The organism is Methylobacterium currus, assembly GCF_003058325.1.
Taxonomy (GTDB): Bacteria; Pseudomonadota; Alphaproteobacteria; order Rhizobiales; family Beijerinckiaceae; genus Methylobacterium; species Methylobacterium currus.
In genome coordinates this window covers 2,885,241-2,941,511 of sequence record NZ_CP028843.1, presented here as the reverse complement: position 1 = coordinate 2,941,511, position 56,271 = coordinate 2,885,241, and the positions used below count along the sequence as shown (strand labels likewise).

Below are 56,271 nucleotides of genomic sequence, written 5' to 3'. Positions count from 1 at the left end.
TCGTATCTGCGGGAAACGTGACCTTTACCGTAGCGGCGGCAATGTCTGGTGGTCAGTCGCGTAACCGGTGTTTGCCATGGCTTCCCCGCGTACCGCGGTCGCCGGCACCGCCGCCCGGAATCAGGTCTCGCGTACCGGGCGAGTGGTGTCGGCGCCGCGGATGGGTCTCGTTACCCCCGCACAGCGTCTTCCCCTGGACGAGGTCATCCTCGGGGATTGCCTCTCTGCCCTCGAGCGGCTCCCGCCGGCCAGTGTTGACCTGGTCTTCGCGGATCCGCCCTACAACCTCCAGCTCGGTGCCGGTGCCCTGCTGCGCCCGGACCAGAGCACCGTCGACGCCGTCGACGACGACTGGGACCAGTTCGCCAGCTTCGAGGCCTACGACACCTTCACCCGCGCCTGGCTCTCGGCCTGCCGCCGGGTGATGAAGCCGACCGCGACCCTCTGGGTGATCGGCTCATACCACAACATCTTCCGCGTCGGCAGCGCGTTGCAGGATCTTGGTTTCTGGATCCTGAACGACATCGTGTGGCGCAAGGCCAACCCGATGCCGAACTTCCGCGGCAAGCGCTTCACCAACGCCCACGAGACCCTGATCTGGGCCTCGCGCAGCGAGCAGAAGGGCTACACCTTCCATTACGAGGCGCTGAAGGGCGGCAACGACGACCTTCAGATGCGCTCGGACTGGTTCATCCCGCTCTGCACCGGCGACGAGCGCCTGAAGGGCGATGACGGGCGGAAACTGCACCCGACCCAGAAGCCCGAGGCCTTGCTCGCCCGCACCATCCTGTCGTCGTCGAATCCCGGCGACGTGGTGCTCGACCCGTTCTTCGGAACCGGCACCACCGGCGCCGTGGCCAAGCGCCTCGGGCGGCACTTCATCGGCATCGAGCAGGAGCCGGCCTATGCGGCGGCCGCGCGCGAGCGCATCGCCGGCATCGAGCCCCTGTCGCGCGCCGCCCTCCTCACCGCGCCGACGAAGCGCGCCGAGCCACGGGTGCCTTTCTTGAGCCTGCTGGAGGCCGGCCATGTCCGGGCCGGCGAGACGCTCACCGACGAGCGCCGCCGCCACAAGGCCCTGGTGCGGCCCGACGGCACCCTCGGGGTCGGCCCGGCCTCCGGTTCGATCCACAAGATCGGCGCCCTGGTCCAGGGCCTGCCGGCCTGCAACGGCTGGACCTTCTGGCACGCCGAGCGCGGCGGGCGCCTCGTCTGCATCGACGACTTCCGCGGCACGATGCGGGCCGGGATGGGCTCGGCCGCGTGAGCGGCAGGATCTGACCGGTAGAGCCTCGCGAAACGCCCGCGGCCTGACGGCCGCGGGCGTTTTGTTCGTCCCCGACGCCCCGTTCCGTCCGGCGATCGGGAAAGCCTCCTACCGCGTCCGGGGCCGGCCCCGCCCGGGGCTCTTGACCACCGAGGCCGCCGAGGCGGGCCGTCGCGACAGCACCTTCGGCAGCGGCGCCCGGCGCGGCGGCGGCTCCGGCTCGGGAAGCGTCGCGAGGTCGGGCGCCGGCGGGGGCGCCGCAGCGGCAGGGGGGGCGGCCAGCTTCTGCTCCAGGACGTGGGCCAGCACCTTCTTCATCGCGCCGGGCAGCGGCTCGGCCTCGAGGCCGACCCGGGGCGTGAAGCGCATGCCTTCGGGAGCCGGGGTCCCGGCGGCGACCCGGGCGAGGAAGACCGTCAGCTCGAGCGGGAAATGCGTGAAGACATGGCGCACGAGGCCGGGCAGCCGCTTCCAGCGCGCGTCGAGGGGGGCGTCGAGGAGCGCCTGGGCCGGGTCGTAATCGGCCCGCCACTCGCTCGTCGGCGGCTCGGCCATGGAGCCGAGCAGGCCTTCCGGCGGCCGAGTGCGCAGCAGCACCGCATCGTCGCCGGCCCGCAGCACCACGAAGGCGGCGCCGCGGCGCAACGCGCCCGCCACCTTCTTCACCTTGCGCGGAAAGGTCTCCTGCAGCCCCTCGGCCCGGGCGCGGCAAGGCTGCATCCAGGGGCAGAGGGCGCAGGCCGGCCGCTTCGGGGTGCAGAGCGTGGCGCCGAGATCCATCACCGCTTGCGCGAAGTCGCCCGGGCGCTCCTGCGGCACCATCTCTTCCGCGAGGCGGCGGATCTCGGGCCGGGCAGCCGGAATCGGGGTCTCGATCGCGTAGAGCCGCGACACCACCCGCTCGACATTGCCGTCCACCGCCGCCGCCGGCCGGTCGAAGGCGATCGCCGCGATGGCGCCGGCCGTGTAGGCGCCGATGCCTGGCAGCTTCCTCAGTCCCTCCACCGTGTCGGGAAAGCCGCCGGCCTCCGCCACCGCCTTCGCGCAGGCATGCAGGTTGCGGGCCCGGGAATAGTAGCCGAGGCCGGCCCAGGCGCCCATCACCGCGTCTTCCGGCGCCGCCGCCAGGACCTCGACGGTGGGGAAGCGCTCCAGGAAGCGGGCAAAGTAGGGCTTCACCGCAGCGACGGTGGTCTGCTGCAGCATGATCTCGGAGAGCCAGACCCGGTACGGATCGGGCGCGACGCCGGGCAACGCGCGCCAGGGCAGCGCGCGACGATGGCGGTCGTACCAGACCAGGAGGTCGGCGGCTTCCGGCCTTGAGTGCGACGCGGCGGGCGCTACCATGCGGCCCGCCTTAGCGGGTTTTCCGCGGTTGCGGGAGCGGGATTTCGACGGCTGTCGTCGAGAGCCTCCCTGGCCGCAGCGGGGCCGAGGGTTAAGTGTTCCCTTACACGAAGGCTCTACCTGTCGGGGCGTCACGCCGGACGCGGCGGTTTTTCAGGACGGACGGGCGATGGCACGGCCCAAACCCTTGAGCGAGCTGATCGAGCGGTCCCTCGGCCCCGTCTTCGCGGCGCAGGGCTTCGCCTCCACCGACATCCTGGCCTCCTGGTCGGAGATCGTCGGCGAGCGGCTGGCCCGGGCCTGCCAGCCGGAGAAGCTCGAATGGCCGCGCCGGCGCGGCTCGTCGCGCGAGCGGCCGGAGCCCGGCACCCTGACGGTGCGGGTCGAGGGCGCCTTCGCCCTCGAATTGCAGCACCTCGGGCCCCTGGTGATCGAGCGGATCAACCGCCATTACGGCTGGGCCTGCGTCGGCAAGATCCGCCTGCGCCAGGACCGAGTCGCCCAGGCGCGCCAGCGGAAGGCCACTCCGCCGCCCCTCGACCCGGTGCGCCGCGGCGAGGTGGCGCTCGCCGTCTCCACCGTGAGCGAGGCGGCGCTCCGCGACGCCCTCGACCGTCTCGGCCTCGCGGTGCTCGGGGCGCAGCGGCGCTAGCCGCGACACCCGTTCCGCGCTCCGTGGGCGAAGCCCGCGGCAAGCCCGACCGGGCGCCGATGCGCCGGACGCCGTCGCGCAGGCGGCGGCACCAAGGATGAAGCGTCGCGGGCTGTTGATGCGCCGGCTGCTTGCCACGAGGCGGCCGGGATTCTACCGCACTCACCACCGCGGACCCTCCCGCACCCTCCACGAGGACGCCTGCCATGCTCACCCGTCGCGAGGCCCTGACACTCACCGGCTCGGCCCTCGGCGCGGCGCTGCTCGCGCCGGTCCTGCCGTTCTCCGCCCTGACTCGGGCCGCCCTGGCGCAAGGGCCGGTGGTCGACGGCCTGATGCAGCCCGGCCCCCTCGGCGATGTCTGGCTCGGGCCGGACAATGCCCGCTGCACCATCATCGAGTACGCCTCGATGACCTGCTCGCACTGCGCCGCCTTCCACAAGACGACCTGGCCGGCGCTCAAGGAGCGCTGGATCGACACCGGCAAGGTCCGCTTCACCTTACGCGAGTTCCCCCTCGACCCGCTCGCCACCGCGGCCTTCATGCTGGCGCGGTCCGACGACGCGGCGCGCTACTACCCGATCACCGACATGCTGTTCGACCAGCAGCCGAACTGGGCCTTCGTGCCGAAGCCCCTCGACGCCCTCGAGCAGATGATGCGCCAAGCCGGCTTCTCGAAGGAGAAGTTCGAGGCGACCCTGAAGGACCAGAAGCTCTACGACGCGGTCAACGCCGTGAAGGAGAAGGCGATGACGACCTTCAAGGTCAACGCCACGCCGACCTTCTTCATCAACGGCCAGAAGTACCAGGGCGAGATGACGATCGACGGCATGGACAAGGTGATCAAGCCGATCGTCGGGGCGTAACCGGCTCTCGCTGGACGAACGCGGCAGGATCGAGCCCGGGATCCGCTCTTCAGGCGATCCCGGGCAGCGCCCCTCATGAAATTCACGCGCCTGCGCATCGTCGGCTTCAAGACCTTCGTCGAGCCGAGCGAGTTCCTGATCGAGCCCGGGCTGACCGGGGTGATCGGGCCGAACGGCTGCGGCAAGTCGAACCTCGTCGAGGCCCTGCGATGGGTGATGGGGGAGAGCTCGCACAAGAGCATGCGGGCGTCGGGCATGGACGACGTGATCTTCTCCGGCTCCGGCGGGCGGTCCGGCCGCAGCCACGCCGAGGTCACGCTCACCCTCGACAACGGCGCCCGCACCGCGCCCGCCGCCTTCAACGCCGCCGACCTGCTGGAGGTCTCGCGCCGCATCGACCGGGGTGCCGGCTCGACCTACCGGGTCAATGGCCGCGAGGTCCGGGCGCGCGACGTGCAGCTGATGTTCGCCGATGCGGCGACCGGGGCGCGGTCCCCCGCCATGGTGCGCCAGGGCCAGGTGGCGGAGCTGATCGCGGCCAAGCCTCAGGCGCGGCGGCGCATCCTGGAGGACGCCGCCGGCATCGGCGGCCTGCATGCCCGCCGCCACGAGGCGGAGCTGCGCCTGCGGGCGGCGGAGGAGAATCTATCGCGCGTCGAGGACGTGCTGACGGCGATCACCGCCGGCGTCGAATCCCTGCGCCGCCAGGCCCGCTCGGCCCAGCGTTACCGGGCGATCGCCGCCGAGATCCGCCGGCACGAGGCGCTGCTGCTCCTGATCGCCCACACGCATGCCCGCCGCGAGGCCCAGGCGGCGGACGCGGCGCTGGCCCTGGCCCTCGACCGGCTGGCACGCGCGCAAGCCGACCAGGTGGACTCGGCCACCGCGCAAGGGATCGCCGCCGCCGCCCTGCCCCGCCTGCGCGAGGCGGAGGGCGCCGCGTCGGCCGAGCTGCAGCGCCTGATGCTGGCGGCGGCGCAGCTCGAGGCGCAGGAGCGCCGCAGCGCCGAGCGCCTGCGCGACCTCGGCCGGCGCATCGTCGACCTGCGCCGCGACCTCGCCCGCGAGGCCGCCTCCCGGGACGATGCCCGCACGACCCTGGAGCGCCTGGACGGCGAGGCGGCGGCCCTGGACGAGGCCGACGACGGCGAGGCCGCGCGGGAGGAGGCCGCGGCGCGGGAGGCGGCGGCGGAGACGAGACTCGCCCGCGCCGAGGCGGCGCTCGCCGCGGCGCAGGGCGCCCAGGCCGAGCACGCGGCGAGGCGCGGCGCCCTGATCCGCGCGGCATCCGACGAGCGCGCCCGGGCGACGCGGCTCGCGGGGGAGCAGGCCCGCCTCGCCCGCGAGGCCGCCGCGGCCGGCGATGCCGGAGGCGAGCGGCTCGCCGCCCTGCGCGAGGCCTACGACGAGGCGAAGGAGACCGTCGAGGAGGCCGAGGAAGCGGCGGCCGCCGCCCGCGACGCCGTGGCGGAGGCGCGGGAGGCCGAAGCGCGGGGCCGGCCGGTCCTGGCGGCAGTGGAACGCGAGGCGGCGCGGCTCGACACCGAGGCCCGCACCCTCGCCCGCCTGGTGGCGCCGGCAGCCGAATCGCGCTTTCCGCCGGTCCTCGACGCGCTCACCGTGGAGCCGGGCTACGAGGCGGCCCTGGCGGCGGCCCTCGGCGACGACCTGGAGGCCGGCCTCGACCCGCAGGCCCCGACCCACTGGACGCTCCTTCCCGATCCCGGCACCGATCCGGCCCTGCCGGCCGGCGCCCGCCCGCTCGCCGAGCGGGTCGCCGGCCCGCCGGCCCTCGCCCGCCGCCTGCGCCAGGTCGGATTGGTGGAACCGGCGGATGCCGCCCGCCTGCGCGAGCGCCTCCACCCGGGCCAGCGCCTCGTCACGATGCGCGGCGACCTCCATCGCTGGGACGGTCTCACCGCCGCCGCGGAGGCGCCGCGCCCGGCGGCGCGGCGCCTTTCCGAGCGCAACCGGCTCGAGGCGCTGGTCGAGGCCGCGGCCGAGGCCCGGGAGCAGGCGGAGGCCGCGCGGGAGACCCACGACGCCCTCCAGGCCCAGGCGGAAAGCGCGGCGGCCGCGGAGATCCGCGCCCTCGAGGGCGCCCGCCTCGCCCGCCGCAACCTCGACGGCGCCCGGGAGATCCTGAGCCACGCCGAGCGCCGGGAGGCCGAGGCCGCCGCCCGCCGGGTCGCGCTGTCCGAGGCCGAGGCGCGCCTCGCAACCGAGGCCGAGGAGGCGGCCGCACGGGTCGAGGCGGCCGAGGAGGCGCTGGCCGCCCTCGACGAGCCCGAAGACCTCGCCGCCCGCCTCGACGGGGCCCGCCGGGAGGCCGAGGCGCGCCGGCTCGCCGCCGCCGAGGCCCGGGCGGCCCGCCTGTCGCTGGCCCGGGCCGCCGAGGAGGCCGCCGCGCGCCGCGCGGCCCTCGCCGCCGATCGGGCACGCTGGCAGGAGCGGGCCGAGCGGGCGGACAGCGTGCTGGCCGAGCTCGAGGACCGCCTCGCTGCCGCCGAGGAGGAGCAGGCGGACCTCGCCGAGGCGCCCGAAACCTTCGCCGAGGACAACCGCCGCCTCGCTGCCGCGACGGAGGCCGCGCGTGCTGCCCGCGCGCAGGCCGGCGAGCGCCTGGCTGCCGGAGAGGCGGCCCTGGCCGAGGCCGAGGCGCGGGCGCGGAAGGCCCTCGACGCCTTCGCGACCGCCCGCGAGACCCGGGCGGCGGCGGCGGCCGCGCACGAGGCCCTGACGAGGCGCCTCGCCGAGGTGGTCCGCACCATCGCCGACAGCCTGGAGACCACGCCCGAAGGGCTCTACGGCCTTGCCGGGGCGGAGCCCGGCGATCCCCTGCCGGAGATGAGCGCCGTCGAGGCGAAGGCGGCCAGCTTGAGGGCCGACCGGGACCGGCTCGGCGCCGTGAACCTGCGGGCCGAGGAGGAGCTGCGCGACACGGAAGGGCGGCGCGACGAGCTGGGGCGCGAGCGCGACGAGCTGATCGAGGCGATCCGGCGCCTGCGCGGCGCGATCCAGAGCCTCAACCGAGAGGGGCGCGAGCGCCTGCTCGCCGCCTTCACGGCGGTGAACGGGCATTTCGAGCGGCTGTTCACGACCCTGTTCGGCGGCGGCACCGCCGAGCTGACCCTCGTCGATTCCGACGACCCGCTCGAGGCCGGCCTCGACATCCTGGCCCGGCCGCCGGGCAAGAAGCCCCAGACCATGACGCTGCTCTCAGGCGGCGAGCAGGCCCTGACGGCGACCGCCCTGATCTTCGCGGTGTTCCTGACGAACCCGTCGCCGGTCTGCGTCCTCGACGAGGTCGATGCGCCCCTCGACGACGCCAATGTCGAGCGCTACTGCGACCTTCTCGCCGCCATGGCGCGCGACACCGACACCCGCTTCCTCGTCATCACCCACAATCCGATCACCATGGCGCGGATGGACCGGCTGTTCGGCGTGACCATGGCCGAGCGGGGCGTGTCGCAGCTGGTCTCGGTCGACCTCGCGACCGCGGAACGGCTGGTCGAGACGGTTTGACGGCGGCCCCGCGTGCGGTGCGGAATCGGTCGAAAGTCCAATGACTTAACGCCTGTTCACGGCGCCTTGACACCCAAGGTGGGCGAAACTATGGTGCGCCCGCTCGACGGGGGTAGCCGGACCGGATCTCCTCATCCTTCACGCGCGAGGTTTTCGCCATGAACGGCAACGACCCGCGGGGGAAGGACGGCACCGGTGAGGGCTCCTCACCCGACGACGACCTCTCCGCGAGGCTCAAGCGTCTCGAGATGCAGATCGACCGGAAGCGCCCCGCGGCAGCTCCCGATCCTTCTGCGCGTCAAGACAGCGGCCAGCCTTCGTCCCTCGGCATCGCCATGCGGCTGTCCACGGAGTTCGTGGCCGGCGTCCTGGCGGGCGGCCTACTCGGCTGGGGCTGCGATCATCTCCTGGGCACCAAGCCTTGGGGTCTGATCGTCCTGCTCGTCCTGGGCTTCGCGGCCGGAATCTACAACGTGATGCGCGTTTCCGGATTTTTTCCGGCCGCGGACACGAAGAAAGGCCCGCCAGGGTCTTGATCATCCGGTGGATGCCGTGCATCCGCCTGCACGGATTGGCAGCGCGGCGGGAGAAACCCGCGGCAGCGATACACGAGGGGGCGGGACCGGCATGGCCGTCAAGATGGATCCGATCCACCAGTTCGAGCTGAAGCCGCTGGTTTCGTTCGGGCATATCGGCCACCAGAACATCGCCTTCACCCAGTCGGCGCTGTACATGTTCCTGGCCGTGGGGCTCATCGCGCTCCTGACGATCTGGGCCACGAAGAGCCGCGCGGTGGTGCCGGGCCGGGCGCAGTCCCTGGCCGAGGTGTTCTACGAGTTCATCGGCCAGACGGTGCACCAGTCGGCCGGCCACGGCAGCGAGCGCTTCGTGCCGCTGGTCTTCTCCCTGTTCATGTTCGTGCTGATGCTGAACCTGTTCGGGATGATCCCCTACGCCTTCGCGGTGACCAGCCACATCATCGTCACCTTCATGCTGGCGCTGATCGTGATCCTCACCGTGGTGATCTACGGCTTCATGGCCCACGGCACCCACTTCCTCGGCCTGTTCGTGCCCCCCGGGGTGCCCGGCTGGCTCAAGCCGCTGATCGTGGTGATCGAGGTCGTGTCGTTCATCTCCCGGCCGATCAGCCTCTCGGTCCGTCTCTTCGCCAACATGCTGGCGGGCCACATCGCGCTGAAGATCTTCGCGGGCTTCGTCCCGGCCCTCCTCGCCGCCGGCGTCTGGGGCATCCTCTCTCCCCTGCCCCTCGCCCTCTCGGTCGCCGTCACGGCCCTCGAGGTGCTGGTCGCGGTGCTGCAGGCCTACGTCTTCGCGACGCTGACCTCGATCTACCTCAGCGACGCCCTGCATCCGGGCCACTGAGGGCCGGGGCCTCACCCGAGGCTCCGCCCCCGCCTGCGATCAGCAAAACAGAGCTTCCCACCCCGGTTCGCCGTGTCGCGGCCGGATACCACCCGCCAGACGACTAGACGACCTTAGGAGCATCACGATGGATCCCGTTGCTGCGAAGTACATCGGCGCCGGCCTCGCCTGCCTCGGCATGGCGGGCGCCGCCGTGGGCCTCGGCAACCTGTTCGGCCAGTTCTTCGCCGGCGCCCTGCGCAACCCCTCCGCGGCCGACAGCCAGCGCCCCAACCTGCTCCTCGGCTTCGCGCTGACCGAGGCGCTGGGCATCTTCTCGCTGCTCGTCGCGCTGCTGCTGCTGTTCGCCGTCTGATTTCGGCGAGGATTACCGAGAGAGGTGGTCCACCCGCGCACCGGGCCTTCACACGAGGCTCCGGTGCGCGTGCGTTAAGTGCACTCGCACAACTCCCGCTGCACCGACGCCGTCGCACCGAGCGATGGTCGTGACCGGGAGTTGTGTGAGAGACACGGGGGCACCCGACACCACTTCGTGCAGCCGCCGCCCCTGCTGAGGCGTGGCGGCGCGACGGCCGGCCCGGCCGAGCGCTCGGCGGGAGCGCTTCGTCTCCCCCACACCCGGACGATACCATGGCGCAGCCACATGCACCCGCCCCCACCCAGGAGGGGCTGATTCACGAGCCGGCCTCCGAGCATGGCGGCGGCTTTCCGCCGTTCGAGAGCAGCACCTTCATGGCGCAGATCCTCTGGCTCGCGCTCGCCTTCGGCCTGCTCTACTACCTGATGTCGAAAGTCGCCCTGCCGCAGATCGCCGGCATCCTGCATGACCGGCAGGCCCGGCTCGCCGGCGACCTCGACCAGGCCGCCCGCGCCAAGGCCGAGGCCGACAGCGCCCGCGACACCTACGAGCGCGCGCTCAAGGACGCCCAGGGCAAGGCCAAGGGCATCGCCCAGACCACCCGCGAGCAGCTCGCCGCCGAGGCCGAGACGCGCCGCAAGTCCCTCGAGGCCGACCTGGCGACCAAGCTCGCCGAGGCCGAGACCCAGATCCGCACCCGCACCGCGACCGCGATGAGCAGCGTGCGCGAGGTGGCCGCCGATGCCGCGACCGCCATCGTCGAGCGCCTGACCGGCCACGCGCCGGACCGCGCCGCCGTCGAGGCGGCCTACGACCGCACCGCCGCCCAGACCGTGCACTGAGCCGCAGGAGATCACGACATGCTGTTCGATGCGGAATTCTGGGTCGCGGTCGCCTTCGTGGTGTTCTGCGGCATCGCCTGGAAGATGGGCCTGTTCGACCAGATCATCGGCGGGCTCGACAAGCGCGGCGCCCGTGTGCGCAAGGAACTCGAGGAGGCACGGCGCCTGCGCGAGGAGGCCGAGGCCGTCCTGGCGGATTACAAGCGCCGCCGCGCGGAGGCCGAGCGCGAGGCCGCCGAGATCGTCGCCAATGCCCGTGCGGAGGCCGAGGCCGCCGCCGCCGAGGGCCATGCCCGCCTGAACGAGTTCGTCGCCCGCCGTACCAAGGCGGCGGAGACCAAGATCGCCCAGGCCGAGGCCCAGGCCGCCGCCGAGGTGCGGGCCGCCGCGGCGGAAGCCGCGGTGCGGGTCTCCGAGACCATCCTGCGGGAGAAGGTGAGCGGCGACGCCGCCCAGGACCTGGTCCGCCGCAGCCTCGGCGAGGTGCGGACCCGCCTGCGGGCCTGACCTCTAGCAACACTTCGGCGACATTTTAGAGAGCCGCCTTCGGGCGGCTTTCTTATTGGGCGAAAGCGAAAGCCCATTCGGTCATGCCGCAAAGTCTTCGCTTGCGGTTAAAGGAATTATTTCAAGGTATAACGTCACTGAGACGGCCCCGCGCTGCCCAAGAGGCGCAGTTTTCACGGGCTTACCGTCAAGAGGATCGCCGGGCGACGTTTTCTGTGGCATAGATTCCGTCGAATCGCCGCCGAGCCCGTGATGACCGTCTACTACTTCCATTTCCAATCGGGTGGCCGCCTGATCATGGACCCCGAGGGGGTCGAGCTGCGGAGCGCGGCCGATGCCCTGGAAGTGGCGGCGAAGCTCGCGGCCGCCCTGCTCGACGATGGCGAGGTCGCCTGCGACTGGAGGCGCAGCGCCTTCCGGGTCGAGGACCAGCACCAGCGCCGCGTCTTCCGCCTGCCGATGACGACCGTGCGGGCCCGGGAGAACCGCAGCCGGGCGCTCCTGAATTGACGCCGCTCACGATCCGCCCGCGCGTGCGGCGATGGTGATCGGGAGCGTCGCGAGCGACATCCCGGATCGGCTCGCGGTCGGCTCGCCCGTATGAAGCGGGCCGTCCGGAGATCGCTGCCGGGTCTGACGAGTCATCGATGCTGACGAGGGCCAGCGATGCCCGATCTCGACACGCTCCCGACCTACACCGCCGTGGTGATCGGCCTCTTCCTCATTCCCGGTCCGGCCGTGCTGCTCGTGCTGGCCCGCGCCTCCGTCGGCGGCCGGCGCGTCGGCATCGCGACCGGCCTTGGGATCGCGGCGGGCGACCTCCTGCACACCGCGACGGCGACGATCAGCCTGTCCGCCGTGCTGATGACCTCGGCCCTGGCCTTCAGCCTCGTGAAATATGCCGGCGCCGCCTACCTGATCTACCTCGGCCTCCGCGCGCTGGCGGAGCGCGGCGGAGACCTGCGTCTCGGCTCCGCGCAGCTGGTCGATGCCCGCCTCGCCTTCCGGCAGGCGGTGCTGGCCGAGGTGCTGAACCCCAAGACGGCGCTCTTCTTCCTCGCCTTCCTGCCGCAATTCGTCCGTCCCGAGCAGAGTTCCGTGGCGGCTCAGCTCTTGGTGCTCGGGCTCGTCTTCGTGGCCATGAGTGCCGTCTACACGGTCATGATCGCGCTCGCCGCCGCACGCGTCGCCGATTGGCTCGTACGTCACCGCCGCATCGGCCGCTGGCAGGGCCGGGTGATCGGTGCGATCTATCTGGGGCTCGGCATCCGGCTGGCCCTGCAGGAACGGTAATTCCGGCCTTCCTGACCGGAGCGCCGGACTGCCCGGCCCGATGCGATCGGGCCGGGCACCGCGGGAGGGCGGCTACGCGTGCGCGTCCGTCCAGTTCGCCAGGAACCAGTCGTAGACCGCGCGGATCCCGTCATCGAGCGGGATGCGCGGCTCCCATCCCATCGCCCGGAGCCGCTCGGCGCTCATCAGCTTGCGGGGCGTCCCGTCCGGCTTGCTCGGATCGGTCGCGATCCGTCCGCGGAAGCCGACGACCTCGGCGACGATCTGCGCCAAATCGTAGATCGGGATGTCGGTGCCCGACCCGACATTGACATGGGTGTCGCCGGAATAGGTCTTGAGCAGGAACACCAGCGCGTCGGCGCAATCGTCGACGTGCAGGAACTCGCGCCGCGGCGAGCCGGTCCCCCAGATCACCAGCTCGTCGTCGCCCCGCAGCTTGGCCTCGTGCGCCTTGCGCATCAGGGCGGGCAGGACGTGGCTGCTCGCCAGGTCGAAATTGTCCTCCGGCCCGTAGAGGTTGGTCGGCATCGCCGAGATGAAGTCGCAGCCGTGCTGGCGGCGATAGGCCTGCGTGAGCTTGACCCCGGCGATCTTGGCGACCGCGTACCACTCGTTCGTCGGTTCGAGCGTGCCGGTCAGCAGCGCGTCCTCGGTGATCGGCTGGGGGGCGAATTTCGGGTAGATGCAGCTCGATCCGAGGTGGAGCAGCTTCTCGACCCCGTTGCGGCGGGCGGCCTCGATCACGTTCGAGGCGATCATCAGGTTGTTGTACAGGAAGTCGACCGGATAGCTGTTGTTGGCGAGGATCCCGCCGACCTTCGCGGCCGCGAGCACGATCGCGTCGGGGCGCGCCCGCGCCATCCAGGCCTCGGTGTCGGCCTGGCGCGTCAGGTCGACGGCATTGCGGTCGACGGTGAGGATCTCGCAGCCCTCCCCGGCGAGGCGGCGCACCACCGCGCTGCCGACCATGCCGCGGTGGCCCGCGACCCAGACGCGCTTGCCGGCGAGGGGATAGACGATCTCACTTCGCATGGCGGCCTCTCTCGGCATGACAGTGTGATTGGGCGTGGCTGCGTCGCTTGGCCTGGCGTCGCTTGGCCCGGCGTCGCTTGGCCTGGTGTCGCTCGGCTTGGGGTCACTTGCCATGGCGGCGCTGCTCCAGGGCGACGGTCTCCAGGTCGTGGCGCACCATCTCGGCGCACAGCTCCTGCCACTGGGTCTCGTGGACCCAGCCGAGCTTCTCGCGGGCCTTGGTCGGATCGCCGATCAGCAGGTCGACCTCGGTCGGCCGGAAGTAGCGCGGGTCCATCTCGACGAGGACGCGCCCGGTCCGGGCGCAGCGCCCCTGCTCCTCCACGCCCTGGTACAGGTGCTCGATCCGCCCGGTATTGAACGAGGACGAACGGCGCTTGATCCCGTGCACCACGTAGCCCTTCTGCAGCAGGATCTCCGACAGATAGGCACCGTCCTTCCCCTTCACCCCCGTGATCAAGGCCACTTTCTTCGATCGATCGACTGCCATGGGCCGCCCATTGGATTACCTACGTATTTCCAAAATTATATTGGAGATACGACTTCAATGGCAACCCGATGCGCCGCATTTGGATACGCATGACATCTTGACGCATCGATGTTCGTCTACGTACGAAGAAGTCGATCCTTGAGTTTCGCTGTCTCAGTACTTTGCGTGAGTGCGGCACGACGCCGCCCCGCGCGGCTGGGGTGCGGAGACCGAGCTGGCAGCGTGGCTCGGAGGCGATCCGATGTGGCGGATCGGCTGAAAATCCCCCACGTCATCCCGGGCTCTCGCCCTTCGGCGAGCCTCGGGATGACGTGGAGGGACGTGACCCTGTGCACGAGAACGACCAGACCGATCGATCGCCCAACCTCTCAAAGGCGGTAGCGGATCTGGTCGGTCCAGAAGCGCTCGAGCCGGGCGAGCGCCTGGTTGAGGCGGCCGAAATCGTCCTCGGAGATGCCGCCGATCGGCTGGATGGTCTTGGCGTGCTTGTCGTAGAGCCCGCGGACGATCTCGTGCACCTCGCGGCCCTTCTCGGTGAGGCTGATGCGGACCGAGCGGCGGTCGGTCTTCGAGCGGGCGTGATGCAGGTAGCCGGTCTCGACCAGCTTCTTGACGTTGTACGAGACGTTCGAGCCGAGATAGTAGCCGCGGGTGCGCAGCTCGCTCGCGGTCAGCTCCTTGTCGCCGATATTGTAGAGGAGCAGAGCCTGGACGCTGTTGACGTCCTCGCGGCCGCGGCGCTCGAACTCGTCCTTGATCACGTCGAGGAGCCGGCGGTGCAGCCGCTCGACCAGGTGGAGCGCCTCGAGGTAGTGGGGGCGCACGGCGGTCTCGGTCTCGGGAGCGGAGATCGTCTGCGCCACCTTCGTCGCCTGGGTCTTCATCGGAACGCCTCACTCTGTACGGGGATGCTCGGCGGTGTCTCCCGCTCCGCTTATGGGTTCAAATTAGGCGGACCCCGTGAATGTGAGTTTAAACGACAGGATAAATTCTCGATTTACCTCTGTCGGTAAACCGAAGATGAACCCAATCATTCACTTTCGAGAAAGGTTGAGAATCAGCGTAGTTCGCGCGAGGCCAGCCAAGAGACCGTGAAGTAGACCAGGATGATCATGCCGTCGAAGGCGAGGCTCGGGAGCGACATCGGCAGGAGCTGCGGGGTGAGCAGGGCGAGCACGATCGCCGAGGTGGCGGCGAGAAGCCAGACCACCCCGCCCCAGGCGGTGGCGAGCCACAGGCCCACCGCCGCCAGCAGGTTGATGACGCCGAAATAGACGATCACCGCCTGCCGGCCGATCGGCGCGGTCTCGAACGGCGCGGCGTTGGGGCGGGCGCCCAGGATCTCGGCCCAGGCGCTAAGGCCCTTGACCATCCAGACCACCGCCACGACCCGCATCAGCCAGACCAGCACCACGTCCCAGCGCGTCTCGGGCCGCGGGGCCCGGCGCTCGATGCGGTCGGACGCCTCCTCGGGGCCGGCGCGCCGGGGGCCGCCCCGGACCTTGCTGAGCGAGCGCATGGTCAGGTGAAGCTCGGCTCGCCGGGCATCGGCTCGAAGTGGGCCTCGATGTCGCCGGGCCTCACGGCCTCCAGGGTGGCGGGCTGCCAGTCCGGCTTTCCGTCCCGGTCGATCAGCACGGAGCGCACGCCCTCGTAGAAGTCGTGCCCGCGCAGGATCCGGCACAGGATGCGGTATTCGAGCCGCATCGCCTCCGGGAAGGACAGGGAGGCGCCGCGGCGCATCTGCGCCAGCGCCAGGGTGAGGCTCGTGGGCGAGCGGGTGCGGATCGTCGCGGCGGTTTTCTGCGCGAACGCCGACCCGGCGCCGTCGAGGCGCGCCAGCACCTCCGCGACGCTGTCGGCCGAGAAGCAGGATTCGATCAGCGCCCGCTCGGCGTGGAGCGGGCCGGGGGCCGGGATCTCATGCGCGCCGATCGCCTGATCGATCGGCTGCCCCTCGCTGAGCGCGTCGCGGATCGCCTCGAATTGCGCGGCGGGGGCAGCATGGGTGGCGAGGCCGAAGGCGAGGACGTCGCCCTGGCCGATCCGCTCGCCGGTGAGCGCCAGATAGGTGCCGACGAAGCCCGGCAGCCGCGGCAGGGCATAGGTGGCGCCGACATCCGGGAAGAAACCGATGCCGGTCTCGGGCATCGCGAAAGCCGTGCGCTCCGCCGCGACCCGGTGCGAGCCGTGCAGCGACACGCCGACGCCGCCGCCCATGACGATGCCGTCGATCAGCGCGATGTAGGGCTTCGGGTAGCGCTGGATCAGCGCGTCGAGCTCGTATTCCTCGCGGAAGAAGCTCTGGGCCTCGGCATACTTCCCGGCGCTCCCCTCCTCGTGGATGCGGCGGATGTCGCCGCCGGCGCAGAAGGCGCGCTCGCCGGCGCCCTGCACCACCACCCGGGTCACCGCGGGGTCCGCCGCCCAGGCATCGAGGGCGCGGCGCATGGCGCGCACCATCTCGAGGGTGAGGGCGTTGAGGGCCTTGGGCCGGTTCAGGGTGATGAGCCCGGCCGCGCCCCGCCGCTCGCACAGAACCGCGCTCTCCGCCGTCACGCCCGCGTCGCTCATGATGCACCCTCCCGGTTAAGGGCGGTTAACCGGGCGCAACCCGCCGCGTCAACGGCACGGGGCGTCTCGGTCGCGCGGCACTGCCGCCAGCGACCCTGCCATGCGTCCGATTTCGTTCTCCGCCCCTCCGCCCGGGTTCTGGCGCCGCCCGGACTGTGCTACCTCCGGATTGGACGAATTCGACGCTGAATAGGCCCGCGCGGAGCGGGCCGCGAGGAGGCCCGACCCCGGATGTCGCAGATCCAGCCGATGCCCCGGCCGCTCGCCAGGGAAGCCGCCCGGACCGAACCGGCCTCCCTCGGGCTCACCCAGCGCCCGCGGCGCAACCGCAAGGCCGAATGGTCGCGCCGCCTGGTGCGCGAGACCACGCTGACCGTCGACGATCTGATCTGGCCGGTCTTCCTGATCGAGGGCGAGAGCCGGCGCGAGCCGGTCGCCTCGATGCCGGGCGTCGAGCGCCTCTCGGTCGACGAGGCGGTGCGGGCGGCGGAGCGCGCTGCCACGTTGCGCATCCCGGCGATCTCGTTCTTCCCCTTTGTCGAGCCGTCCCTGCGCGACGCGACCGGCTCCGAGGCGCTCAACCGCAACAACCTGGTCTGCCGCGCCGTGCGGGCGGTGAAGAAGGCGGTGCCGGAGATCGGCATCATCACCGACGTCGCCCTCGACCCCTATACCAGCCACGGCCATGACGGCCTCCTGGAGGATGGGGTCATCGTCAACGACGAGACGGTGGCGCTCCTCGTCGAGCAGAGCCTGATCCAGGCCGAGGCCGGCACCGACGTCATCGCCCCCTCCGACATGATGGACGGGCGGGTCGGGGCGATCCGGGCCGGGCTCGACCGGGCCGGGCACCGCGACGTGCAGATCATGACCTATGCGGCGAAGTATGCGAGCGCCTTCTACGGCCCGTTCCGCGACGCGATCGGCACCAACGCCACGCTGGTGGGCGACAAGCGCACCTACCAGATGGATGCCGGCAACACCGACGAGGCCCTGCGCGAGGTCGCCCTCGACCTCGACGAGGGCGCCGATTCGGTGATGGTCAAGCCGGGGATGCCGTATCTCGACGTGATCCGCCGGGTGAAGGAGTCCTTCTCGGTCCCGACCTTCGCCTACCAGGTCTCGGGCGAGTACGCGATGATCGCGGCCGCCGCCCAGAACGGCTGGCTCGACGGCGAGCGCGCCATGATGGAGAGCCTGGCCGCGTTCAAGCGGGCCGGCGCCGACGGCGTCTTCACCTACTTCGCTCCCCGGGTCGCCGAGCGGCTGCGCCAAGGGTGAGTCTGGGAAGAGTGAGTCTGGGAAGGGTGTGTCTGGGACGGCGGGCGAGGCTCGTGAGTCTCGCCGCCCTCCTCGGCCTCGGCGCCTGCGCCAGTACGCCCGATGCCGAGCAGGCCCGGATCTGCCGGCGGGCCCTGCCGACCCTGGTACCGGCGGGATCCCGCGTCGCGGTCCTGCGCGAGGCCGCCGGGCCGCAGGAGCGCAGCATCCGCATCGACTTCTCGCAGGAGCGCGACGGCCGCAGCCCGCTGCCGCGCTACGCGATCTGCCAGTTCTCCGGGATGAGCCGCACCGACCTCTCGGGGCTGACGAGCGACCGCGGCCCGCTCGGCGGCGCGGCGCTCTACCTGCTCAAGCACTACTACCTCGATACGCCGGATGCGGCGCTCGCCGAGCCGGGGGCGGGCTGATCCCATCGGGATCGCATCCCGGCGTCCCCGACAGCACGATCCTTGACCTTACGGCACCGAATCGGGACTTCTCTGCCGACTCGGACGGAGATCGTCTTACCGTGCGCTACGCCTGGCTGCTGCTGTTCACGCTCGTTGCGGTCCGGGTGCAGGCGGCGCCCGCCGCCGAATGGACCCGCGCGCCGGCCGCCGCCTCGGAATGGTCGTCGGCGAAGCTCGCCGAAGCGACCGATTACGCCAAGGCCCATAACGTCACGGCGCTGATGGTCGTCCGGCACGGCGAGGTCGTCGTCGAATGGGGGGACACGACGAAACCTACCGAGCTCGCCTCGGTCCGCAAGAGCCTGCTCAGCGCGCTCGTCGGACTCGCCGTGCACCGGCATCAGATCGACCTCGACGCGACCCTCGACCGGCTCGGCATCGACGACACCGTCCCCGCCCTCTCGGCCGAGGAGAAACGGGCGACGGTGCGGATGCTGCTGGAGGCCCGCTCGGGCATCTACCACCCGGCCCTGTCCGAGACGGCGGGCATGGCGGCCCGGCGCCCGCCCCGGTTCAGCCACGCGCCGGGAACGTTCTGGTACTACAACAACTGGGATTTCAACGCCCTCGGCACGATCTACGAGCGCGCCGCCGGCACCTCGATCCACCAGGCCTTCGCGCGGGAGATCGCCCGCAAGATCGGCATGCAGGATTACGATCCGGCCGCGCAGCGTTACGTCCGGGGCGCCGCGTCCCTCCACCCCACCTACCCGTTCCGGATGAGCGCACGGGACCTCGCCCGCTTCGCCCTGCTGTTCCTCGACGGCGGGCGCTGGAACGGCACGCCGGTAATTCCGGCCGAGTGGGTGCGGGAAAGCACCCGTCCCCATTCCGACGCCGACTGGGATTTCGGCTACGGTTACCTCTGGTGGACGGCCGACGCGCCGACGCCAAGGGAGAACCTGCTGCGCCTGCCCGCCGGATCGTACTTCGCCTGGGGCGCGGGCGGACAATACGCCATCGTGATCCCGGCGGAGGACCTCGTCATTGTCGAGCGGACCGACCGGGACCGCCACCTCGCGCATCCGAAGCCGCCGGAGGTCGCCCATCTCGTGGAGCTGATCCGGGCCGCATGCCGGCCGTGAGCCGAGTTTCCCCAGCCGAGTCTCGCCCGCCGAGTCTCGACTGCCAAGTCTCGACCGCCAAGTCTCGACCGTGGCGGGCGGCCGCCCGTCGTGTCCCGCTTCGCGTCGCCCTCGTCGCCCGCTTTTTTCGCACCGGCCCGGCCCAGGTGATGCTGCGGCCGTTCTCGGCCGGCGGAAGGGCGGATAGACTGGCGGCCTGCCGGAGGCCCCTTCTTGAGCCAGCCCTACGCCATCACCCCGGACGACGTCGTCCGAGCCGCCCACACCATCCGCGGCCACGTGCTGCGCACGCCGCTGGTGCCGGCGCCGCGCCTGTCGGAGCTGACCGGGGCGCGGGTCCTCGTCAAGCACGAGAACATGCAGGCGACCGGCGCCTTCAAGGAGCGCGGCGCGGTCAACCGCCTGAGCGCCCTGACCGAGGCCGAGCGCCGCCGCGGCGTGGTGGCGATGTCGGCCGGCAACCATGCCCAGGCCGTGGCCTACCACGCGCGGCGCCTCGGCATCCCGGCCACCATCGTGATGCCGGCCACGACCCCGCTGGTGAAGGTCGAGAACACCCGCGCCCACGGCGCCACCGTCGTGCTGGAGGGCGAGACGCTGGTGGAATCGGCAGCCGCCGTGGACCGCCTGGTCGAGACGCACGGCTTCGTGCTGGTCCATCCTTACGACGATCCCCTGGTGATGGCCGGCCAGGGCACGATCGCCCTCGAGATGCTGGAGGATGCCCCCGACCTCGACGGCCTGGTGGTGCCGATCGGCGGCGGCGGGCTGATGAGCGGCATCGCGATCGGTGCGAGCCTGCGGCCGCGGGTGGCTCTCTACGGGGTCGAGGCCGCGCTCTACCCGTCCTTCCTCAACGCCATCGACGGGCAGGAGCGACCGATCGGCGGGCCGACCCTGGCCGAGGGCATCGCCGTCAAGACCGTCGGCCATCTCACCCTGCCGATCATCCGCGACCTCGTGCGCGAGATCGTCCTCGTCGACGAGCCGCAGATCGAGCGGGCGGTGCACGACTACGCCACGCTCCAGCGCAGCCTCGCCGAGGGCGCGGGCGCGGCGGGCCTCGCGGCCCTGCTGGCCCGGCCCGACCTGTTCGCCGGCCGCACCGTGGGTCTCGTTCTGTGCGGCGGCAACATCGACGCGCGGCTCCTCGCCTCCGTGATGGTGCGCGAGCTGGAGCGTGAGGACCGCATCATCTCGTTCCGGATGACCGCGAGCGACCGGCCCGGCGTGCTCGGCCGGGTGGCCGGGCGCCTCGGCGAGCTCGGCGCCAACATCCTGGAGGTCTCGCATGGCCGCCTCCACCTCGACGTGCCGGCAAAAAGCGTCTCGATCGACGTGACGATCGAGACGCGCGGGCCGGGCCACACCGCCGAGATCCTCGAGACGCTCAGCCGCGAGGGGCTGGAGCCGCGGCGGATCGGGCCGCACGGGAATGCGGCGTCGGGGGGCTGACCCCGGCGCACATCGCTGCCCGCCGCTCGCGGATCAGCGCGTCTGCTCCCGCGTCAGCAGCGTGCGGTCGGGCGCGGCCTCCTGCTTGTCCTGGTACAGGGGCACGATCGCGCGCAGCCATGCCCGCGTGTCGCGGCCGCCGTAATTGCGCGCGATCACGTCGCGGGTGACGAAAGCCTGGAGGTTCACCGGACCGAAATTGTACCCGACCAGCCCGCCGACCGCGACCTGTCCCTGCGAGCGATACCCCGCGACACCCGTCGGCAGGTCGGTGGAGCCGAAGGCGACCGCGCCGAGCTGCCACTTGCCAAAGTTGCGGGTCGCGGTCAGGTCGAGGTTCATGTAGTCCGGATAGGCCGCCACGCCCGGAGGTGGCTTGTCGCCGAGGAAATGGCCGTAGAACAGGTGCGCGGTCACGTTCCAGTCGTTGCCGACATAGCTGAGCGCGAAGCGGTGCGTCAGCGACGAGGCCTGGGTCGTGAAGCCGGTCCGGCTGGGCAGGTAGCCGCCGAGCAGGTAGCTGAAGCCGACATCGCCGCCGAGATCCCAGGCGAGCTGGCCGGCGATCAGCGGCTGGCCGAAGCCGCTCTGCCAGTCGCTGTCCTGGGGGCCGACCGCCGAGTAGGGCACGCCGGCGAAGAGCTGCAGCCGGCCGCCGGCGATATCCCAGGGCGTCGCCCAGGCCAGGGTCGTCGTGTTGACGTTCAGCGGCGTCACCCCCGGGCTCGTCTGGCGGACGCCGAAATTCGTCGCGGTGATCCAGTAGAGGCCGTGCGGGATCTGTGCGCCGACCGGCAGCCCCGATGACTGCCCGGGCTGCGCGGCGGAGCCGGCCGCGGCCGGGCCGGATACCCCCAGGGCGAGGCCGGCGGCGGCGAGCACCCGCCGGAGCGGAGGCCGCGACCTCGCGCCGGCCGTCTCCCCCCGGCGGGACGCCCCGCGGGAGTCCTTGCCGCCATCCCTCCGCAGCACGCCCGCGGGCGCGCCGCTCCGGCCCCCGCCACGGCCCGACTGCCGGAACCTTGAACGTGATCCCGAATACGGCTTCCCCACGCGCGTCTCCCCCTATCGTGCCATTGCGAACTCGCGACCCGTGTCGTCCGCCGGCCCCGATCGGGGGCCGGAGGGACGTGGCAGCTCAGCGCCGCCCAGGCTGCGCCGCCCAGGCCGGCACGCCGGTGCCGCGAGGGAGGAGCCGGGTGGCCGGATCAGCCGTCATCGGCGCGCCGAGCAGCTGCCCGGTGCCGCGTGCCTGCGAATGCGCGGAGCGCGGGTCGTGGTAGGGGTGGTGGACGTAGCTGCTCATATGCGCGCCGCCCGCCGGCATGCGTCCATCCCCGCCGCCATCGGCCCGGACCGCGCCCGCGAGAAGGGGCAGGGCCAGAGTGGCGGCAACCAGTGTGGTGAGTATGCGTGTCCTCATCGATTCATCCTCGATCCGGGGCACAATTCCCGTGAGCAGGAACCTGCCTGTTCCATATCGAGAACCTGAAATACAACGTCATTGATTGATGTGCGCACACGCACATCAATTATATCCAAATTTAATCCCGGCAACTCTACCGGGCGGTGCGTAGCGGCACATGCCGGTCCGGGACTTGATCCGGTCCGGGATGACGCAGATGCGAGATCCGCCGATGCCCGCGACCGCACCCTTGAGCCGGAGCACGCCTGCGCCCACCTTATCGAAGCGGGCGAACAGGCGGAGGCGGATGCGATGGCGAATTCCTGGCAAGGCGGGCCCTCTGGCGGCCCCTATCAGGGCAGCCCCTACCAGCAGGGCACGATCCCCCCGTCCGGCTCCGGCTGGGCCGGGCCGCCGGTGCTGGTGGCGCATGGCTCGCTGTCGCGGCGCTTCATCGCCTACCTGCTCGACATCGTGTTCATCTTCGGCTTCAGCTGCCTCTTGTGGCTGGCGATCTCGTTCCTCGGAGTCATCACCTTCGGGGTCGCCTGGGCGCTCTACGCGATCCTGCCGGCGAGCGGCGTCCTCTACAGCGCAATCACGGTCGGCGGGTCGCGCCAGAGCACCCTCGGCATGCGGATGATGGGCCTGCGGGCGGTGCGGGCGACGACCGGCGGGCCGGTCGACTGGATCACGGCGGCTGTGCACGCGCTCCTGTTCTACGTCGCGCTGTCGACCTTCCTGCTCTGGCTCCTCGATATCGGCATCGGCGTGCTGCGGGCCGACCGGCGCATGGGCCACGACCTCATCCTCGATCTCGCGATCGTCCGCGAGGCATGAACGCATCTCGGGCACACGCCCAAGGCAGCACAGTCTGAGGCTGCAACCTTCGGCCTCGGTCGCGCTTAAATCTCAGGATTTCGCACCGGGGCGGTCCGTGCCTGTTGAGGCGGGCCGCGCCGGTGCTATCCTGGCCTTCCCGGCACACGCGCCGGCCCCCTGCCTGCGAGACCAACGAAGCGTGACCAGCCATCCGCGGGACGCACCGCAGTTCTACCTCACGGCGCCCTCGCCGTGCCCCTACCTGCCCGGGCAGCAGGAGCGGAAGGTGTTCACGCATCTCGTCGGCCGGCGCGCCCGCGACCTCAACGAGATCCTGACCCAGGGGGGCTTCCGCCGCTCGCAGACCATCGCCTACCGGCCGGCCTGCGAGACCTGCCGCGCCTGCATCTCGGTGCGGGTGGTGGTGGACGACTTCTCGCCCAGCGACAGCCAGCGCCGGGTGCTGAAGCGCAACCGCGACCTCGTCGGCCAGGCCCAGGCCAACCGCCCGGCCTCGGAGCAATACGCGCTCTTTCGCCGCTACCTCGACGCGCGCCACGGCGACGGCGGCATGGTCGACATGACGGTGCTCGACTACGCCATGATGGTCGAGGACAGCCACGTCGAGACCCATCTGGTGGTCTACCGCAAGCGCGGCCCGGACACGGCGATCAACGGCCGGGGCACCGGTGCGCCGATCGCCGTCTGCCTCACCGACGTGCTCTCCGACGGGCTGTCGATGGTGTACTCGTTCTACGATCCGGCGGAGGCCGAGCGCTCGCTCGGGACCTTCATGATCCTCGACCATATCGAGCGCGCCCGCAGCCTCGGCCTGCCCTACCTCTACCTGGGCTACTGGGTCGAGGGCTCGCGCAAGATGCAGTACAAGGCGAAGTTCACCCCCCAGGAACGGCTGATGCCCAACGGCTGGGCCCGGGTGGAGGAGTCCTGACGGCGGGGACGTCCCGGCCCCGGGGAGACTGTCGCGGCCGGGCAACAGGCCGGCTGCCTCATCTTCTCCCCATCGTAACCCGACCGCCGGAAGCTTGACCGGACCGGCCCCGGCCTGCCCCATGATGACCCAAAAGCGGCGCGGCGACGCTGCGGGGCCTCGGGGGACACACCATGGACACGGGTTTCGGACGCCTGCGGCGGGCGGGCATGGCCACGGCGCTCCTCGCCGGCACGGCGCTGGCGGGCGCGCAGGGCGCCGCCGCGCAGGGCGCCGCCGCGCAGGGGGTGAGCGGGCTCACGGTCTTCGGCGACAGCTACGCCGATACCGGCAATGTCGTGCGCCTCACCGGCCGTCCCCTCCCCGCCCCTTACGTGAACGGCCGCTACTCCAACGGCGCCAACTTCGTCGATGGGCTGCAGGCGATCTACGGCCTGCCCGATTCCGCCGTGACCAACTACGCCGTCGGCGGCGCCCAGACCGGCACCGGCAATGTCGGCTCGGCCCTGCTGCCGGGCCTGACCCAGGAGGTGGCGACCTTCCTGGCGAGCGGGCAGCGCCTCGGCCCCGGCAACCTCGTCGCCATCAACATCGGCGGCAATGACGGCATTGCGGCGACGCTCGCCGGGCTGACCCCGGCCCAGGCGCCCCTCCTCGGCCGGGTCTCGGCGGCGAATGCCGTCGGCAGCGTCGGCCAGCTCGTCGGTGCCGGCGCCGGCACGATCGTGTTCAACGGCTTCACCACCCTGAACGGCCTGCCGCGGGTGGCGGCCTCCGGCAACGCCGCCTCGGGCGACCTCTTCGCGCGCTCCTATTTCGACGGGTTGCAGGCCGGCCTCGCGCCCTATTCGGCCGCCGGCACCCGGATCTTCCTCCTCGACAACGGCCAGATCTTCCAGCGCATCATCGCCGATCCGGGCCGCTACGGCTTCACGAACGCCACGGCTCCTTGCGCCCTCGTCGCCGCCTGCCTCACGGCACCGAAGGCGGTGCAGAACACCTTCCTGTCCCTCGACGGCGTGCACCTGACCGAGGGCGGCTACCTCGTCCTGTCGCGCTACATGGCGAATGCCGTGGCGGCGCCAAACGGCATCGCCGCCCAGGCCGAGCTCGGCCAGATCGGCACGACGAGCTTCGCCGCGAGCCTCCTGCAGCGCCTCGACGCCTACCGGCTCTTCGCCCCCGGCCCCGGCGAGGCGACGGGGGCTCTCGGCACCACCGGCGTCGCGCCGCTGGGCGCAGCCCCGAGCCCGCTGATCGTGTGGGGCCAGGGCGGTTACGCCGGCGGCAGCCGGGCGACGCGGGGCTTCGCCACCGGCTACGATTACGACAGCCCGAGCGGCACGATCGGGCTCGAGGCCACGCCGGCCCCGGGCGTGCGCTTCGGCTTCGCCTTCAACTACGCCAACCCGCACGCCAACCTCCGGGGCGGCGCCGGCTCGATCGACATCGACAGCTACGGCTTTGCCGCCTACGGGTCGTTCACGGCGACCCACCTCTTCGCCGACGCGGTCCTGGCCTATGGCCGGCACGATTATGCCGTGACCCGTCCGGGCGTGATCGACCCGCTGAATGGCGCCACCGGCGGCGACAGCGTCGCGGTGGCGGCCAAGGCCGGCTACCTGTTCGACACCTTCGGGCCGGTCCGCCTCGGGCCGATCGTCGGCCTCACCTACGCCACCACCCGGGTCGGCGCCTATACCGAGCGGGGCGACCCGGTGCTCACGCAAGTCGTCGGCGCCACCGGCCTCGACTCGCTGGTCGGCCGCGCCGGAATCCAGCTGCGCGCCGCACCCGTCAGCCTCGTCGGCCTGCCGGTCAGGACCTTCGTCAACGTCACCGCCGAGCACGAATTCCTGGACGGCGGCCGCACGCTGGTGACCTCCCTCACCTCGACCCCGCTCCTGCCGATCCTGACCCCGCTCGGCCGCGGGGCGCGGGGCACCTACGGCCTCGTCGAGGCGGGGCTTGCCGCCGACGTGACCCCGGGCGTGAGCCTGACGCTCACCGGCGGCACCACCTTCGCCCGGACGGGCGGGGACGGCTACGCGGTGAATGGCGGGCTGACGATGCGGTTCTAGACCCTCGCCTCCCTGCCGCCTGCTCGGGGCTGCCGTGGCGGACGGCGCCCCGCCACGCCTGGGACGAGGGCGGCGGGGACGCCCCAGCAACGCGCCGGACGGTCCGAGGGACGGCCTGCGCACGATGCCGGCCGGCAAGGCCCCTTCCGCTTCCTTGCCTTCTCGCCCCGCATCCCATAGCCGTCGCGGCATCCCACCCCGCTCGTGAGCAGGAGCCCCGACGATGATCCCCCGCTACAGCCGGCCCGAGATGACGGCGATCTGGTCGCCGGAGACGCGTTTCCGGATCTGGTTCGAGATCGAGGCCCATGCCACCACGGCGCTGGCCGAGATCGGCGTCGTGCCGAAGGAAGCCGCCGAGACGGTGTGGGAGAAGGGCCGCGACGCGGTGTTCGACGTCGCGCGCATCGACGAGATCGAGCGCGTCACCAAGCACGACGTGATCGCGTTCCTGACCCATCTCGCCGAGATCGTCGGGCCCGAGGCGCGCTTCGTCCACCAGGGCATGACCTCGTCGGACGTGCTCGACACCTGCCTCAACGTGCAGCTCGTCCGCGCCGCCGACCTGCTCATCGCCGATATCGACGGGCTGCTCGGCGCGCTGAAGCGCCGGGCCTTCGAGCACAAGCTCACCCCGACCATCGGCCGCTCGCACGGCATCCATGCCGAGCCGGTCACCTTCGGGCTCAAGCTCGCCCAGGCCTTCGCCGAGTTTACCCGTGCCCGGGCCCGCCTGGTGGCGGCACGGGAAGAGGTCGCGACCTGCGCCATCTCGGGCGCCGTCGGCACCTTCGCCAATATCGACCCGCGGGTCGAGGAGTACGTCGCCGAGAAGATGGGGCTGACGCCGGAGCCGGTCTCGACCCAGGTCATCCCGCGCGACCGCCACGCGATGTTCTTCGCGGTGCTCGGCGTCGTCGCCTCGTCGATCGAGCGGCTGGCGATCGAGGTGCGCCACCTGCAGCGCACCGAGGTGCTGGAAGCGGAAGAGTACTTCTCCGAGGGCCAGAAGGGCTCCTCGGCGATGCCGCACAAGCGCAACCCGGTGCTGACCGAGAACCTGACCGGGCTCGCCCGCATGGTCCGCTCCTATGCGCTCCCGGCGATGGAGAACGTGGCGCTCTGGCACGAGCGCGACATCTCGCATTCCTCGGTCGAGCGGATGATCGGCCCGGACGCCACGATCACCCTCGATTTCGCGCTGGCCCGCCTCACCGGCGTGATCGACAAGCTGCTGGTCTACCCTGAGCAGATGCAGCGCAACCTCGACCGGCTCGGCGGCCTCGTCCACTCGCAAAGGGTGCTGCTGGCGCTGACGCAGGCCGGCGTGTCGCGCGAGGACGCCTACCGGCTGGTGCAGCGCAACGCGATGCCGGTCTGGCGCGGCGAGGGCGACTTCCTCACCCTGTTGCAGGCCGATCGTGAGGTCACTGCGGCGCTCAAGCCCGAGGCGATCGCCGAGTGCTTCGACCTCGGCTACCACCTCAAGCATGTCGACACGATCTTCCGGCGCGTCTTCGGCGCGTCCGAGTAAGGAGACGGGTCGGGCGCGGCATTGCGCCCGACCACAGGGCTGGCCCGCGAAAGATGCAGGGCCCACAGTGACTTGCGCCGAGCCGGCGACCTTGACGCCATGATGCTGCAGCGCGACTTCTCACAGCGGGGGAGCATCTTCGTGTCTCACGAGGTGGCGGCGTGGTCCTCGATCATCTGCTGGAGACGGCGTTCCGCGTCAGCGGCCTGAGCGGCACCCTGACGGTGACGATGGCGGGCGGCCGCCGCTTCCGCGCCGGCGACGGCGACGGCCCCGAAGCGGCGATCCGTTTCGCCGACGCGGCGGCCGAGCGCGAGCTGCTCCTCGATCCGGAGCTGAAATTCGGCGAGCTCTTCACCGACGGCCGCCTGATTCTCGAAGTCGGCAGCCTGCCGGAGCTGCTGGCGGTGCTGCTCGGACGCAATCACGGCGAGCCGTCCTTGCGGCAGGTGCGGGCGCTCGCTACCCTGCGCCGCCTCGGCCGCCGGATCGCCGGCCGCAACACGCTGCTGCGCGCGCGCCGCAACGTCGAGCGCCACTACGACCTCGACGACCGGCTCTACGCCCTCTTCCTCGACGCCGACCGGCTCTATTCCTGCGCCTATTACGCGACGCCCGGGATGAGCCTCGAAGAGGCGCAAACGGCCAAGATGCGCCACATCGCGGCCAAGCTCCTCGCCGGTCCGGGCCAGCGGGTGCTCGATATTGGCTGCGGCTGGGGGGCGCTCGGCCTCTACCTCGCGGAGGTGGCGGGGTGCGCGTCGGTCCGCGGCATCACGCTGTCGGCCGAGCAGCACCGGGTGGCGCAGGCGCGGGCGGCGGAGCGCGACCTGTCGGGCCGCGTGCGTTTCGCGCTCGAGGATTACCGCACCCTCCAGGGCAGCTTCGACCGCATCGTCTCGGTCGGCATGTTCGAGCATGTCGGCCCGGCCCACTACGATGCCTTCTTCCGCACCGCCCGCGACCGCCTCGCCGAGGACGGGGTGATGCTCCTGCACACGATCGGCCGCACCGGCGTGCCCTGGCCGACCAATCCGTGGATCACCCGCTACATCTTCCCCGGCGGCCACCTGCCGACCCTGTCCGAGATGATGCCGGCGATCGAGCGCGCCGGGCTGATGCTCGCCGATGTCGAGGTGCTGCGGCTGCACTACGCCGAGACCTTGAGCGCCTGGCGCGCCCGCTTCCTCGCCCACCGCGAGAAGGCCGCCGCCCTCTACGACGAGCGCTTCTGCCGGATGTGGGAGTGGTATTTGGCGAGTGCCGAGGCCGCCTTCCGGTACGAGGACGCGGTGGTGTTCCAGCTCCAGCTCACCCGCCGCAACGACGTGGTGCCGCTGACGCGGGACTACGTCGCGGAGGCCGAGGTGCGGTTGCGGCGGGCCGAGGAGGAGGTGGCGCGGGGGGAAGTCGAGCCCGTGCGGGTGGCGGGGTGAGACGACGCCTGACCTTCGGGATCGAATGCCTTCGCAAGTCGACTCACCGTCCTCGGCGTCATCCCGGGTTCTCGGCTGAGCCGAGCCCCGCGATGACGGAGCGACACGCCAAGGGGTAGCCCGTCCGATCGACGAAACCGAGCGGGCAACGTCTCATACCATCGCGCTTTCGCATCGACACGTCGATGCGAAAGCGTCCGGCGCATCAGCGCCGGCGCCCATTCGGGCTTAGCCAGCGCCTTCGAACGAGTCCGTTCGAAGGCGCGGCGGTATCACATCCGCGCCCGCGGGTCGTGCCTCCCCAACCGCTCCAGCAGGAAGTCCACCTCCGCCTTCGCCGTCGCCGACAATCCGGCCCCCGGCTTGCGCTGGGCGTCCGACGCCAGGATGCCGCGGCGCATCAGCACGTATTTGCGCACCGCGAGACCTAAGCCCGGCTGCTGCTCGTAGCGCAGGAGCGGCAGGTGGGCGTCGAAGATGTCGTGGGCGCGCTCGCGCTCGCCGGCCGCGGAGAGCCGCACCACGTCGACCAGCATCTCCGGGAAGGCGTAGCCGGTATTGGCGCCGTCCGCTCCGCGCTCGCACTCGAAGTCGAGGAACAGGCCGCCATTGCCGCACAGGATCGAGATCGGGCGCAGCGAGCCGTCGCGCTGGAAGGCGCGCAGAGCGGAGATTTTCTCCAGCCCCGGCCAGTCCTCGTGCTTGAGCATGACGCAGTTCGGGTTGTCGGCGACGATGCGGCGGATCACGCCGGGCGTCATCACCACGCTCAAGGTCAGCGGGTAGTCTTGGATCACGAACGGCACGTCGGGCCCGATCACCTCGGCGGCCTGGGCGTAGTAGCCGACGATCTGGTCGTCGGTGCGCAGGGAGGGCGGTGGGGCGATCATCACGGCGGCCGCACCCGCATCCATCACGGCGCGGGTGAGCGAGCCCATCGCGGCGAAGCCCGGAGCCGAGACGCCGATGACCACGGGCAGCTTGGTGCGCCGGATCACCCGCGAGGCCAAGGCCACCGCCTCGGCGCCGTCGAGCTTGGGCGCCTCGCCCATGATGCCGAGGACGGTGAGTCCGGTCGCGCCGATCTCGCCGTAGAAATCGGTCATCCGGTCGACCGAGGCCTCGTCGATGCGGCCGTCCGGATGGAACGGGGTCGGGGCGATGGGGAAGACGCCCTTCGCGTCGGGGGTGAGCCGCATGTCGTTTCCTCTCGTGTTCGCCGGACGATAGGTCGTGGGTGGCGTCCCGCGCAACCGCCGCGGGCCCCGGCCGCCTGCCTGTGTCACGCAAGGCGGGGCGGCCGGAATCCCGCTTGCGGCCGGGCTCCGGCTGGTGCTTCAAGGGCCTCTTGTTCGAGCACGGCCGCGTCGGCGGCGCCGCGAGAGGAAGACCCGCATGTCCCGCATCGTCTATGTCAACGGCCGCTTCGTGCCCTTCGAAGAGGCGACGATCCCGATCATGGACCGCGGGTTCTTGTTCGCCGACGGCATCTACGAGGTGAGCGCGGTGCTGAACGGCCGCCTCGTCGACAACGAGGCCCACCTCGCCCGCCTCGACCGCTCGCTGGGCGAGATCGGCATCCGCAATCCCCACTCGATCGCCGAGTGGACGCGGCTCGAGGAGGAGCTGGTCACCCGCAACGACCTCAAGGAAGGCCTCGTCTACATGGAGGTGACCCGTGGGGTGGCCGAGCGCGACTTCGCCTTCCCGCCCGAGGGCACGCCGCCGACCGTGGTGATGTTCACGCAAGCCAAGAACGTCTCGGCGAATCCCCTGGCCGAGCGCGGCGCCAAGGTCATCACCGTCGAGGACCTGCGCTGGAAGCGCCGGGACATCAAGTCGGTCGCCCTGCTCGCCCAGGTCCTGGCCAAGCAGCAGGCCGCCGCCGCCGGCGTCGCCGAGGCCTGGATGCACGAGGACGGGTTCGTCACCGAGGGCGGATCCTCGACCGCCTTCATCATCACCGAGGACGGCCGCATCGTCACCCGCCCGCTCTCGACAGCTCTGCTTCCCGGCATCACCCGCCGGGCAGTGATGCGGCTCGCCGAGGAGAACGGCCTGACGGTGGAGGAGCGCGCCTTCACGGTCGAGGAGGCGAAGCAGGCCGCCGAGGCGTTCTTCACCTCGGCCTCCGCCTTCGTGATGCCGGTGACCGAAATCGACGGGACCCGCGTCGGCGGCGGCCAGCCCGGCCCGATGACCCGGCGCCTGCGCGGCCTCTACCTCGAGATGGCGGTCGCCGGCTAAAGCCAAGCGGGGCCGGAACTGACCGGTGTCGGCCCTGTTTCCCTCGGGAGACCCCTGATGGGAGAAGCCGAATGTCCAAGCTGATGCGCGGCGGGCTCGCCGTGCTGGCGATCGTCGCCGGTGCCACCGCCGCCCTCGCCCAGTCGCCCGAGGTGCCCCTGAAGGCGCGCGACCGCGACCCGAACCTGCCGCCCCTGAACCAGACCATCCCCGAGAAGGTCCGGCCGGGCGACGCGACCTCGAACGCCGACAAGACCGACACCACCGGCTCGACCCTGAGCGACAAGCTCCAGCAATCGGACGGGGTGATCAAGCCGCCGGCCACCGGCGCCCCCGACATGGCGGTGAAGCCCCCGGAGCCGACCCCGAACTCGACCCCGGTGATCAAGCCGGGCGAGCTGCCGGGCCAGGGCCCGAACACCCAGGCCAAGTAGAGCCGAAAACCTCCGCGCATGGCACATCTCCCGGGCGCAGCTTGATTTCCCGGCCGGGATCGCCGAAGAGCGCACACGCGTGACACCATTCGCAGCCGATCAGCCCCGCGCCTTTCCGTGCGCCGGGGCTTTTCGCGCGGCGGGCAGGGACGGGTATTTGTGATATGGCGAACGTCGTCGTCGTGGGCGCCCAGTGGGGCGACGAGGGCAAGGGCAAGATCGTCGACTGGCTCTCCGAGCAGGCCGACGTCGTGGTCCGCTTCCAAGGCGGGCACAATGCCGGCCACACCCTCGTGATCGACGGCGTGACCTACAAGCTGTCGCTCTTGCCGTCGGGCGTGGTGCGCGGCGGCACGCTCTCGGTCATCGGCAACGGCGTCGTGGTCGATCCCTGGCACCTCGTCGAGGAGATCGCCCGGATCGGCCAGCAGGGCGTGACGATCACGCCGGAGAACCTGCGCATCGCCGACAACGCGACGCTGATCCTGCCGCTGCACCGCGAACTCGACCACTTTCGCGAGACCTCGAACGCGGTGCTCAAGATCGGCACCACCAAGCGCGGCATCGGCCCGGCCTACGAGGACAAGGTCGGCCGCCGGGCGATCCGCGTCGTCGACCTCGCCGACGCCGAGATGCTCGACGCCAAGATCTCGCGGCTGCTCGCCCACCACAACGCCCTGCGCCGGGGCCTCGGCATCGAGGAGATCGACGGCGCGGCCTTGAAGGCCGAGCTTCTGGCCATCGCGCCGAAGATCCTGCCCTTCGCCGACACGGTGTGGTCGCTCCTCGACGATGCGCGGCGCTCGGGCAAGCGCATCCTGTTCGAGGGCGCGCAAGGCGCGCTCCTCGACGTCGACCACGGCACCTATCCGTACGTGACCTCCTCGAACATCGTGGCGGCGCAGGCGGCCACGGGGTCGGGCCTCGGCCCGGGGGCGATCGGCTATGTGCTCGGCATCGTCAAGGCCTACACCACCCGGGTCGGCGAGGGGCCGTTCCCGACCGAGCTCACCGACGCGATCGGCGAGCGGATCGGCGAGCGCGGCCGCGAGTTCGGCGTCGTCACCGGGCGCAAGCGCCGCTGCGGCTGGTTCGACGCCGCCCTGGTGCGCCAGACCGTGCGGACGTCCGGCATCGACGGCATCGCGCTCACCAAGCTCGACATCCTCGACGGGTTCGACACGATCCAGATCTGCACCGGCTACCGCCTCGACGGCCGCGTGATCGACCACCTGCCGGCGAGCCAGGCCGACCAGGCCCGGGTCGAGCCGATCTACGAGGCCTTCGAGGGCTGGAGCGAGACCACCGCGGGCGGGCGCTCCTGGGCCGACCTGCCGGCCCAGGCGATCAAGTACGTGCGCCGGATCGAGGAGCTGATCGGCGCGCCGGTGGCCCTGCTCTCGACCTCGCCGGAGCGGGACGACACCATCCTGGTCCACAACCCCTTCGAGGATTGAGGGGAAATTGGAGGATTGAGGGGAATCCTGCGCACACGAAGGCGGGCGAAGCTTGACGCCCGCCGCCCCGCACGACAAGGCATGCGGCGACCATGGCCGATTACTATCCCCTGCTCGCCCGTGCCCTCGAGGCCCTGCCGGACCGCTCGCCCGACCTGCGGCACACGGTCTATGAGCGCGCCCGCGCGGCGCTGATCGGCCAGCTTCGCTCCCTCGACCCGCCCCTGTCGGAGACCGACATCGAGGCGGAGCGCGTCTCCCTCGACCGGGCGATCGCCCGGCTCGAGATCGAGCATGGCGGCGTGCCCGAGCCGGATCCCGCGCCCGGCGCGCCGCCCCCTGCCCCGGAACCGCCGCGGCCTGTTTCGCCAGCGCCGCGGCCACCGGACGTCGTCCAGCCGCCCCAGGCCGGCGAGCCCCCCCGCACCGCGTCTCCCGCGCCGCTGCCGGAGCCGCCCGTCGAGGCGGCGGCCCCGCACCACGCCGACGCCCTGCCGGAGGCCGGCCCGCCGGTCGAGCTGAAGCTGCCGCCGACGCGGCCGCGGCACGCCGATGCCGCCGAGGACGCGCCCGGCGCGGAGACCACGAATTCCCAGCGCCCCCGGCTCGACGTGGTGGTGCCCAAGCGCGACCGCTCGCGCCTGGTCCGCAACGGCATCGTGGCGGCGGTGCTGGCGGCGGTCGTCGGCGCGATCGCCGTGACGGCCTGGTCCCTGCGCGACAATCCCGCCGCCCTGCCGACGGGCTTCGCCGAGAACGGTCCCAACCGTCCGGCCGAGAACCAGGATTCGAAATTCGCCGACCGGGTCGGCGGCGAGCGCGCCGCGCCGGCGCCCGCTCCGGCCCCCGCCCCCGCCGCGCCCCAGCAGGGCGGCCCGGCCCGTCCCTCGCCGACGCCCGACATCGCGGTGGCGCAGCGCGGCACGCTCTACGAGGAGAACGGCCCGCAGGGCTCGGCGCCGAAGGCCACGCAGGCCCGGGTGGTCTGGCGCCTCGATGCGATCAATGCCGGCCAGGGCCAGCCGCTCCAGACCGTGGTGCGCGCCACGATCGACGTGCCCGATGCGGGCCTGAGCCTCGCCCTGGTCCTGCGCCGCAACACCGACGCGACGCTGCCGGCCTCGCACATCATCGAGCTCACCTTCACCACGACCGACCAGAACCGCACCGTGCGCGACGTCGGCCTGATCCAGTTCAAGGACGACGAGTCGGGCCGCGGCTCCCCGGTCTCCGGCCTGCCGGTGCCGGTGCGCGACAACCTGTTCCTGATCGGCCTCTCCAACCTGAAGGCCGATATCGAGCGCAACAGCGACCTGCTGCTCAAGCGCAACTGGATCGACCTCCCGCTCCGCTACGCCAACGGCAACCGCGCGATCCTGACCTTCGAGAAGGGTAATGCCGGCGAGAAGGTGATGCGGGAGGCCTTCGCGCAGTGGCAGCCGTGAGCCGCCGCATCCCGGCCGACCAGCCATAAGCGGGACGGGGCCCGTCGGCGCGACGGCCCCCGTCCAAGTGAAGGCTCGCGATCGTCCTCACGCCGCCCGGATCGTGGCGAGGAAGCGCGCGACCTCGGACGTGAGGTGCTCGGACTGGCGCGACAATTCGGAGGCCGAGGCCAGCACCTGGGAGGCCGCCGCGCCCGTATCCTCGGAGGCGCGCGCCACGCCCGCGATGTTGCCGGTGACCTCGGACGTGCCGCTGGCCGCCTGCGCCACGTTGCGGACGATCTCCTGGGTGGCCGCGCCCTGCTCCTCGACGGCAGCGGCGATCGAGGCCGCGACGGCGTTGATCTCCTGGATGCGTTCGGTGATGGTGCCGATGGCGCCGACCGCGCGGCTCGTCACGCCCTGCACCTGGCCGATGCGCTGGCCGATCTCCTCGGTGGCCTTGGCCGTCTGCGCGGCGAGCTCCTTCACCTCGGCCGCCACCACGGCGAAGCCGCGTCCGGCCGCCCCGGCCCGCGCCGCCTCGATCGTGGCGTTGAGGGCGAGCAGGTTCGTCTGGCCGGCGATCGAGGAGATCAGCCCGACCATGGCGCCGATCTGTTCGGCGGCCTGGCTCAGCTGCTGCACCAGCTGCGAGGTCTGGTCGGCCTCGTCCACCGCGGCCTGGGCCAGGCCGGCCGAGCCGGCGACCTGCCGGCCGATCTCCTGCACCGCGTTCCCCAGCTCCTCGGCCGCCGCCGCCACCGTGCCGACATTGACCGAGGCCTCCTCGGCGGCTGCCGCCACCGTGGTCGACTGGGCCGCCGTCTCGGAGGCCGCCGCGGTCATCTGCTGCGCCGTCGCCTGAAGCTCCGTGGCGGAGGACGAGACGATGCCGACGACGCCGCCCACCGCGCGCTCGAACCCGTCGGCCAGCTCGATCATCGTGCGCCGGCGCTCCTGCGACGCGGCAGCGTCGGCGAGGCGCTTGATCTCGGCCTGCTCCGCGGCCTTCCGGGCCGCCATCGCCTTGATGCCCTCGACGGCGCGGCCGACGGCGCCGACCTCGTCGCCGCGGGCCGCTTCCTTGATCTCGGCGTCGATCTCGCCGGCGGCCATGCGCTGCAACACCACGACGAGCCGCCCGAGCGGACGCGTGATGCCAAACACGGAGATCAGGATCGCCGCCAGGAGACCGGCGGCCATGCCCGCAGTGCTGAGGCCGATCAGGTTGAAGCGGGTGGCGTTGGTCTCGTCGGTGAGGCTGTCCGACCCCTTCTCCATGAAATTGCGGATGTCGTCGGCGAGCGCCGTGCCCTCGTCGACCATCGCCTTGAAGGTCGGGTCGATCTTCCGGTGCACGAGGTCGATCGCTTCGGCGTTGTGGTTGGCCGAACCGAGGCGGCGCACCTCGACGACGTCCTTCATGAAGCGCTCGACGCGGGCGGCCTGGGCGTCGAGGCGGGACGTGAAGGTCGGCGCCTCGCTCCGCAGGTCGGCCAAGGCCTTCGTCATCACCGGCATCGCAGCCTGGAACCCGGCATCGGCGCCCTTCATCTGGGCGTCCTCGGTCTCGGCGATGATGCGGTAGACCCAATAATTGAGCTCGTAGGCGAGGCCGTTCACCCGGCGTGCGGTCGCGACGGCCCGCGCCTCCCGCGTGATGAACAGGCTGTAGGCATCGTCGATGCTCGTCATCCGCGATTGCGCGTACCAGACGCAGCCGCTGACGATGACGCTGATCAGCGCGATGACGCCGGCGAGCTTATATAGGATTTTAAAGCTAGATAGCCTCAGCATGGACCGCCCCCATATCAGACTTCCTGGCTATTCCCGGATGGTTAACAAAAAGTGCCGTTGTGTCAGGTATCGGACGTGTCACCGTTATTTGGAGCGGAGACGACCGTAAGCCCCGGCGCGTCCGGGCAGCGGCCATCCAGCGCCGCTCGGGATTTCGTCTCCCCCTGCGTCATTGAAGAGCCCGGCGCATGGCTCCGGTCGAGGGCGTGCCCGGCCGGATCCCGTCGATCCGCGCATGGCCGCCCCTCCCGGGACCGGCTGGGACGAGGCGGTCCGGCGCGCTAGGCTGAGCCGTGGTCCCCACCCGGGACCCGCCGCGGGCCTCGCCCGCCCGGCTCCGCCCGAGGATAGCTCCACCTTGAACCCCGCCCCATGACCGGCGCCGTCCTGCTGGCCCTCCTGCCGATCGTCATCCTGACAGCCCTCGGCCTGACCCTGCGCCGCCGCCGCTTCCTCACGGAGAGCTTCTGGCCGCAGGCCGAGCGGCTCGGGTACTTCGTGCTGCTGCCGAGCCTTTTCTTCCACAGCCTCGCCACCGCGCGGGTCGAGGCGGTGCCGGTGGGCGCCCTCGCCCTGACCCTGATCCTCTCGACGCTCGTGGTAGCGGCCCTCGTCGTCGCCCTGCGGCCCGTCATGCGGATCGACGGGCCGGCCTTCACTTCGGTGTTCCAGGGCAGCGTCCGCTTCAATAACTATGTCGGGGTCACCCTGGCGGCCGGGCTGTTCGGAGCGCAGGGGATCGCGCTCGCGGCGATCTGCAACGCGGCGATCGTGCCCACGGTCAACGTCTTGTGCGTGCTGGTCTTCGCCCGCCACGGCGCGGCCAGGCTGACGCCGCGAGGCATCGTGCGGCAGCTCGCCACCAACCCGCTGATCGTGTCGTCGCTCGCGGGGCTGGCCTTCCGGCTCCTGGGCTGGGGGCTGCCGCCTGGGCTGGAGCCGGCCCTGCGCACGCTGGGCGCAGCCTCGCTTCCGATCGGCCTGCTCTGCGTCGGGGCGGCGCTCGAATTCGAAGGGGCGCGGGCCTGGCTGCGGCCGGTGGTCTCGGCCTCGGCGATGAAGTTCCTGGCGATGCCGGCGGCGACCCTGCTGGTCGCCTCGCTCCTCGGCCTGCACGGGCCGGCCCTGACCACGGCCCTGCTGTTCCAGGTGCTGCCCACCGCCTCCTCGGCCTATATCCTGGCCCGCCAGCTCGGCGGCGATGCGCCACTGATGGCGGGCATCACGGCGGTGCAGACCGTGCTGGCCCTGGTGGCGATGCCGCTGGTGCTGATCGGCCTCTCGGCCTTCGTGCCGATGGGGTGACGCGCCGATGGCAGAGGGCCGGTGCCGGCTTCCCTATGCCGGCACCCCCGCCCGCGGCGCCTCGCGGGTGGCGAGGTTGCGCTTCACCGCATCCTGGACCTTCTCGAAGGCCCGCACCTCGATCTGCCGCACCCGCTCGCGGGAGACGCCGAACTCGCTCGACAGGTCCTCCAGCGTGATCGGGTCGTCGGCGAGGCGGCGGGCCTCGAAGATCCGGCGCTCGCGCGGGTTGAGCACGCCGAGGGCGTCCTTGAGGGCGGCGAGGCGGTTCTGCCCCTCCTCCTCGCGGGCGAGCACGGTCTCCTGCGTCGGGCTGTCGTCGACGAGCCAGTCCTGCCACTCGCCCTCGCCCTCCTCGCGCAAGGGCGCGTTGAGCGATGCGTCGCCGCCGAGGCGGCGGTTCATGTCGATCACGTCCTGCTCGGGGACCCCGAGGCGGGTGGCGATCTGCTTGACCTGGTCGGGGCGCAGGTCGCCCTCGTCGAGGGCGGAGATCCGGCCCTTGGCCTTGCGCAGGTTGAAGAACAGCTTCTTCTGGTTCGCGGTCGTGCCCATCTTCACGAGCGACCACGAGCGCAGAATATATTCTTGAATCGCCGCCTTGATCCACCACATCGCATAGGTGGCGAGGCGGAAGCCCTTGTCGGGGTCGAAGCGCTTGACGGCCTGCATCAGGCCGACATTGCCCTCGGACACCACCTCGCCGATCGGCAGGCCGTAGCCGCGATAGCCCATGGCGATCTTGGCCACGAGCCGCAGGTGGGAGGTCACGAGCTTGTGGGCGGCATCGCGGTCACCGTGCTCGCGCCAGCTCTTGGCGAGCATGTATTCCTCCGTCGGCTCCAGCATCGGAAACCGGCGGATCTCGTCGAGGTAGCGCGACAGGCCCCCTTCGTTGGCGAGCACGGGAAGTGCAGCAGCCATTCCAACCTCCTCAAAGCTCCCCGCAAGACATGGGCGAGCGCGAACGACCTCCCGTTGGCCGGTCGTTCGATCTGCCACCATAGCAGAGAGCCGTCCGGCCGGGTAGCGACGGGTGTCGCGACTAACGCGTGAAGCGGCGTTTTGTGCTGCCGTGGCGGTTCGCCGCGTGCGGTGCCGCACTGCCGCAGGGTGAGCCGCGGGCCCGCCCCCGTCAATGAGACGTCCGGGGCGGGGGTTTTCGTCCCGCCAAGGTCTTACAAACCTCCGTCAGGCGCGCCGGACCGGGCGTTTCAGGGCGTCAGCGCCGCGATCAGCCGGGCCATGTCGGCCGGCGGCGGGCTCTCGAAGCGTAAGGATTCGCCCGTGCGGGGATGGCGGAAGCCGAGCAGAGCCGCGTGCAGCGCCTGGCGTCCGAGCGCGTCGAGCGCCGCGCGGGCCTCCGCTCCCAAGCGATTCGCCTTGGTGCGGAACGCCGCGCCGTAGACCGCATCCCCGAGCAGGGGATGGCCGCGATGCGCCAGATGCACGCGGATCTGGTGGGTGCGCCCGGTCTCGAGCCGGCAGCGCACCAGCCCCACCGGCTCCTGCGTCCCGAGCGCGGCCTCCAGGCGGTAATGGGTGATCGCGTGGCGGCCACGGCCCTCGCGCACCACCACGATCTTCTCCCGGTTGCGCTCCGAGCGCGCGAGCGCGGCGTCGATCGTGCCGGTGGCGGGAGCGGGCAGGCCCCAGACCAGGGCCAGGTAGGCCCGCTCCAGCGGCCCGGTGCGGCCGTGATCGGCGAATTGCGCCGAGAGGTCCTGGTGGGCGAGGTCGGTCTTCGCCACCACCATCAGGCCGGTCGTGTCCTTGTCGAGGCGGTGGACGATGCCCGGCCGCGCGACCCCGCCGATGCCCGACAGGCTGGCGCCGCAATGGGCGAGCAGCGCGTTGACGAGCGTGCCCCTGTCGTTGCCGGCGCCCGGATGCACGACGAGCCCGGCCGGCTTGTCGATCACGATCAGGTCGTCGTCCTCGTGGACGACCGCGAGGTCGCGGGCCTCCGGCTCCGGCTCGGCCGGGCGCGGCGGCGGCACCGTCACGGCGACGCGCTGGCCGCCCACCACCTTGGCGGAGGGGTCGCCGGCGGCGGCGCCCTCCAGGGTCACCTGCCCGTCGCGGATCAGCGCCTGCAGGCGGCTGCGCGACAGATCCGGCCACAGCCGCGCCAGGGCCCGGTCCAGGCGCTCGCTCCCCTCCCCCGGCGGGATCACGCCGTCCCGCACGTCAGCCTCGCTCAAAACCACCACTCCAGACGCCTCGGTCGAAAACGTCGCCGGGATACGATTTCGGGCTTGTGCCCGTCCAGGCCCGTCGCTATACCGCCGCCATCCCGCCCGGCAAGCTCCCATCGTCTAGCGGTCCAGGACGTCGCCCTCTCACGGCGAAAACAGGGGTTCGAGTCCCCTTGGGAGCGCCAGGGCCGGAAATCTTCCGAGTCTTCTCGCGCTACGCTGATTATCCGGCAGGCAGAAGCTCGAATTCTACTTCCTTCGCATAGAGCGATCCGGTGAGACCGATCGAGGTGCCGAACGCAACCTCGATGTCGCCGTCTGCGGGCCCTTCGCAGGTCGGCCATTCGGATCGGTCCGGAGTCGCGGGCAGGCGTCGGACCGTCAGTTCCGAGATGATGGACATTGCGTCGCCAGCCAGGCTCAGCCCGGTGACGTGGCGCAGACGGATGACCACCTGCGTGTGCCGATCGAGGATGAAACAACCTGTCTCGTCGGTCCGATCCGTTATTCGGAACGCCCTGAGCGTGAGTGACGCGCTGCCATTCGCGATGGTGATGCTTTCCAGGGTGGCATCGTGGAAGCTCGGGCAGAATCCGAACCAGTCGATCACGGCCCGTCCGCCCGGGAGGGACGAGAAGAGCGCCTTGTCGGTAGTCACCCAGGCGGAATCGTCAGCCATGATCGCAGTGATCCGCCGTCTCGGTTAGAATAGAAAGATAATACCGCCGCGCCTTCGAACGGACTCGTTCAAAGCGGCTGGCTAAGCCCGAACGGGCGCCGGCGCTGATGCGCCGGACGCTTTCGCATCGACGTGTCGATGCGAAAGCGCGATGGCATAAGACTCTGCTTGCCTTGCGCGACAGTCTTGACACTCTTCCGGTCATTCCGGGCTCGGCTACGCGGCCCCGGAATGACCCCGTTGTGTTAAGGCTGTCGGGGCTCGTCAAGCGAGCCATCAATGCTCGTGCCCATGCTCCGGCAGCGTCAGGCCGAAATGCGCCACCAGGTCCTGCACCTGCGCCGGGGTCAGGTGGCGCGGGTTGAGGTTGCGCAGGAGCAGGTAGAGCTTGGCGGTCTCCTCCAGCTCCTCGGTGGCGAAGACCGCCGCCTCCAGGGTGTCGCCGGCGACCACGGGCCCGTGATTGGCGAGCAGCACCGAGGAATAGTGCCCGGCCAGGCCCCGGATCGCATCCGCCACCGCCGGGTCGCCGGGTCGGTAATACGGCACCAGCGCCACGGCCCCGGCCCGCATCAGGCTGTAGGGGGTCAGCGGCGGCAGCACCGCGCGGGGGTCGACCTCCGGCAGCATCGAGACGGCGACGGCGTGGGTGGAGTGGAGATGGACGATCGCCCGGGCCTCCGCCCGGCTGTCGTAGAGGGCGCCGTGGAGCGGGATCTCCTTGGTGGGCTTGTCGCCCGACAGGAGCCGCCCGTCGCGGTCGAGGCGGGAGATCCGGGCGGGGTCGAGGAAGCCGAGCGAGGCGTTGGTCGGCGTCACCAGCCAGCCGCCGTCGTCGAGGCGCAGCGAGATGTTGCCCGACGAGCCCGGCGTCAGGCCGCGCTCGAACAGCGAGCGGCCGAAGCGGCAGATCGCCTCGCGCAGGGCCGATTCGCTCTTGGTCGATACATCCGTCACGCCGTCGCTCCCTCGATCAGCTCGAAGCCGAGATCCACCACCGTCGCCGGCCCCCCGGTGCAGAGGAGCCGGGCCGCCGTCGCGCCGGCCTCGACCCGCGGGGTGCGGATGGTGGCAAGCGGCTGCGGCATCAGCCGGCCGACATCGAGGCCGTTATAGCCGAACAGGGCCAGCCGTCCCGGCACCGCGATGCCGTGGGCGAGACAGTGGAAGTAGCCGCCGAGCGCCATGTCGTCGTTCGAGAAATAGGCCGCGTCGAGGTCCGGCACCCGCGCCAGCAGGGCCTCCAGCCCGTGCCGGCCGGCCTCGACCGAGGACGGGCTCGCCACCCGCTCCTCGCCGGCGAGCGCGAGCCCGGCCGCGCCCAGACCCTCGCGAAAACCCGCGTAGCGCTTGGCGGCGCGCCTGTCCTTGGTCAGGTCGTGGCCGATATAGCCGATGCGGCGATAGCCGCGGCCGGCGAGGTGGCGGGCGCTCGCCTCGCCGGCCGCGCGGTTGGAATAGCCGACCACGATGTCGAGCCCCGGCCCGTCGGTGTCGAGGAGCTCGGCCACCCGCACGCCGCTGGCCATGAGCCGGCGCCGCGTGCCCGGATTGTGCTCGAGCCCGGTGACGATCAGCCCGGCCGGGCGCCAGCTCAGGAGCGAGTCGACCACCGCCTCCTCGCGGTCCTGGTCGTAATCGGTGACGGCGATGACCGACTGGAAGCCCTCCTGGTCCAGGGCCGCCGTCGCGCCGCGCAGGAGGTCCGGGAAGACGATGTTGGTGAGCGAGGGGATGACGATGCCGATCAGCCGGGAGCCGGTGGAGGCCAGCGTCCCGGCGATGCGGTTCGGCACGTAGCCGAGACGCGCCACCGCCGCCTCGACCCGGGCCCGGGTCTTCTCCGAGAACGAGCCGTGGCTGCGCAGGACCCGCGACACCGTGCTCTCGCCGACCCGCGCCTCGCGGGCGACGTCAGCCAGGGTGATCGGGCGCCGGCCGATCCCGTCCCGCAAGCCCTCGTCCTCGGCCGCGAAGACCTCCTTGCCCCCCTCGTCCATCCGCCCTCCCGTCTCGACCCGGCACCTTGTCACGGACGCTCGGGAGCGCCACGATGTCATGGTTCCCGGGCCGGCTCAACGGATCCATGATCCGGATTGGCAGCGCTGCCAAATCGGTGCTAGAGCTTGGGACGGTGGCGCGGCGACAGATCGCGCAGGTTCGGGTCGGTCAGGGCCCGCACGGGCTGTGCGAGCGGCCCGAAGGGAGGAAAGCGCATGAGCGACACACCCGCCCGCGTCGCGGTGATCGGTCTCGGCTCGATGGGTTACGGCATGGCGCAGGCCCTGCGCCGGGCCGGCCTCGACGTTTCCGGCAGCGACGTCGTGCCCGACAACGTGGCGCGCTTCTCGGCCGAGGGCGGCCGTGGCGCCGCGAGCCCGGCGGACGCCGCGGCGGAGGCCGGAATCGTGGTCTGCGTCGTCGTCAACGCGGCCCAGACCGAGGCGGTGCTGTTCGGGCCGGACGGCGTCGCCGCGGCGATGCCGGAAGGCGCGGTGTTCGTCTCCTGCGCCACGATGGACCCGGAGATCGCCCGTCGCCTCGCCGCCCGTCTGGAGGCCACCGGCCGCCACTATCTCGACGCGCCGATCAGCGGCGGTGCCCAGCGCGCCGCGCAGGGCGAATTGACGATCCTCGCTTCGGGCAACGCGGCTGCCTTCGCGGCGGCGAGGCCCGCCCTCGACGCCATGGCGGCCAAGCTCTACGAGCTCGGCGATGCCGCCGGCCAGGGCGCGGCCTTCAAGATGATCAACCAGCTCTTGGCCGGGGTGCACATCGCCGCGGCGAGCGAGGCGATGGCCTTCGCGGCCCGCCAGGGGCTCGATCTGCGCAAGGTCTACGAGGTCATCACCGCCTCGGCCGGCAATTCCTGGATGTTCGAGAACCGGATGCCGCACGTGCTGGACGGCGATTACGCGCCGCGCAGCGCTGTCGACATCTTCGTCAAGGATCTCGGCATCGTGCAGGACATGGCCAGGTCCCAGAAATTCCCGGTGCCGGTGGCGGCGGCCGCGCTCCAGATGTTCCTGATGGCCGCCGGCGCCGGCATGGGCCGCGACGACGACGCGTCGGTGGCGCGGATCTACGCGCAGGTGACCGGGACGGCGCTGCCGGGTGGGACGGCCTCGACGTCTTGATGGACACGCAACTGGACTGAAGCCCTCCGCGTCATCCCGGGGCTCGCTGACGGCGGGAACCCGGGATCCATGGCCGCTGACGGTGCAGGGCAGGGCGGGCACCGTTCCACCTCATCCTGAAAGCTCAGGGTTCATGGATCCCGGGTTCCGCTTCGCGGCCCCCGGGATGACGCGGAGGGAAACCGTCACCGAATGGCCTGTTCGGACGGCTCCGGCAGCCCGAGGAAGCAGGCCCGCCAGGGCGCCGGCGCGCCGATCAAGGGAGGACATTCATGCCGCGCTTCGCCGCGAATCTGACCCTGATGTTCACCGAAGTCCCGTTCCTCGACCGTTTCGCGCAGGCCGCCGAGGCCGGGTTCGAGGCCGTCGAGTTCCTGTTTCCCTACGACCACCCGCCCGAGGCGGTCGGCGAGCGGTTGAAGGCGCACGGCCTGACGCAGGCCCTGTTCAACCTGCCGCCCGGCGACTGGGCCGCCGGCGAGCGCGGCCTCGCGGCGTTCCCCGGGCGCTTCGAGGAGCTGAAGGGCGGCGTCGAGACGGCGCTCGGTTACGCCCGCGCGACGGGCGTGAAGCGCCTGCACCTGATGGCCGGCATGGCCGACCGCGCCGACCGACAAGCGCAGGACTCGTACCGCCGGGCCGTCACCTGGACCGCGGAGCGCCTGCAGCAGGAAGGCCTCGACCTCGTCCTCGAGCCGATCAATGCCCGCAACATGCCGGGCTACTTCCTCAACGACTTCGGCTTCGCCGCCGACCTGATCCGCGACCTGGCGCTGCCGAACCTGAAGCTACAATTCGACCTCTACCACTGCCAGATCCTGCACGGCGACGTGACGATGCGCCTGCGCGAGCTGATGCCGATGATCGGTCACGTCCAGACCGCGAGCGTGCCGGAGCGGCACGAGCCCGGCAGCGGCGAGATGAACGACGCCTTCCTGTTCGCCGAGCTCGACCGGCTCGGCTATGACGGCTTCATCGGCTGCGAGTACAACCCGCGGGCCGGCACGCGCGAAGGGCTCGGCTGGTTCGCCCCCTACAAGGGAGCACGCGCATCATGACCCTGGCGCTGGGCTGCATCGCCGACGACTATACCGGCGCCTCCGACCTCGCCAACACGCTCACCAAGGCGGGCCTGCGCACGGTCCAGACCATCGGGGTGCCGGCGGACGATCTCGCGCTGCCCGAGGTCGATGCCGTGGTGGTCTCGCTCAAGAGCCGGTCGATCCCCGCGGAGGAGGCGGTGGCGCGCTCGCGCGAGGCTGCGGCGTGGCTCAACGCCAGGGGCGCCGGCCACCTCCTGTTCAAGGTCTGCTCGACCTTCGACTCCACTGATGCCGGCAATATCGGCCCGGTGACGGACGCGCTGCGTGTGGATGCCGGCGAGGCGGTCGCCCTCGTCACCCCGGCCTTCCCGGAGACGGCGCGCACGGTCTATCTCGGCCATCTCTTCGTCGGCGCGGTGCCGCTCCATGAGAGCCCGCTCAAGGATCACCCGCTCAACCCGATGCGGGATTCGAACCTCGTGCGGGTGCTGGCGCGCCAGAGCCGGGCGGAGGTCGGGCTGATCGATCTCGCGACGGTGGCGCAAGGCGCGGAGGCCGTGAGCGCCCAGCTCGACGCGCTCGCCCGCGAGGGCAAGGGTGCGGCGATCGCCGATGCGGTGCTCGACCGCGACCTCGCGGTGCTGGGCGCCGCCGCCCTGACCCGCAAGGTCTCGACCGGCGCCTCGGGACTGGGTTTAGGCCTCGCCCGCGCGCTCGTGGCGGCCGGCCGCGTCGCTCCGGCGGCGGCCGAGAGCGATCTCGGGAAGCCGATCGGCGGCCCGGCGGCCTGCCTCGCCGGCAGCTGCTCGCAGGCGACGCTCGGGCAGATCGCCCGGGCCGAGGCGGCGATGCCCGTGCGCCGCCTCGATCCGGCGCGGCTGCTCGCCGGCGAGGACGAGGCCGGCGCGGCCCTGGCCTGGGCGATGGAGCGGATCGGTGACGGTCCGGTGCTGATCGCCAGCAGCGCCGGCCCCGACGAGGTGGCCGCGGTCCAGGCGCAGTACGGCCGCGATGCCGCCGGCCACGCCATCGAGGCCGCGATGGCGCGGATCGCCGAGGGGCTGGTCGCCCGCGGGGTGCGCCGGCTGGTGGTGGCGGGGGGCGAGACCTCCGGCGCGGTGGTCGACCGTCTCGGGCTCCCGGCCTTCCGGGTCGGCCCCGAGATCGCCGCCGGCGTGCCGGTCCTGCGCACCACAGACCGGGACATGTGGCTGGCGCTCAAATCGGGCAATTTCGGCGGGCCCGACTTCTTCGCCGATGCGCTGCGGCTGATGCCGTAGCGTCGATATGAGGCCTGACCGGGCTCCGTCCGGTCAGGCCGGGCGAGCCTCGCCGCGGCGGGTCCGCACCACCAGCCTCACCTCCAGGTCGCCGTCCAGCTTCCCCAGGATGGTCATCGGCCGGTCGAGGGTGAAGCGGCGCAGCTGCGCCTAGCGGATGCGGGAGAACTCGCTGTGCGCCACCCCCGTCGCCGCCTCGGCGTCGCGGGTGGTGAGGCCTTCAACGCCTTCGAACGTCTTCGCCGTGGCGGGCATCGCTCCGTCGGCCGCGAGGGTCAGCGCGTCGAGGATTTCATCCTGTACGGCGGCGGGAAAAGTTCCGAACGCCTTCAGCGCTCCTTTCACCCGCGAGATCGGCCGCGCATTGCGCATGAATGCGACGGTGACAAATTTGTCGACTTTCCGCAGGGGCCTATTGGAGCATCACGGCTCACCCTGCCCCTCTGCCTCCTCGCCCTCCGGCGCGGCGGGCTGCATCGGCTGCGGCGCCACGCGCGGCACCAGCGCTGCGGGCGGCGCAGGCGCAGGCACTTTCACCACCGGTGCCGGCCGCCACGGCCGCGTCTCCCCCGGCCGCTTGGCGGTTTCGACCCGTACGCCCTCGGCCGTGAACCGCAGGGTCGTCGCCCCGTGCGCCGCCAGGAACTTTCTGTCGAGGATGTGCGCCGCGGCGCAACCGGGCGGCGCCTCCAGCCGGCTGACCACGACGGTCGCCCGGGCGCAATCCTCCGGGAAGGCGCGCTTGTCGCGCACCAGGGCGACGCTGACGTCCCGAGGGCCGTGGCCGACGCAGCCGAGCTTGTCGCAGCGGGCGCCCGCCTTCAGCCCGGGATCGTCGCGGGAGCGGCCGTCGCCGTCGGCCTTCAGCCATTGCTCCAGCACGAAGGCCGGGGGCCGGCCGAGCACCACGAGGCGCCCGTCGGCCCCGCGCAGGGCCGCGCCGCCGCCCTCGCGGTCGACGTAGAGGTCGCGGCGTTCGGGTGCGCCGGCCAGGGCAAGGCCGAGGAGGCCGGGGGCGAGGCCGAGCCAGCGCAGGCCCGATACCGGCAGCACCAGCAGCAGCAAAGCCAGGGTCATCAACCCGAGGGCGCCCGGGCCGAAGGCCGGCAGCACGAGGGTGGCGCGGTCGAAGCCCTGGATCCAGGCCGAGATCTCGATCATCCCGCGCACGGCGAGGCCCATCGCCCACCAGACCGGCCGGTCGAGGGCGAAGGGGTAGGCCAGGATGCCGAGCACCGCCGAGGGCATCACCACCAGCGAGACCAGCGGCAGGGTGAGCGCGTTGCCGACGAGGCCGAAGGGCTGCACGGTCTGGAAGTGGTAGGTGGCGAAGGGCGCGGTGGCGACCTGCGCCACCAGGGTGGTGGCGAGCGTGCCGACGACCGTGGCGAGGCACCAGGCCAGCGCCCGCGTGATCGGCCCAGCCCCCTCCGGGTTCCACAGCCGCCCGTCGATCAGCCGGGCGCAGGCGATGAGCCCGGCCACCGCCCCGAACGACATCTGGAAGCTCGGGCCGAGCAGCCCTTCCGGCTCGCGGGCGAGCGAGATCAGGGCTGCGAGCGCCAGGTTGCGCAGGCTCAGTGCCGGCCGGTCGACCAGGATCGCGCCGAGCATCACCAGGGTCATCACCAGGGAGCGCTCGGCCGCGAGGTCCCAGCCCGAGAAGGCGCAGTAGCCGGTGACCCCGACCATCGCGAGGGCGGCCGCGATCTTCTTGATCGGCCAGGCGAGCGCCAGCCCCGCGCCCAAGGCGAGGAGCGCCCGGGCGAGCCAGAACACCACGCCGGCGGCCAGCACCATGTGGAGGCCGGAAATCGAGACCCTGTTGGGAAGGTTGGCCGGCAGCGCGCCGGCCTTACCGAGGGCATCCGCGGGTCGCAACCTCGCCAAACGGCCGATCTTGGGGTTGCCGGGCAGGCGCTTAGGCCACCGCAGCCGGGGTCGCGCCAGCCGCAGCAAGTCGGGCACGGCGCTGACGGGCACGAGAGTTTCCGCCGGTGCCACCAGGAACACCTCCCGGCCGCCCGATACCTCGCGCTCGAACAGCCGGATTCCATTCTCCGCGAGCAGGGCTATCGCGGCCCGGATGGCCTCCATCTCCGGGCCCTCCTGGCCGGTCCCCGGCTTGTCGGCAATTTGTCGGAAAGGACCTGGAATGGAGCCATTTGCACGCTCCTGATCCCGCTTTGCCCCGAGAACCACCACCGTGCCACGGGTCGCACCGGGCACGTCACTCTGAATCCCTGAACCGCCCGGGTCCGGATCGTCGTCGTTGTCGGAAACCGGTTGGCTCACGTAAGCCCTTGCGTGCGTTGGCCGATATCCGATCCCGTCATCGTCCTCGCGGCGTGCCGGATAGAGCCCCCGCAGCGGCGTCTTGTCGGGGCCTTGTCGGAAAAGGGCGCCGCCGGACCTCCGGTCGAGGTCGCGCAGGAACGCTTCGGTGGCGACCCGCGGCGTGATCAGGAACTCGGGCCTGAAGCGCCCGTAGCCGTCGCTGATGTCCTCGATCTTGCGGTGACCCATCCACTTCTCTCGGTGCTCCTTGTCGACGGGGCGGACCGGGAAGTCGACGTCGGCGTGGCGCAGCCCCGTCGAGGCGTAGTCGCGCAGGCACGAGGGGCAAAGCTCCGGCATCGCGAGCTGCTGCCCGACAGCCCGGAGACGCTTGCCCGCGTCCTGGACCGTCAGCCCGGCGATCCACGGGCCCTCCCCCCAGGTCCGGAACTCGGCGAGTGCCGACCATGCGACGGGCAGCGACGGCCGCCACTTCGTGTCCCGCTGCCGGCGCCCTCGCGGATTCAGGTGGAACATCTCGCCCTGCAGCTGCGCCCCGCCGGCCTCCAGGGCGGCCTCCACCCGGCACGCGAAGGTCAGCATCGTCAGGGCCCATCGCCGCATCGGCTCGTCGTCGGCAAGGAGGGCAAGGACCCGGGCCATCCCGTCCGGGTCAGGGTGCCAGTTCCGCTTCTCCGGCTCGGGCACGTCGAGAACCTTGCACACCTTGTAGATGGTGTTGATGATCTTCGGACGCGAAAGCGATCGGATCTGCGCGTCGTCGTCGCCGTTCGCCCCCCAGTTCACGACCCGGGTGATGAACTGCATGATGTGGATGACGGTCGACGTCGCGTAGCCGCGGGCGTGGACGTCCCGGATGATCGCCTTCTGCAAGCCGGGCGTCAGGCGCGAGACGCGCGTCTCGGAGCACAGCCTCTCGATGGTGGGGAACGCCATGCGCGAGGCGGTCGTCCACGCACCGTTGTGCTCCGGGCTTTCCAGGAAGTCGGCTATGAGGTCGGCGAGGAGGGGATCGCGGTCGCGGTCGGACACGATGACGCCGCGGCGCGCGGCCTTCAGAACCGCGGGATCGAAGCCGGCGTCCTTGAAGGCGCTCAATCGTTCGACGGCGACCTTGAGATCGCCCGTGCCAAGCGAAGCACGGCGGCGGTCCCCGCCTCCGTAGGACGGGTCGTACCACCAGGCGTAGAGGGTGCTCCCGCCCGGGAGGGGCGCGATGCAGACGTCCCCGTCCCGGTAGAGGACGCCGTCGGCGAGGGCTTTTCCACGGGTTTTCGGCACGCGACGAACTCCTCGTCCAACAAGGCGTCAAGGAACGGCTCCAGCTCGCTGAGCCGGTAGAAGACCCGCCGCTTGCGGCGAAGGAACCCGATGCGCCCGGCCTGGCGGGCACGCCGCAGCTCCTTGTCCTCAAGGAGGTGGCCGAAGCGCCGGAGCGCCTCCTCCTCCGCGATGAGGTCCTCGCTGATCGGGACGTGCCCGTCCGGCCCGCGACCGCGCGGCCCAGGGATGAATTCACTCACAGCCACCCTCTATTGCCATGGCCCGCCCCACCTCGCAAGGCAAAAAATCGTTTGTTATGAGATACTTGTGCCGAAGGATCGTCCAATCGATTCTTGTAGGAAAGGCCCTGAAGGCTCGCCGCGACGCATGAGGGCATACCCACTGGCGGTTCTCGGTGGGGACGGAGGAATGGTTCGACGAAGGCTGTCGGCACTGACCTATCGGGGGGCGTGGCACCCGGCGCCAAGCATCGTGCGTGCATCCTGATGCCAGGCGGGAACTCGGCTATTCCATGGGGTCCACGGGGCGGAGCCCCTGGTCGGCTTTCCCGAAGGGAGAACGAACTGGCGGGCATGCCCGCCATGGCTGGCTCTGCCCTCCCCGAGACAGGCGCGCCGGCTTTCGGGGCATGCGCGAATTTGGGCGGCCTCTTCAGTGGCTGGGCTTGAGCACCCCGTTGGCGACGCGATCGCTGAGCCGGCGGGGATGCCGATGCAGAGCGTGCCGGAGGGCGAGGCCTCCCGCTTATGCCAAGAAGGCGAACCAGTGCGTCGAACATCATGGGTCTCCGGATGGAAGCCCAATTGTTCCTATGCGATCCCGTTTATCCAAATCTTCGACCTTGTCTGACGAAAGGACATACAACAACAAGCCATAGCTGTCATGCGAATATGGCACCAATCTCCGCGATATCCGCACGAATCAGCGCTCAGGATTTTAGCATTACATTATTGCGACGCCCGCAGAATGGCGTTGTTTCTTGATTGGCTGCCTGACCGATTCGCCAGTGCCGCCAACGCATTGGCTTACCTGTTAGAACATGATTTCGCCGATAAAGAGAGAATTTTATACAATATTGCTATCTTGGATTGTATCCTAAATTACATGGCATGATCACAAGTATAATAATTCGGTATTCATTATACATTCCGGCCTCTCAGAGGCAAATACTCATCTCATACAGCGTGTGTGGAGGGTTATTTGTCATGCTGCTACGTAAAATAGGCATTTTAATCAAATCTTATCGATCTACGCTCTCGCAAGCCTTGCCGGACCCACCATCTCGAACAGAGGAAGATCGGAAGCCCGCTGCCCCGATGCGATCCTCCGGCATGCGGCTCCTCGCGCTGTCGACCGCGACGCGCGACTACGCGAGGCGAGTGGACAACGGTACCCTCGCGACGGCTCGGGATCGGGATCTCGCACCGCTCATAGAGGCCATGGGGCCGTGGATCTGGACGTGGCAGCGGGCGCTCCACCTCACCGATCAACGTCCCTGGCGGGCGCGCCCGGATGCCGACGAGCGCATCGAGCGAAGCATCGTCGCCCGAACCATGATGCAGGACATCGATACCTGGGAACGTGCGGTGGCGCGCCTCGATCGCCTCACCGCAGAGGCTCGCCTGCTCGAACTGCCGGCGCCCGAACCGCTACCGGTGCCCGACGAGGTCCAGGACGCTATAGCCCGCCGCCGGGATGCGGCCCGCAAGCGGATCTCACGGCGGCGCGGCCAAGACGATGCCGGCAGTGACGGCCCCGCCCCGGCGCCACCGGAGCCGGAAGGCCCCACCAAGCGGTAGGCCCGCCCCAATCCAGATACCCCAAGTTAGTACGGAGCTTTCGAGTGAGTGCGAACGAGACACCGCGATCGACCACGGCGGCAATCGGCGGAGATGTACCCAGGCGCAGGGGGCGCCCGCGTAGCGAGGTTCGCCTCGACATGCGGTTCGTGGTCCGGATGAGCCACGATCTCGGCAACGCCATCGCGGTCGAGGCGCGCCGGGACGGCATCACGGCGGGGGCCTGGGCCCGGCGCCAGCTGCTCGACCGGATAGGCTTGACCTCCCCGCTGGACGCCAAGAGCCATAACGTGCTGCCGATGCCCAGCGAGGACGTGAAGGCCATATCGGCCGCGGTCCGCGAGTTGGCCTCGGTTAACGCCGCGATCAGCCTTTCCGACGCGCCCGCGGCCAAGGCAGGATTGGATCGGGCTCGGGCCCTGCTGATCCCCGTCCTGATGAAACAGCCGCGGCGGTGATCTCCGGGGCTGTCCGCGGGCAAGGTGCCGGGGACGCTCTCGCCCGGCATCTCCTCAAGGCCGAGAACGATACCGTCACCGTCATTGCGGCGCGCGGCCTCGGTGCGACCGGGCTGGTGGATCAGGTGCGGGAACTCGTGGCGCTGTCGGTGGGCGGCCGGACCGACCGCCCGATCTACCATGTCCACGTCAACCCGGATCCGGGGATCCGCAACGAGGCCGCCGCCCGCGCGCGATGGTGGAGGTTGTTCGAGGCGGAGTTCGGGCTGCAGGACCAGCCCTACTGTGGTGTGGTGCACGTCAAGGGCGGTCGCGGGCACGAGCACCGCGTCTATGGCCTCGTCCGGGCGAACGGGAAGGTGGCCGACCTGGCGTGGGATTTTCCGCGTCGGGAAAAGTGCAGCAGGATCGTCGAGTTCGAGGCCGGCCTGTCGCCGGTTGCGTCCAAGCACGCCCGTTCGATTGTCCAGCGCCTGCGCGCCGACGGCCGGGCCGACGTGGCCGCTTGGCTCGTGGCCCACGGTTCAACGAAGGCGGCCCGCCCGGTCGCGGCGACATCCCCGCAGGAGCGCCTGATCGAGGAGCGCACCGGCGTGCAACTGGAAGAGGTGCGACGCCTGGCGCTCGCCGCCTGGCGCGCGAGCGCGGATGGCCCGGGCTTCCATGCCGCCCTGGAGGTTCGGGGGCTCGCCCTGCGCCAGGGTCGGAAAGGGCCGGTGATCGTGGATGGCGCCGGCACCGCGCACCTGGTGACGCGAGTCATCGGGGCCGCGGCAAGGCGGCTCGAAGGAAACCGCATCCTGGCCGCGGAGGTACGGGCCCGGGTGCACGGAATCAAGCTGGAAGGGCTCGGGAATGGACACGGAACTCGCGCAACGCCTCGACGCGCAGGAGCGCCTGCTGCACGTGATTGTGTCGGCGCTGGCGTCGGAGTGCCCGGAGGGATCGTCGGGGTTCGACGACCTGATCGAGGTCTTGGCCGACCTGACGGAGGCGGTAGCAGACATGTCGCAGGCGGTGCGGTCCCTGCACTCGGACGTCTTCGCGCGCTTCCCGCCGTCCGGGCACTGACGCTGCGTCGGCGCCTGTCGGGATTGGACCCGACCGTCGCATCGTGCCTGGCAGCGACCGAACGCGCCCGAGCGGCGGTCGCCCGGATCGAGGAATGGAATGCCTGCGAGAAGGAGCGTGCCTGGAGGCTGTGGGGGATGACCGACATCTGGGGCGTCCCCCTGAGATGAAGGAATGCCCGGCGACGGCACCAGCAGAGAAAACCCACGGATTGTCTGGCCTCCCCGTCCATTCCTTGCCAGCCGAGCCCGACCGAAGATCCGATAGCGCCCGGACCTCGGCCGTGCTGCGGGGCCCAGGAAAGTCCCGGTTCAAACCTGCACGGCCCGGTTGACCATATGCCACGCCTCGGCAACCTTGGCGCTGGGCTTCCGAGGTCGTCACATGCCGCAGCGCGGGCGCAGATCCTCCAAGGGCGGAGGTGGCTTACCTCTCGCGCTCATGCTCGTCGTGGGTGGGCCGTTGCTCCTGTTCGGGGCCTTCTCCGGCCCGACGAAGCCGCGCCTGGATCCGCCGACGTCCTATGCCTCGTTGCAGCCTGGCCCGGCGCCGGTGGGCCTTGCCCAAGCGCCCGTCGAGGCCCGCGACAGGCCGAGCCCGCAGCCCGCGGTGGAGCCCCCCGTCTCCCCGGCCGCCGCCAAACCACCGGCCACCGAGACGCTGTTCGTTTCCGGACGCAAGGTCGCGTTGCGTGCCGAGCCCAGCGCCCAAGGCAAGGTCGTCGACCGCTACGGGTCCGGGCAGCCCGTCGAGGTGCTGGAACGCGGCGAGGAATGGATCCGCGTTCGGCATCGGCCGACGCAGCGTGAAGGGTGGATCCAGGCTAAGAGGCTCCGGGCGGAGCCCCTGGTGCAGGAGGCGAAGGAGCAGCCCAAGCCGGCCACGGTCGCCCCCAAGCTGTCCTCGGCGGAAATCGCGAAGATCCTGATTGCGGATTCAATCGCGGCGTACCCGGGTCCCTGCGCCTGCCCCTACCAGAGCGCCCGCAACGGCTCCTCCTGCGGCCGTCGAGCCGCTTACGTCCGACCTGGCGGCTACTCGCCGCTCTGCTACGCGAAGGACATCACCCCGGAGATGGTGGCGGAGTACCGTGCGAGCCATTGACGACGCGCATGCCACTCGGGGACATCGTCCGGCGGTCGGCATGAACGACCGGACGCGGAAGGAGCGGCGGGCGCCGGCGGGCGCCGGCGGGGCGCATGCCGTGGTGTTCAAAGCTCCTTGATCCAGGTCGTGTTCGTCGCGCTTGCGCCCAAGTCTGACAGAGGAAAGGAGCAGCGGGGATCCGCAAAAGGCCACGCCTCGCTCGTTAAGTTTCCTCGCGATCACTTCCGAGTATCCGATCCACGGTTAGGAACGCCGCCCTCAACCTGTCGCGAACATCGACGAGCACCGCGGCGGTGGCGACGTCGTGTCGATGCGCCAGGATCAGAAATACGAACAGTACCTCGTTGGAGCGCTCGACCAGCGAGACGAGGTGCTCCCCGCTCGGAGCGAAACGTCCGGCTAACCAATTCTTTGCCGCACGCTCGCTGGCGCCCGTCCATTGCGCCACCGTCTTCACCGCGGCGTGTGAGTTGCCGAGCTCCCTCCGCAGGGCCTTAGCGATCTCCGTGGCGACCGTGCCTTCCGAAACGGGAGGTCTGTCCCCGCCGACTGGAAACTTGTTGCTCTCTTTCGGAAACGACATTCCCAACCTCCTGTCAGTAGGTTCGGGATGAGAGAAGCTTACGGCTTCCAAGATGCGATCGCATAGTAAGCCGTGTAAACGAGGATCGTTGGTTGAGGCCGACCGGTAAAGACACCCTGGACGGTCGTTGTCGGCGCGGGCCCAAGCCGGCGGTGGCTTACGTGCGCATGTCGACCGAGCCGCAGACGTTCTCGCCTGAGAACCAGCTCGCCTTCATAGGCCGCTTCGCCGAGAAGCACGGGTTCGAGATCCTCCGGGTCTACGAGGATGCCGGACGCAGCGGCTTGACGCTGGAGGGACGCGATTCCCTGCGCCGGTTACTGTCCGAGGTCGAGGGCGGCCGAGCGGACTTCGAGGCGATCCTGGTCTACGACGTGAGCCGCTGGGGCCGGTTCCAGGATGCTGACGAGGGCGCCTACCACGAGCACGTCTGCCGCCGCGCCGGCATCACGGTCCACTACTGCGCCGAGCAGTTCGACAACGACGGCAGCATCGGCTCGACGCTCCTCAAGACGGTCAAGCGCCTGATGGCCGGCGAGTACAGCCGGGACCTGTCGGTCAAGGTCTTCGCCGGGCAGTGCCGCTTGATCGAGAAGGGATTTCGGCAGGGCGGGATGGCGGGGTACGGACTGCGCCGCCTGATGGTCGATGAGCACGGCGCCGCCAAGACCGAGCTGCGCCTCGGCGAGCGCAAGAGCCTCCAGACCGATCGCGTCATCCTGGTGCCGGGTCCCGAGGCCGAGGTGGCGACCGTCCGGCGCATCTACGCCCTCTTCCTCTCCGGCGAGCCGGAGCGCGAGATCGCGGATAGGCTGAACGGCGAGGGGGGCCGGACCGACCTCGGGCGCCCATGGACGCGCGGGACGGTGCATCAGGTGCTGACGAACCCGAAGTACGTCGGCGACAACGTCTACAACCGGGTCTCCAACAAGCTGAAGCAGCGCCGGGTCGTGAACCCGCCAGGCCTGTGGGTGGTCGCGAAGGGGGCCTTCGAGCCGGTCGTGGCGAGCGACATCTTCGAGAAGGCGCGCGCGATCGTCGAAGGTCGCAGCCGCCGCTACGACGACGCGGAGCTGCTCGAACTGCTGGCGCAATTGCTGGAGGCGGCGGGCGCCTTGTCGAGCTTGGTCATCGACGAGCGCGACGACATGCCGTCGAGCAGCGTCTACCGGCGCCGCTTCGGCAGCCTCCTGCGCGCCTACCGGCTGGTGGGCTACACCCCGGATCGGGACTATCGATACCTTGAGGAGAACCGGCGCCTGAGGGCCCTGCATCCCGAGGTGGTCGGCTCCGTGGTCGAGGGCCTGGAACGCGTCGGCGGCACGGTCGACCGCGATCCGGCGACGGACCTTCTCGGCGTCAACGGAGAGTTCACGACCTCCATCGTGATCTCCCGCCATCGCAGCACCGCTGCGGGATCGTCCCGGTGGCGCCTGCGGCTCGATGCGGGCCTTGCGCCGGACTTCACCGTCGCAGTCCGCATGAATCCGGGCAACGAGACCCCGCTGGACTACTACGTCCTTCCGAGCATCGACATGACCGAGCCACGGCTGCGCCTCGCCGAGCGCAACGGGTTCTCCCTCGACGGCTACCGGTTCGACGATCTCGACTTTTTCTACTCGCTAGCCAAGAGGGCCAGCTTCACGGAGGCCGCGTGATGGAACGGGTCACCAAGCGCGTCGTCATGATCCCGGTCGACCGGATTACGGTGCTCAACCCGCGATCGCGCGAGAAGCGGCGCTTCCAGGAAATCGTGGAGAACATCGGCAGGGTCGGCCTGAAGCGTCCGATCACCGTCAGGCACATCCCGTCCAAAGATGGCCAAGAGGCCTATGGCGTCGTCTGCGGCGAGGGGCGCCTGCGGGCATGCATCGAGCTCGGCCAGACGGAGATCCCCGCCATCGTGGTCGATGCGAGCGAGCAGGACTGCTTGGTGATGGGCCTGGTCGAGAACTGCGCGCGTCGGCAGCATCGCCCAGTCGACCTGCTCCACGACATCGGGACCCTCCGCAAGCGCGGCTACAACGA

Annotated in this window: 51 protein-coding genes, 1 tRNA gene and 1 pseudogene (1 of these 53 cut by a window edge); 35 read left to right on the top strand and 18 right to left on the bottom strand. The window is 70.8% G+C overall.

The genetic code is table 11. From position 1 onward, the window contains the following. Window positions 1-76 precede the first annotated feature (76 nt). Window positions 77-1,267 carry a site-specific DNA-methyltransferase gene (locus tag DA075_RS13740; RefSeq protein ID WP_099953721.1) on the top strand — a complete coding sequence of 397 codons (1,191 nt, stop codon included), beginning with the start codon at window positions 77-79 and terminating at the stop codon, window positions 1,265-1,267. 108 nt (window positions 1,268-1,375) lie between these two features. Here DA075_RS13740 and mutY read toward each other — a convergent pair whose 3' ends face one another. Beyond that, window positions 1,376-2,614, bottom strand: coding sequence for an A/G-specific adenine glycosylase (gene mutY / locus DA075_RS13735; RefSeq protein ID WP_099953720.1), 1,239 nt, complete (start codon window positions 2,612-2,614; stop codon window positions 1,376-1,378). Window positions 2,615-2,783: 169 nt separating this feature from the next. Between mutY and DA075_RS13730 the strand changes: the two genes are divergently transcribed. From DA075_RS13730 to DA075_RS13685, 10 genes are all read left to right on the top strand, one after another. Beyond that, window positions 2,784-3,266, top strand: coding sequence for a DUF721 domain-containing protein (locus DA075_RS13730; protein WP_099953719.1), 483 nt, complete (start codon window positions 2,784-2,786; stop codon window positions 3,264-3,266). 206 nt (window positions 3,267-3,472) lie between these two features. Next, entirely contained in the window at window positions 3,473-4,132 is a 660-nt protein-coding gene (locus tag DA075_RS13725; protein ID WP_099953718.1) for a DsbA family protein, read from the top strand. A gap of 75 nt (window positions 4,133-4,207) precedes the next feature. Further along, window positions 4,208-7,657: a chromosome segregation SMC family protein gene (locus DA075_RS13720; protein ID WP_099953717.1), complete on the top strand. Its 3,450-nt coding sequence runs from the start codon at window positions 4,208-4,210 to the stop codon at window positions 7,655-7,657. Between the two features lie 158 nt (window positions 7,658-7,815). Then, on the top strand, window positions 7,816-8,193 hold the full coding sequence (locus tag DA075_RS13715) for an AtpZ/AtpI family protein (protein WP_099953716.1): 378 nt from the start codon (window positions 7,816-7,818) through the stop codon (window positions 8,191-8,193). 91 nt (window positions 8,194-8,284) lie between these two features. Beyond that, window positions 8,285-9,040, top strand: coding sequence for a F0F1 ATP synthase subunit A (locus DA075_RS13710; protein ID WP_099953715.1), 756 nt, complete (start codon window positions 8,285-8,287; stop codon window positions 9,038-9,040). Window positions 9,041-9,167: 127 nt separating this feature from the next. After that, on the top strand, window positions 9,168-9,395 hold the full coding sequence (locus tag DA075_RS13705; protein ID WP_093570110.1) for a F0F1 ATP synthase subunit C: 228 nt from the start codon (window positions 9,168-9,170) through the stop codon (window positions 9,393-9,395). Between the two features lie 275 nt (window positions 9,396-9,670). Next, entirely contained in the window at window positions 9,671-10,240 is a 570-nt protein-coding gene (locus DA075_RS13700; RefSeq protein WP_099953714.1) for a F0F1 ATP synthase subunit B family protein, read from the top strand. Between the two features lie 21 nt (window positions 10,241-10,261). Further along, window positions 10,262-10,747 (top strand): F0F1 ATP synthase subunit B family protein, encoded by a 486-nt coding sequence (locus tag DA075_RS13695; protein WP_099956586.1) that lies wholly within the window; start codon window positions 10,262-10,264, stop codon window positions 10,745-10,747. Window positions 10,748-10,999: 252 nt separating this feature from the next. Then, a complete protein-coding gene (locus DA075_RS13690; RefSeq protein WP_099953713.1) occupies window positions 11,000-11,257 on the top strand; it encodes a DUF6894 family protein in 258 nt (85 codons plus the stop codon). Between the two features lie 156 nt (window positions 11,258-11,413). Continuing rightward, entirely contained in the window at window positions 11,414-12,040 is a 627-nt protein-coding gene (locus DA075_RS13685) for a LysE family translocator (RefSeq protein ID WP_099953712.1), read from the top strand. A gap of 72 nt (window positions 12,041-12,112) precedes the next feature. Here the strand turns inward: DA075_RS13685 and fcl are convergent, their stop codons facing one another. The 5 genes from fcl to DA075_RS13660 form a co-directional block, all read right to left on the bottom strand. After that, window positions 12,113-13,072 (bottom strand): GDP-L-fucose synthase, encoded by a 960-nt coding sequence (gene fcl, locus DA075_RS13680; protein WP_099953711.1) that lies wholly within the window; start codon window positions 13,070-13,072, stop codon window positions 12,113-12,115. Window positions 13,073-13,175: 103 nt separating this feature from the next. Continuing rightward, complete coding sequence (locus DA075_RS38530) at window positions 13,176-13,562, bottom strand: GDP-mannose 4,6-dehydratase (protein WP_099953710.1); 387 nt, start codon at window positions 13,560-13,562, stop codon at window positions 13,176-13,178. A 368-nt stretch (window positions 13,563-13,930) separates the two neighbouring features. After that, a complete protein-coding gene (ldtR, locus tag DA075_RS13670) occupies window positions 13,931-14,446 on the bottom strand; it encodes a transcriptional regulator LdtR (RefSeq protein WP_099953709.1) in 516 nt (171 codons plus the stop codon). A gap of 173 nt (window positions 14,447-14,619) precedes the next feature. Continuing rightward, the gene (locus tag DA075_RS13665; protein ID WP_099953708.1) at window positions 14,620-15,081 is read right to left on the bottom strand and encodes a DUF6163 family protein; all 462 of its coding nucleotides are present in this window, start codon (window positions 15,079-15,081) and stop codon (window positions 14,620-14,622) included. A 2-nt stretch (window positions 15,082-15,083) separates the two neighbouring features. Beyond that, a complete protein-coding gene (locus tag DA075_RS13660) occupies window positions 15,084-16,136 on the bottom strand; it encodes an enoyl-CoA hydratase/isomerase family protein (protein WP_099953707.1) in 1,053 nt (350 codons plus the stop codon). A gap of 231 nt (window positions 16,137-16,367) precedes the next feature. On the opposite strand from DA075_RS13660, the gene hemB reads away from it, so the two are divergent. The 4 genes from hemB (at window position 16,368) to DA075_RS13640 (ending at window position 20,409) form a co-directional block, all read left to right on the top strand. Then, window positions 16,368-17,417 (top strand): porphobilinogen synthase, encoded by a 1,050-nt coding sequence (hemB, locus tag DA075_RS13655; protein ID WP_099953706.1) that lies wholly within the window; start codon window positions 16,368-16,370, stop codon window positions 17,415-17,417. A 53-nt stretch (window positions 17,418-17,470) separates the two neighbouring features. After that, the gene (locus DA075_RS13650; RefSeq protein ID WP_244936574.1) at window positions 17,471-17,827 is read left to right on the top strand and encodes a hypothetical protein; all 357 of its coding nucleotides are present in this window, start codon (window positions 17,471-17,473) and stop codon (window positions 17,825-17,827) included. A 101-nt stretch (window positions 17,828-17,928) separates the two neighbouring features. Further along, window positions 17,929-18,954 carry a serine hydrolase domain-containing protein gene (locus tag DA075_RS13645; RefSeq protein ID WP_099953705.1) on the top strand — a complete coding sequence of 342 codons (1,026 nt, stop codon included), beginning with the start codon at window positions 17,929-17,931 and terminating at the stop codon, window positions 18,952-18,954. A 213-nt stretch (window positions 18,955-19,167) separates the two neighbouring features. Beyond that, complete coding sequence (locus DA075_RS13640) at window positions 19,168-20,409, top strand: threonine ammonia-lyase (RefSeq protein WP_099953704.1); 1,242 nt, start codon at window positions 19,168-19,170, stop codon at window positions 20,407-20,409. A gap of 33 nt (window positions 20,410-20,442) precedes the next feature. Here the strand turns inward: DA075_RS13640 and DA075_RS13635 are convergent, their stop codons facing one another. Both DA075_RS13635 and DA075_RS13630 read right to left on the bottom strand, forming a co-directional pair. Next, complete coding sequence (locus DA075_RS13635; RefSeq protein WP_099953703.1) at window positions 20,443-21,291, bottom strand: transporter; 849 nt, start codon at window positions 21,289-21,291, stop codon at window positions 20,443-20,445. Window positions 21,292-21,547: 256 nt separating this feature from the next. Further along, window positions 21,548-21,832 carry a hypothetical protein gene (locus DA075_RS13630; RefSeq protein ID WP_123834285.1) on the bottom strand — a complete coding sequence of 95 codons (285 nt, stop codon included), beginning with the start codon at window positions 21,830-21,832 and terminating at the stop codon, window positions 21,548-21,550. Between the two features lie 294 nt (window positions 21,833-22,126). Here DA075_RS13630 and DA075_RS13625 point away from each other — a divergent pair, with 294 nt between their 5' ends. The 5 genes from DA075_RS13625 to DA075_RS13605 all read left to right on the top strand — a co-directional run bounded on the left by DA075_RS13625 (window position 22,127) and on the right by DA075_RS13605 (window position 28,639). Further along, window positions 22,127-22,654, top strand: coding sequence for an RDD family protein (locus DA075_RS13625; RefSeq protein WP_099953701.1), 528 nt, complete (start codon window positions 22,127-22,129; stop codon window positions 22,652-22,654). 181 nt (window positions 22,655-22,835) lie between these two features. Continuing rightward, a complete protein-coding gene (locus DA075_RS13620) occupies window positions 22,836-23,588 on the top strand; it encodes an arginyltransferase (RefSeq protein ID WP_099953700.1) in 753 nt (250 codons plus the stop codon). A 173-nt stretch (window positions 23,589-23,761) separates the two neighbouring features. Beyond that, window positions 23,762-25,669: an autotransporter domain-containing protein gene (locus tag DA075_RS13615; RefSeq protein WP_099953699.1), complete on the top strand. Its 1,908-nt coding sequence runs from the start codon at window positions 23,762-23,764 to the stop codon at window positions 25,667-25,669. A gap of 223 nt (window positions 25,670-25,892) precedes the next feature. After that, window positions 25,893-27,203, top strand: coding sequence for an adenylosuccinate lyase (purB, locus tag DA075_RS13610; RefSeq protein WP_099953698.1), 1,311 nt, complete (start codon window positions 25,893-25,895; stop codon window positions 27,201-27,203). A gap of 161 nt (window positions 27,204-27,364) precedes the next feature. After that, entirely contained in the window at window positions 27,365-28,639 is a 1,275-nt protein-coding gene (locus DA075_RS13605) for an SAM-dependent methyltransferase (protein ID WP_244936573.1), read from the top strand. Between the two features lie 272 nt (window positions 28,640-28,911). Here the strand turns inward: DA075_RS13605 and DA075_RS13600 are convergent, their stop codons facing one another. Further along, window positions 28,912-29,838, bottom strand: a complete 927-nt coding sequence (locus DA075_RS13600; protein WP_099953697.1) for a dihydrodipicolinate synthase family protein — start codon at window positions 29,836-29,838, stop codon at window positions 28,912-28,914. Between the two features lie 196 nt (window positions 29,839-30,034). Here DA075_RS13600 and DA075_RS13595 point away from each other — a divergent pair, with 196 nt between their 5' ends. From DA075_RS13595 to DA075_RS13580, 4 genes are all read left to right on the top strand, one after another. Beyond that, window positions 30,035-30,886, top strand: a complete 852-nt coding sequence (locus tag DA075_RS13595) for a D-amino-acid transaminase (protein WP_099953696.1) — start codon at window positions 30,035-30,037, stop codon at window positions 30,884-30,886. A gap of 71 nt (window positions 30,887-30,957) precedes the next feature. Further along, a complete protein-coding gene (locus tag DA075_RS13590; RefSeq protein ID WP_099953695.1) occupies window positions 30,958-31,320 on the top strand; it encodes a hypothetical protein in 363 nt (120 codons plus the stop codon). A gap of 164 nt (window positions 31,321-31,484) precedes the next feature. Beyond that, window positions 31,485-32,777 (top strand): adenylosuccinate synthase, encoded by a 1,293-nt coding sequence (locus DA075_RS13585; RefSeq protein ID WP_099953694.1) that lies wholly within the window; start codon window positions 31,485-31,487, stop codon window positions 32,775-32,777. 92 nt (window positions 32,778-32,869) lie between these two features. Then, window positions 32,870-34,222 carry a histidine kinase gene (locus tag DA075_RS13580; protein ID WP_099953693.1) on the top strand — a complete coding sequence of 451 codons (1,353 nt, stop codon included), beginning with the start codon at window positions 32,870-32,872 and terminating at the stop codon, window positions 34,220-34,222. A gap of 87 nt (window positions 34,223-34,309) precedes the next feature. Here DA075_RS13580 and DA075_RS13575 read toward each other — a convergent pair whose 3' ends face one another. Then, a complete protein-coding gene (locus tag DA075_RS13575) occupies window positions 34,310-36,001 on the bottom strand; it encodes a methyl-accepting chemotaxis protein (RefSeq protein WP_099953692.1) in 1,692 nt (563 codons plus the stop codon). 372 nt (window positions 36,002-36,373) lie between these two features. Here DA075_RS13575 and DA075_RS13570 point away from each other — a divergent pair, with 372 nt between their 5' ends. Beyond that, window positions 36,374-37,306: an AEC family transporter gene (locus DA075_RS13570; protein ID WP_099953691.1), complete on the top strand. Its 933-nt coding sequence runs from the start codon at window positions 36,374-36,376 to the stop codon at window positions 37,304-37,306. A 33-nt stretch (window positions 37,307-37,339) separates the two neighbouring features. On the opposite strand, the gene rpoH is transcribed toward DA075_RS13570, so the two are convergent. Together rpoH and DA075_RS13560 are read right to left on the bottom strand one after the other, a co-directional pair. Further along, the gene (gene rpoH / locus DA075_RS13565; protein ID WP_048447606.1) at window positions 37,340-38,230 is read right to left on the bottom strand and encodes an RNA polymerase sigma factor RpoH; all 891 of its coding nucleotides are present in this window, start codon (window positions 38,228-38,230) and stop codon (window positions 37,340-37,342) included. Between the two features lie 290 nt (window positions 38,231-38,520). After that, complete coding sequence (locus DA075_RS13560) at window positions 38,521-39,510, bottom strand: RluA family pseudouridine synthase (RefSeq protein ID WP_420813142.1); 990 nt, start codon at window positions 39,508-39,510, stop codon at window positions 38,521-38,523. Window positions 39,511-39,613: 103 nt separating this feature from the next. On the opposite strand from DA075_RS13560, the gene DA075_RS13555 reads away from it, so the two are divergent. Further along, window positions 39,614-39,689, top strand: a tRNA-Glu gene (locus tag DA075_RS13555). Between the two features lie 38 nt (window positions 39,690-39,727). Here DA075_RS13555 and DA075_RS13550 read toward each other — a convergent pair. The 3 genes from DA075_RS13550 to DA075_RS13540 all read right to left on the bottom strand — a co-directional run bounded on the left by DA075_RS13550 (window position 39,728) and on the right by DA075_RS13540 (window position 42,183). Continuing rightward, window positions 39,728-40,183 carry a hypothetical protein gene (locus tag DA075_RS13550; protein WP_099953689.1) on the bottom strand — a complete coding sequence of 152 codons (456 nt, stop codon included), beginning with the start codon at window positions 40,181-40,183 and terminating at the stop codon, window positions 39,728-39,730. Between the two features lie 276 nt (window positions 40,184-40,459). Next, on the bottom strand, window positions 40,460-41,140 hold the full coding sequence (gene otnC, locus DA075_RS13545; protein WP_099953688.1) for a 3-oxo-tetronate 4-phosphate decarboxylase: 681 nt from the start codon (window positions 41,138-41,140) through the stop codon (window positions 40,460-40,462). Continuing rightward, window positions 41,137-42,183 (bottom strand): LacI family DNA-binding transcriptional regulator, encoded by a 1,047-nt coding sequence (locus DA075_RS13540; RefSeq protein ID WP_099953687.1) that lies wholly within the window; start codon window positions 42,181-42,183, stop codon window positions 41,137-41,139. The genes otnC and DA075_RS13540 overlap by 4 nt, the downstream gene beginning before the upstream one ends. A gap of 216 nt (window positions 42,184-42,399) precedes the next feature. Between DA075_RS13540 and ltnD the strand changes: the two genes are divergently transcribed. From ltnD to otnK, 3 genes are all read left to right on the top strand, one after another. After that, window positions 42,400-43,320, top strand: coding sequence for an L-threonate dehydrogenase (gene ltnD / locus DA075_RS13535; protein WP_099953686.1), 921 nt, complete (start codon window positions 42,400-42,402; stop codon window positions 43,318-43,320). Window positions 43,321-43,592: 272 nt separating this feature from the next. Beyond that, complete coding sequence (otnI, locus tag DA075_RS13530) at window positions 43,593-44,378, top strand: 2-oxo-tetronate isomerase (protein WP_099953685.1); 786 nt, start codon at window positions 43,593-43,595, stop codon at window positions 44,376-44,378. Further along, window positions 44,375-45,643 carry a 3-oxo-tetronate kinase gene (otnK, locus tag DA075_RS13525; protein ID WP_099953684.1) on the top strand — a complete coding sequence of 423 codons (1,269 nt, stop codon included), beginning with the start codon at window positions 44,375-44,377 and terminating at the stop codon, window positions 45,641-45,643. The genes otnI and otnK overlap by 4 nt, the downstream gene beginning before the upstream one ends. Window positions 45,644-45,793: 150 nt before the next feature. On the opposite strand, the gene DA075_RS13520 is transcribed toward otnK, so the two are convergent. Both DA075_RS13520 and DA075_RS13515 read right to left on the bottom strand, forming a co-directional pair. After that, a complete protein-coding gene (locus tag DA075_RS13520) occupies window positions 45,794-46,015 on the bottom strand; it encodes a hypothetical protein (RefSeq protein WP_099953683.1) in 222 nt (73 codons plus the stop codon). Between the two features lie 51 nt (window positions 46,016-46,066). Beyond that, window positions 46,067-47,482, bottom strand: a pseudogene (locus DA075_RS13515) (ComEC/Rec2 family competence protein); the annotation flags it as partial. 3,074 nt (window positions 47,483-50,556) lie between these two features. On the opposite strand from DA075_RS13515, the gene DA075_RS13505 reads away from it, so the two are divergent. The 4 genes from DA075_RS13505 (at window position 50,557) to DA075_RS13485 (ending at window position 53,657) form a co-directional block, all read left to right on the top strand. After that, window positions 50,557-51,024 (top strand): hypothetical protein, encoded by a 468-nt coding sequence (locus DA075_RS13505; RefSeq protein ID WP_099953681.1) that lies wholly within the window; start codon window positions 50,557-50,559, stop codon window positions 51,022-51,024. 140 nt (window positions 51,025-51,164) lie between these two features. Further along, the gene (locus tag DA075_RS13500) at window positions 51,165-51,482 is read left to right on the top strand and encodes a hypothetical protein (RefSeq protein WP_099953680.1); all 318 of its coding nucleotides are present in this window, start codon (window positions 51,165-51,167) and stop codon (window positions 51,480-51,482) included. Beyond that, the gene (locus tag DA075_RS35980; RefSeq protein ID WP_123834283.1) at window positions 51,479-52,723 is read left to right on the top strand and encodes a relaxase/mobilization nuclease domain-containing protein; all 1,245 of its coding nucleotides are present in this window, start codon (window positions 51,479-51,481) and stop codon (window positions 52,721-52,723) included. The genes DA075_RS13500 and DA075_RS35980 overlap by 4 nt, the downstream gene beginning before the upstream one ends. 292 nt (window positions 52,724-53,015) lie before the next feature. Then, complete coding sequence (locus DA075_RS13485; protein WP_164712320.1) at window positions 53,016-53,657, top strand: SH3 domain-containing protein; 642 nt, start codon at window positions 53,016-53,018, stop codon at window positions 53,655-53,657. 205 nt (window positions 53,658-53,862) lie between these two features. Here DA075_RS13485 and DA075_RS13480 read toward each other — a convergent pair whose 3' ends face one another. Continuing rightward, complete coding sequence (locus DA075_RS13480) at window positions 53,863-54,243, bottom strand: class III extradiol ring-cleavage dioxygenase family protein (protein ID WP_210207037.1); 381 nt, start codon at window positions 54,241-54,243, stop codon at window positions 53,863-53,865. 116 nt (window positions 54,244-54,359) lie between these two features. On the opposite strand from DA075_RS13480, the gene DA075_RS13475 reads away from it, so the two are divergent. Further along, window positions 54,360-55,901, top strand: coding sequence for a recombinase family protein (locus DA075_RS13475; RefSeq protein ID WP_420813154.1), 1,542 nt, complete (start codon window positions 54,360-54,362; stop codon window positions 55,899-55,901). Continuing rightward, window positions 55,901-56,271 carry the beginning of a plasmid partitioning protein RepB C-terminal domain-containing protein gene (locus DA075_RS13470; RefSeq protein WP_164712318.1) on the top strand. 526 nt of this gene lie beyond the right edge of the window, so 371 of the gene's 897 nt are visible here — the first part of the coding sequence; the start codon lies at window positions 55,901-55,903; its stop codon lies off the right edge, out of view. Before DA075_RS13475 ends, DA075_RS13470 begins: the two co-directional genes overlap by 1 nt.

Coding starts and splice junctions, on each gene's coding strand:
- DA075_RS13550 (WP_099953689.1), bottom strand. CDS start 40,183: ATGGCTGACGATTCCGCCTGGGTGACTACCGACAAGGCGCTCTTCTCG.
- DA075_RS13570 (WP_099953691.1), top strand. CDS start 36,374: ATGACCGGCGCCGTCCTGCTGGCCCTCCTGCCGATCGTCATCCTGACA.
- DA075_RS13600 (WP_099953697.1), bottom strand. CDS start 29,838: ATGCGGCTCACCCCCGACGCGAAGGGCGTCTTCCCCATCGCCCCGACC.
- DA075_RS13725 (WP_099953718.1), top strand. CDS start 3,473: ATGCTCACCCGTCGCGAGGCCCTGACACTCACCGGCTCGGCCCTCGGC.
- DA075_RS13705 (WP_093570110.1), top strand. CDS start 9,168: ATGGATCCCGTTGCTGCGAAGTACATCGGCGCCGGCCTCGCCTGCCTC.
- DA075_RS13625 (WP_099953701.1), top strand. CDS start 22,127: ATGGCGAATTCCTGGCAAGGCGGGCCCTCTGGCGGCCCCTATCAGGGC.
- DA075_RS13580 (WP_099953693.1), top strand. CDS start 32,870: ATGGCCGATTACTATCCCCTGCTCGCCCGTGCCCTCGAGGCCCTGCCG.
- otnK (WP_099953684.1), top strand. CDS start 44,375: ATGACCCTGGCGCTGGGCTGCATCGCCGACGACTATACCGGCGCCTCC.
- DA075_RS13615 (WP_099953699.1), top strand. CDS start 23,762: ATGGACACGGGTTTCGGACGCCTGCGGCGGGCGGGCATGGCCACGGCG.
- DA075_RS13505 (WP_099953681.1), top strand. CDS start 50,557: ATGCGGCTCCTCGCGCTGTCGACCGCGACGCGCGACTACGCGAGGCGA.
- DA075_RS13700 (WP_099953714.1), top strand. CDS start 9,671: ATGGCGCAGCCACATGCACCCGCCCCCACCCAGGAGGGGCTGATTCAC.
- DA075_RS13500 (WP_099953680.1), top strand. CDS start 51,165: ATGCGGTTCGTGGTCCGGATGAGCCACGATCTCGGCAACGCCATCGCG.
- DA075_RS13540 (WP_099953687.1), bottom strand. CDS start 42,183: ATGGACGAGGGGGGCAAGGAGGTCTTCGCGGCCGAGGACGAGGGCTTG.
- DA075_RS13685 (WP_099953712.1), top strand. CDS start 11,414: ATGCCCGATCTCGACACGCTCCCGACCTACACCGCCGTGGTGATCGGC.
- DA075_RS13720 (WP_099953717.1), top strand. CDS start 4,208: ATGAAATTCACGCGCCTGCGCATCGTCGGCTTCAAGACCTTCGTCGAG.
- rpoH (WP_048447606.1), bottom strand. CDS start 38,230: ATGGCTGCTGCACTTCCCGTGCTCGCCAACGAAGGGGGCCTGTCGCGC.
- ldtR (WP_099953709.1), bottom strand. CDS start 14,446: ATGAAGACCCAGGCGACGAAGGTGGCGCAGACGATCTCCGCTCCCGAG.
- DA075_RS13595 (WP_099953696.1), top strand. CDS start 30,035: ATGTCCCGCATCGTCTATGTCAACGGCCGCTTCGTGCCCTTCGAAGAG.
- DA075_RS13480 (WP_210207037.1), bottom strand. CDS start 54,243: ATGTCGTTTCCGAAAGAGAGCAACAAGTTTCCAGTCGGCGGGGACAGA.
- DA075_RS13715 (WP_099953716.1), top strand. CDS start 7,816: ATGAACGGCAACGACCCGCGGGGGAAGGACGGCACCGGTGAGGGCTCC.
- purB (WP_099953698.1), top strand. CDS start 25,893: ATGATCCCCCGCTACAGCCGGCCCGAGATGACGGCGATCTGGTCGCCG.
- DA075_RS13690 (WP_099953713.1), top strand. CDS start 11,000: ATGACCGTCTACTACTTCCATTTCCAATCGGGTGGCCGCCTGATCATG.
- hemB (WP_099953706.1), top strand. CDS start 16,368: ATGTCGCAGATCCAGCCGATGCCCCGGCCGCTCGCCAGGGAAGCCGCC.
- otnI (WP_099953685.1), top strand. CDS start 43,593: ATGCCGCGCTTCGCCGCGAATCTGACCCTGATGTTCACCGAAGTCCCG.
- DA075_RS13660 (WP_099953707.1), bottom strand. CDS start 16,136: ATGAGCGACGCGGGCGTGACGGCGGAGAGCGCGGTTCTGTGCGAGCGG.
- DA075_RS13590 (WP_099953695.1), top strand. CDS start 30,958: ATGTCCAAGCTGATGCGCGGCGGGCTCGCCGTGCTGGCGATCGTCGCC.
- DA075_RS13665 (WP_099953708.1), bottom strand. CDS start 15,081: ATGCGCTCGCTCAGCAAGGTCCGGGGCGGCCCCCGGCGCGCCGGCCCC.
- DA075_RS38530 (WP_099953710.1), bottom strand. CDS start 13,562: ATGGCAGTCGATCGATCGAAGAAAGTGGCCTTGATCACGGGGGTGAAG.
- DA075_RS13710 (WP_099953715.1), top strand. CDS start 8,285: ATGGCCGTCAAGATGGATCCGATCCACCAGTTCGAGCTGAAGCCGCTG.
- DA075_RS13520 (WP_099953683.1), bottom strand. CDS start 46,015: ATGCGCAATGCGCGGCCGATCTCGCGGGTGAAAGGAGCGCTGAAGGCG.
- DA075_RS13585 (WP_099953694.1), top strand. CDS start 31,485: ATGGCGAACGTCGTCGTCGTGGGCGCCCAGTGGGGCGACGAGGGCAAG.
- DA075_RS13730 (WP_099953719.1), top strand. CDS start 2,784: ATGGCACGGCCCAAACCCTTGAGCGAGCTGATCGAGCGGTCCCTCGGC.
- ltnD (WP_099953686.1), top strand. CDS start 42,400: ATGAGCGACACACCCGCCCGCGTCGCGGTGATCGGTCTCGGCTCGATG.
- DA075_RS13575 (WP_099953692.1), bottom strand. CDS start 36,001: ATGCTGAGGCTATCTAGCTTTAAAATCCTATATAAGCTCGCCGGCGTC.
- DA075_RS13740 (WP_099953721.1), top strand. CDS start 77: ATGGCTTCCCCGCGTACCGCGGTCGCCGGCACCGCCGCCCGGAATCAG.
- fcl (WP_099953711.1), bottom strand. CDS start 13,072: ATGCGAAGTGAGATCGTCTATCCCCTCGCCGGCAAGCGCGTCTGGGTC.
- mutY (WP_099953720.1), bottom strand. CDS start 2,614: ATGGTAGCGCCCGCCGCGTCGCACTCAAGGCCGGAAGCCGCCGACCTC.
- DA075_RS13630 (WP_123834285.1), bottom strand. CDS start 21,832: ATGAGGACACGCATACTCACCACACTGGTTGCCGCCACTCTGGCCCTG.